The organism is Eleftheria terrae, from assembly GCF_030419005.1.
GTDB classification, from domain to species: domain Bacteria; phylum Pseudomonadota; class Gammaproteobacteria; order Burkholderiales; family Burkholderiaceae_C; genus Caldimonas; species Caldimonas terrae.
The window spans coordinates 575,419-631,784 of the sequence record NZ_CP106952.1 but is presented as its reverse complement, the minus strand read 5'-3'; the positions used below and the strand labels follow the sequence as shown (position 1 = coordinate 631,784).

The following is a 56,366-nucleotide window of genomic DNA, read 5'->3' as shown; positions in this document are numbered from 1 at the left end:
AGGGCTGGCGGCGATCGCCGGCGGGCAGCTCGGTCCGCCAGTCGGCTGCGGCGGCCAGGCGGGTCTCGAAATGCCGGCGGGCGGCACGGCCGTCGTGGCGCTGCACCAGCTGCACGAAGTCCTCGAAGCCGGCCGCCTCCTTGTCCACCCCCGGCTGCGGTCCCTCGGCATAGAGCCGGTGCACCCGGGCCAACAGCAGCGGTTGCGACCAGCCGTCCAGGATCAGGTGGTGATGGCTCCAGAGCAGTTCGCAGCAACGCTCGCTGCGCTGCAGCCAGTGCAGCCGCAGCAGGCCCGGACGGTCGAGCTGGAAGGGCGTGGCGCGGTCTTCGTCGATCAGGCGCTCGATGCATTCATCCTGCTCGGCGGGTGCCAGCTGCGACAGGTCGGTCCAGCGCCACTCGAGCGCCGCATGATCGACCACGTACTGCAGGGGCCGGGCCGGCGCCTGCCAGACGAAGAAGGTGCGCAGGGCATCCACCTCGTCGCAGGCGCGCCGCCAGGCCTGCTCCATGCGATGCCGGTCGGGCACCGCCCCATAGCGCCAGACCGCCTGCACGAAGTAGGTGTCGAGCTGCGGCGTGAGCTGCTGGTGGAACAGCATGCCTTCCTGCAGCGGCGTCAGTGGATAGGCCTTGACGATGCGCCGGCCCTGCGCCGCCGCCGGATCGGGAGATGCCAGGGCCAGCGACAGCGCCCGTGCCTGCGCCAGGAAGCGCTCGGCCAGCTGCGCCACCTCGGCCTCTGCCAGCCGGGGCCGGGCATAGCCGACGTGGCAGACAAAGTCCTCGTCCACCACCGAGCAGTTGAATTCGAGCAGCGCGTGGAGGCCGTCCTCCGGCGCCGACACGTCCTGCGCCGCGTTCTCGTCGTACAGCCGCCAGCCGTCGCCGCCGGCCCCCGGCGCGTTGCGGAAGCTGCCGAGGAAATTGAAGACCACCGGCGGCACCGGGCGGGCCAGCCCGGCCCGCACCTGCGGGTCGGGATGGCAGTGGCGCAGCACGCCATACGACAGGCCGCGGTCCGGCACCTGCTGCCAGCAGCGGCGGACCGCCTCGAAGGCGGCCACCGGCGTGACGGCGTCGCCCAGCTCCACCGCAAAGGGGAACAGCGCGGTGTACCAGCCCACGCTGCGCTCCGGCGCTGCCTGCACGCATGCCTCGCGGCCGTGGCCTTCGAGCTGGAACGCCACCCGGCTCGATCCGGTCCAGGCAGAGAGCGCCTGCGCGAAGGCACACAGCAGCAGCGCCATGCGGGCCTCGCCCGCGGTCGCATCCCGCCTCGGCAATACCTCGGCCAGCGGCCTCACCCGCCGCAGTTCGGCCTTGGCCTGGCGCCCGCCACCCGGCGCACCGGGCAGCCGGAAGCCGGCGGCCTGCTCCAGCGTCTGGTGCCAATGCCCGAGCTGGGCCAGCGTCTGCGGCCGTTCGGCATAGGCTTGCAGTGCCTGGCGCCAGAGATGCGGCGGCGTGCCGGGGGCGGCCAGCGGCCGGCCGAGGTACAGCCGCTCCAGGTCGTCGAGCAGGATGCGCCAGGAGACGCCGTCGCACACCAGGTGGTGCAGGCCGATGAACAGGCGCGCCTGTCCGTCGGGATGGCCTTGCAGCAGGCCCCAGCAGGCAGTCTTGCCGCGCTCGAAGTCGAAGCCACCCAGCCAGCGCTGGTACACCGCCTGCGCCGCCGCGTCGGCCTCTGCCGCAGCCAGCCCCTCGCCCAGACGTGCCTGCAGCAGGCGCGGCGGCTCGACGTCGGGCAGGTAGGCCTGCCGACGTTGCCCGCCCCGCCCGGGAAAGCCGATGCGCAGGGCGGGATGGCGCAGGAACAGGTGGCCCAGCGCAGCCTGCAGGCGCGCCCGGTCGGGCTCGCGCAGGCGCACCACCTGGCATTGGCTGAAGAAGGCGGGCTGGGCAAAGTCCTGCTCGAAGAACCAGTGCTGTATGGGCGTGAGCTCGAAAGCCAGCCCCAGCGGCAGCGCTGCCGCAGCGGCATGGGCATCGGCATCGGCGCCTGCCATCGCCTGCAGCGGCACCGCCACGGTGGCCAGGCTGCGAATGTCGGGATGCCGCGCCACCTGCATGCCGGTGATGCGCAAGCCCCGCTCCTCGGCCTTGGCAACCATGCGCATGACCGAGATGGAGTCGCCGCCCAGGCTGTAGAAGTTCTGGTCGAGCCCGATCTCGGGCAGGCCGAGCAGCTCCCGCCAAACGGCCTGCAGCAGGCTTTCCTTGCCTTCGGCCCCGGGCGTCGCGGCCGCGGTGGGCGGCGCTCGCAGCGCAGCCCGCCAGTCCTGCTGCAACAGAGCCCGGCGGTTGATCTTGCCGTGCTCGGTGAGCGGCAGGCAGGGCAGCCGGACATAGTGCTGCGGCAGCATGTAGGGCGGCAGCTGCCGGCGCAGCGCAGTGTCCAGCTCGGCGGCCAGCGTCTCGGCCGGCAGGTCCACCCCTGGCGCCAGGGCGTAGTAGGCGACCAGCCGGGCGGCCGTCTCGCCGGTCGCCGGATGGTAGGCCACCGCGCTTTCGCGCAGCCGCGCGTCCGCGGCCAGGTGCCATTCGATGTCGCCCAGCTCCACACGGTGGCCGCGGATCTTCACCTGCAGGTCGGCCCGGCCGACATGCTCGAGCCGGCCACCGAAGTCGAGCCGTGCCAGGTCGCCGGTGCGGTACAGCCGCTCGCCGTCGCGCGTGGCGGGCAGGCGCAGGTGCCCCGGCAGGGCCACGAAACGCTCGGCCGTGACGGCCGGCCGTGCCCAGTAGCCCCGGGCCAGGCCCGGCCCGGTGAGGCACAGCTCGCCCACCACCCCCGGCGGCAGCGGCTCCAGCCAGCGATTGAGCACCAGCACGCGGTGCCCGGCGATGGCCTTGCCGAGATGGGGCAGGTCACCCGCTGCGAGCACGGCTGCCGTGCAGGCCACGGTGGCCTCGGTGGGGCCGTAGAGATTCATCAGCGTGCGGCCGCCGGCCCAGCGGCGCACGATGTCCGGCGTGCAGGCTTCGCCAGCCGAGCCGAGCAGCCGCAGATGGGGCAACGGGTGGTCGCGCGCAGTGCGCAGCACGCTGGGAAACAGCAGCGCGACATGGATGCGCTGGCGGTCCAGTGTCTCGGTGATGTCGGCATAGGGCGGCAGGTCGTGGGGGGCGGCCACCACCAGCGTGGCGCCGGCGCTCAGCGTACCGACCCACTCATACACCGAGGCATCGAAGGAGAAGGACGCGAACTGCAGCACCCGCACGCCGGGCGCCAGCCCGAAGCGTGCCCACAGGTCGCGCGCCAGCCGGCAGACGCTGCCGTGCTCCACCATCACGCCTTTGGGCTGCCCGGTGGAGCCGGAGGTGCAGATGATGTAGGCCAGGTCGCCCGCACGCGGCGGCCGCGCCGGCTGCAGCCGCACACCAGGCGGCGGCGGCTCGGCCGGCGTCGGGTCCAGCTGCAGCACCGCCTCCGCCGGCCAGGCCGGTGCCACACCGGCAGCCGCCCCGGCCTGCCACAGCCGGTCGTGGAGCGCGCGCTCGGTGAGTGCGAGCGGCGGGGCGATCTCGCCCAGGATGCGGGCCAGGCGCGCATCGGGCTGCACCGGGTCGAGCGGCAGGAAGGCCCCTCCCGCCTTCAGCACCGCCAGGGTGGCCACCATGCGGGCCAGCCCGCGCTCGAACAGCAGCGCCACCGGGGTGCCCGGCGCGAGGTCGGCACCCCGCACGCGCCGGTGCGCGGCCAGCAGGCGTTGCGCCAGGCGATCGGCTTGTGCGTCGAGCTCGCGGTAGGTCAGCGACTGGTCGCCGTACTCCAGCGCCAGCTGCCCCGGTGTGGCGGCGACCTGTCGCTCGAACAGGCGCGCCAGCGTGTCGGCGGGATCGAGCTCCACCGGCAGCGAGGCCAGCGGATCGAGCAGCGCTTGTCGCTCCTCCTGCGGCATGAAGGGCAGCCGGCCCAGCGCCTGCCCAGGTTCGCGCAAGCTCGCCTGCAGCAGGTGCAGCAGGTGGGCCTGCAAACGCTCGATCACTCGCGCTGCATGTCGTATGGGGCTGAAGAGGATGCGCAGTGCCAGGCCGGCAGCACCGCTTCCCGCCTCTGACTGCACCTGCAGCACCAAGGCCGCCTGGCCGGGCCCCGGCCGCCCGGCGGCCGCAGCATCGGACGAGGCCGCCCCCGCATCGCTCCACAGCAGCGCTGAGCCCTCCCCGCTCAGCGACGCGCCGCCTGCATCGCAGCTCAGGCTGCGCGCGACGGCCAGCGGCGAGAGCCAGGGACTGACGCGGAACGTCAGCCGGCGGCTGGCTTCCGGCAAGGCGCCCGGCCCCGGCCCGCCCGGCGCGGGCGCGCCAGGCAGCAACACCAGCTCCGGTGCCTGGTCATGGAAGTAGCGCACCAGCAGGCTGCACCAGACAGCCCCCAGCCAGGCGAGGGCGCTGACGTCGTGGCGGGCGGCAAGGTGCTGCAGCGCCGCCGCTTCCTGGCGCGGCAGCAGGGTCCAGGGCAAGGCGGACAAGGACGCCTCGGGGTCGGGGTGCGGCGCTGGCGCCAGCTCGGTGGAGGCCATTTCGCGAGTCCACTCCATGCGGAAGAAGCTGGGAAAACAACCGGGGGGTGCCCGGCTGCCCGCAGCCTGCTGGCCGCCCTGGGGGATGTCAACGCGACAGGAGGACAGCTTGCATTTCGTGCTCCGCTGCGCCAGCCGCCGCAAGGACTACGGGCTGCCGCGGCCGCTCCAGCGCCGCCTTCAGCGCAGCCAGGCCGGCCCGCGCGCTGGCGGCCCAGGAGGCCGGCGCTGCACCGGCCTCGCCGGGCTCACCCAGCACGGTGAGGAGCACCTCGGCCCCGCTGCCGTGGGGCACCGCGCGCAATGCGATGAACACCGCCTGGTCCTGCGCAGCCAGCACGCAGTGGTCGGCGACCCCGTAGGCATTCGGCGCTGCGAAGCGCACCTTCACCCGGGTGCCGTCGCTGCGTGTCGCCAGCCAATCCCCCTTGCGCCGGCGCAGGGAAGCGCCGATCCACGGCGCCCAGCGCCGGAAGTTGAGCGGGTCTGCCAGGTAGTCGCAGACCTCGGCCCAGGGCCGCGCGATGCCCACCTGCACGGTACGCGCCCGCATGTGGCCGCCCTCAGCCGCACTGCTTGCCGCCGTCAGCGAACAGCACCTCCAGGCGCTTGCGCAGCTCCTCGGGCGAGGGATCTTCCTTGTGGGTGGAGATGAACCATTTGTGGCCGAAGGGATCCACGATGCCGCCGCAGCGGTCACCCCAGAACTGGTCCTGCACCGGCATCGTCGGCGTGGCGCCGGCCTTGATCGCCTGTGCCACCACCGCATCGGCATCCGGCACATACAGCGTGGTGACCGAGGCGGAGCCACCCAGCGTGAGCGGGCTGAGCGATTGGTACTCCGGGTTCTCCTCGGTGAGCATGAAGCAGGCCGGGCCGACCTCCATCTCGGCATGCAGCACGCTGCCGTCGGGCGCATCCAGCCGCAGCACCAGCCGGGCGCCGAAGGCGCGCTGGTAATAGAGGATGGCGTCGGAGGCACCCTTGACGATCAGGTAGGGCATGGCGCCGCGCGGCGCGGGCACGGCGGGCGGGCTTCCGGCCGAGCCGGCGCTTGCCGGGCGGGCGGCCGCCTGGCTCGCGATCTCGGCACGCAGGCGGTCTTCCTGCTCGCGCAGCTCGGGGGTGAACTCGGCGCCGAAGTCCTCGGCCTCGAAGATCTGGCGGATCTCCACGTCGGTGTCGGTGTCCAGCGGGTTGGGGCAGCGCTTGAGCCAGTCGATGGCCTCCTGCAGCGAGCTGCACTTCCAGATCCAGAAGCCGGCGATGAGCTCCTTGGTCTCGGCGAAGGGCCCGTCGATGACGGTGCGCTGGCTGCCGGAGAAGCGCACCCGGGCGCCCTTGGCGCTCGGGTGCAGGCCTTCGCCGGCCTGCATCACGCCCGCGTTCACCAGCTCCTCGTTGTAGCGGCCCATCTCGGTCAGCAGCTGCTGGCTGGGCATCACGCCGGCTTCGGTGTTCTTGTCTGCCTTGATCAGCACCATGAATCGCATCGTCCTATCTCCATCGGTTGGTGAGTGAGGGCAAGGAAGCCAGGCGCTTCCCTTCCTTCCCCACGACGAAGCAGCCGCGACGGATTCGACGGCGCAGGCCCATCGCCGATGTAACAGTTCTTGTCACGCCTGTCGTTGCGCGGAAGGGGGCGGGCCACGCCTTCGGCGCGGGCCCGAGCAGCCGATGCTAGGTGCGTGGCGCGCCAGCCCGGTGATCGCCATTGACGTCTTGCAGCCGCCGGCCGCCTGCTGCCTGCAAGGCGGCCTCATGGGCGGGGTTTTTGGGCCCGAAGCACACTTCCTGGCCATGTGCAGGGCACCGACCGGCAGGCCTCGCACCCCTGCGCTCGGCACCTGCCTTGCGGCACCGCCCCACCTCGAACAGGAGACCCGGATGTCAGCGATCCCCGGTGAGCATGTGCTCTATGGCTACAAGGGCAGCGGCAGCGCCTCGATAGAAGCGGCGCTGACCCTGGCGCGGCTGCCATTTCGTGGTGTCAATGCAGCCTCATGGGACGAGTCGTCCGAGCTGCAGGCGCTGCAGGCGGTCAACGGCCTGAAGCAGATCCCGGTGCTGCGCTGGCCCGACGGCACGGTGATGAGCGAGAGTGCGGCCATCCTGATCGAGCTCGGCCTGCGCCACCCCGACAGCCGGCTGCTGCCGAACGAGCCGGCCTTGCGGGCGCGAGCGGTGCGCGGCCTGGTGTACATCGCGGCCAACTGCTATGCGGCGATCGGCATCATCGACTACCCCGAACGCTGGACCGCCGCCACGGCCGACACCGAGCGGACGCGGCTTGGCGAGGGCGCCCGCAAGCGGCTGCACCGCCTGTGGGAGAACTTCGCCGACACCTTCATCCCCGCGGACGGCTCGCCCTTCCTGAGCGGCCAGGACCAGCCCGACGGGCTGGACCTGCTGGCCGCCGTGGTGTCGAAATGGTCTGGCGCCCGGGCCCACCTGCAGCAGGCGCGGCCCGGTTGTCACGCGGCGCTGGAGCGCGTCGATCGCCACCCGCAGGTGCGGGAGGTGTTCGAGCGGCATTGGGGCGCGAGGACCTGAACCTGACCGCCGCCATGACGCCTGCGCGCCAGGCAGCGACGTTGCCGCGCGATCGGTCTACCGCGTCCCGGCGTTGTCATGATGAAGGGCGCCTTCGTGATGGATGGTCGCCACCACGATCTCCTCCGAGCTGGACGGCCGCAAGCCGTCGGTCCGCCCGGCGAAGTAGCGCTGTGCCAGGTCGGCAGCCGAGAGGTGGTGGACGTCGCCGATGCCGGCCTGGCGGACCAGCGCCAGCATTTCCTCGGGCGTGAAGAAGCTGAGGAACGGGGTACCGGCGGCACGCGCGTACTGCTCGGTGGCCAGCCGGCCTGCACGCTCGGCCGGCTCGATCCGGTCGATCGGCAGCATGAAGCTCATCACCAAGGTGGAGCCGCCCGGAAGCCGTGCGAGCTGACCCAGCGTGGCGAGGATGGCTGCGCGCGTGAGGTACATGGTGACTCCGGTCGACGCCACCACCGTCGGCTTTCGCGGATCGAAGCCGCACCCGGTCAGGCGGTCCCACCCGTCTTCGCCGGCCTCGAAGTCCACCGGCACGAAGTGCAGCCAGGCGGGGGCATGCCAGCCCAGTGCGGCCAGCCGGTCCCGCTTCCACGACTGAGGGCCCGGCGCATCCATCTCGAAGACCTGAAGACCGGGCGTGGGCGGCATGCGTTGCGCAAAGGTGTCCAGCCCGGCGCCGAGGATCAGGTATTGCCGCACGCCACGGCGCACCTGCGTCGCCACCAGGTCCTCCACGCAACGGCTGCGTGCGACGATCGATGCACGCGCACGAGCGCTGCGCTGCAGGTCCATGTCTGCCCGCCGGTGCCAGTCGTCGCCAGGCGCAGCCAGCTGCAGCCCGACCACGTCCTCGAACACATGCGGCGGGGGGTCCGCTTGCACATGCAGTGCACGCCAGAGGGCGACGCGCACGGCAGTCGCTTCAGGCGCGCAGGCCAGGGTGTCCTGCATCGAAGTGTTCTCCTTCAGGCATGGAATCGTTCAGGGCCGCCGGCACGGGCAGGCGCGTCACCAGCACCACCGCCAGTGCGCACAACAGGCCCACAAGCAGCATGACAGCCGTCCAGCCCCACCGCTCGACCAGCGCACCGGCAAGCGCGGGCCCGAGCACCAGGCCGAGGTTGTTCCCCTGCATCAGCAAGCCGTTGCCCGCGCCGGCGAGTTCCGGCCGCGACACCTGCCGGGGCGCCTGGGCGAACAGCGTGGCCGGTACCAGCCCGGCGACACCGCCGAACGCCAGGCACAGCGTGTAGCGGACCCACCCCTGTGCGTCGAGCAACAACACGCCCGCAGCGCAGGCGGCCAGCAACAGGAAGGCGGGTCCCAGCAAGTGGTTGGCACGCGCGCCTCGTGCCAACAGCCAGGCAGCGGCGAGGTTGCCCCCCGCCCCCATCACCACCGCCCATGCCGACAAGCGACCCATCCGGCTGGCCTCGCCCAGCCCGGCAGACGACAGCAGCGTGGGCAGGAAGCCGATGACCGCGAAGTACGCAGTCGTGAACAGCAGGAACAACAGCGCCAGCAGCAGCGGCCCGCGGGCCAGCCACACGTGGTGAAGCCCGGTGTCGTGGGACGGCCGCTGCGCTGCCCCGGCACCCAGTGGAGACAGCCTCCACACGCCGGCCGCGCCACCGAGGGCCAGCGCAGCGCTTGCCCACCACAGCGCCTGCCAGCTGCGCTCCAGCAAGGGCGGCGCGATGACAAGCGCCAGGCACATGCCCAGCGGCATGAAGGTGCTCCATGCGGCCAGCGCTGCGCCGCGCGAGCGCTGCGGCATCGTTGCTGCGATCAACACCGGGGCGGCCACGGTCGCCGCCTGGAAGCCGAGCCCTTCCACCAGCCGCGCGGCAAACAGCAGCCACACGCCCGGCCACAGGGTCGCCAGCACAGCCGCCAGCGCTTGCAGCAGGAGCCCCGCCACCACCACCCGCTTCGCGCCCAGCCGATCGACAGCCACCCCGGCCAACAGGCCCACCAGGGCACCCACCACCCCGACGGCCGACAACAGCCAGCCCGCGCCCTGCTGCGACAGACCGATCGACTGGCGAAGCGCATCCATGGCGGCCGGCACCTTCCCGATCTGCACCGCAGACACCACACCCGCGCCGATCAGCAGCAGCGCCGCCGGCCAGCCGGCGAGACCGGCCCGTCCGCCTGGTGAAGCCATCCCTTTGCATTCCTTCATGAGCCGCGACTGTGCAGGTGTGAAGCGATCTGGTGAAGTGACATAATTTCGCTACAACCGATCCACTTCTTCGATCAATGCTGGACGCGCTGACCCTTGGCCAGATCCGCACCTTCGTCGCCATTGCGGATGCCGGTGGTTTTCGTGCCGGTGCAGCCCGATTGAAGCGCGCGCAGTCGGCCGTGAGTCACGCGGTGGCCATGCTCGAGAGCGAGCTGGGCGTGCAGCTGTTCGAGCGAAGCGGCCGCAGGCCCACCCTCACGCCACACGGTCAAGCGCTGCTGGAGGACGCGCGGGCGGTTCTGCTGCAGGTCGACACCATGCGGGCGCGGGCACACGGCCTCACCGCCGGCCTGGAACTGCAGCTGCCGGTCGTGGTGGATACCCTCTTCCCGCTGCCGCTCGCCTGCGAGGCGCTGCGCGCCGTGAACCAGGCATTCCCTTCGGTACGGGTGGAGCTGGCCGTCGCGCCGCTGGGCGAGCCGCTCGCCGCATTGCAGGAGGGGCGCTGCACACTGGCCATCACGGTAGGCGAGGAGTTCAAGAGCCGGCGCATCCTCCTGCAGGCGCTCGCGCAGGTCTCGGTGCTGCCGGTGGTGGCGACCGGCCACCCCTTGGCCGTGCTTGTGCGCGACGGCCTCGAGCCCGGCCCGGCCGAGCTCGCCGATCATCTGCAGATCGTGCTCGCCGACCCGTCGCCGCTGTCGGCCGGCCGCGACTTCGGCTTTTTGTCACCGCGCACCTGGCGCGTCCTGTCGCAGGACGCCAAGCATGCGTTGATCTTGGCCGGCGTGGGCTGGGGGCGGCTGCCATCGTGGCTGGTGCAGGCGGACCTGGAGGCGGGCCGCCTGGAGCGCATTCCAACGCAAGCCTTCGGGCCGCGCGGCGAGGCTCGCCTGCAGGCCTACCTGGCGCATCGAAGCGACCAGCACCTGGGCCCGGCCGCCCAATTGCTTCGTGAAGTGCTGATGGGCAGCGCCGGCGAGGCGCGGCGGCGATCCACACGTTGGCCTTGAGGCCGCCCCGGGGCGCTTGCCCGGCGGGTGGGACAAGGGCGGTCGCTTGCAATGACCGTCGCGGTGAACCAAGCGCTGCTGCCGACGATGGCGGCTTTTCACCGCCGTGCTCGGCGCACACCGGCTCGCCCCGAGCGGGCCAGCCTTCCCCGCCAGGACGCGCCGGTCTCGCTGCCAGGCGTGCCGCAGCGTCGAACGGTGGATGTCTCGATCAGCCCAGTCCCGCCTTGTCCAGCCCGAAGAGCTGGTCCTTGGAGCCGGGGGCGGTGCGGAAGGCGACATTCATGCGGTTCCATCCGTTGATGGCTGCCACGCGGAAGGTCAGCTGCGAGAGCTCCTGCTCCGAGAAATGCTGGCATGCCTCCTGGTAGGCCGCATCCGACACGCCTTCGGGCTCGATGCGGGTCAGGGCCTCGGTCCAGGCCAGTGCCGCGCGTTCCTTCGGGGTGAACAGCGGCGATTCACGCCAGATGGCGACATGGTGCAGGCGCAGCTCGCGCTCCCCCTTCAGCCGGGCCTGCTTCACGTGCATGTCCAGGCAGAACGCGCAGCCGTTGAGCTGCGAGGCGCGGATGTCCACCAGCAAGGCCAGCCCTTCGTCCATCCGGAAGGCCATGCTGAAGTCCAGGTACTTCTTGAAGAGCTCGGGCGACTGGTGCGTGTAGTCGAGGCGTTGATGCGGTGTGCTCATGATCGGGATCCTTGCGTGCAATGGTTGAAGGCCAGCCGAACTGCTGGCCACACCGTCATGACGACGCAGGCCGGGGCGATGTGACATCGCGGGCAGGAGCCAGCCCGGCATCGGCTCAGCCTCGTGCGGAGGGCACCGCATCGGCTTCGCGCCGCGGTCGGCAGCTTGGCGGGCCGGACGACCCCTTCCGTTGGCTTGGAGGCCGCAAGCGAGCTTCACTTGCGCGCCCTGCCTCACCGCACCGGCGCGGCGTGCTTGCACGCAGGATGCGCCGCACAGAGGCGGCCTCGCTGCGCCAGCGGAATGCCGCGCAACCGGATCACCGCCTGCAGCACTTGGCGTCCGCGAGCGCCTAGGGTCGGTCGTCCGTCGGCGTGCTGCCGGACGCTCCCACCTGCTGGCGCTTCATCCTTGCAGCGGCCTTGAACGCAGCGAGAATGACAAGAAGTGCGACAAGGTACACCGCGACATTGAGGCAGAACGCGAAGGGCCGGAACTCATCTTCCACGATCGCCACGTTGCGCTCGCGACTGATGCCCGGAGCATCGAACAGGTATGCAATCGGAAATCCCGCGTTTCGTACAGGCTCGAGGCACAGCTGGTCATGACGCGGGCCACACACATTGCCGTAGGCGGCCAGCTCCGGCCCGGTGCGTTCCACCTGTCCCGAGAGCGAGGACAGCAGGACCGCCAGCAGCACCGCACCGCTCCAACGTCCGAAGTGAACCCGGCGGGGACGCGGCATCGTTCCGCGAGCAGGCTCCTTATGATTCGGGGAACGTGGCATTCTGCTTTCTCCTTTCTTCCGGCGGCGCCGGCATGGCGGGTCGGGATCTGACGTTTCGGCACCTGCCGGGTTGGAGCAATCGGCCGATGCTAGCGGCCTTGAGCAACCCGGCGGCCCCCGCTGGCTCTCCACCGACGTCCCGGCTTCGATGCCGGACCCTGCTCCACAGCCTGGCCATCGGCGTCCCAAGACCTGGCCGACGCGCGGCCAGCGCTTTCGGGACGATTCGACCGGCCGCAGCCGGTGGGTGACCCGACGGCGACGAGGGCCGGCCAGCCTACTGCGCTTCGACCCGGTTTCGGCCCGCCTGCTTCGCCCGGTAGAGCGCCACATCTGCACGCCCGATCGTCGTCGCGATGGAGTCGCCTGGCTGGTGTTGAACCACGCCAGCCGACAACGTCACGTGGAAGCTGGACGCCCCCACCTCGACGGCTGCATCGGCGAACTTGTGGCGCAGCCGCTCGACGCCGCAATGGGCCGGCGGGAGGTGGGTGTCCGGCATGAGCAGCAGGAACTCCTCGCCGCCCCACCTTGCCAAGGTGTCGGTGGCCCGCACTTCCCTGCTGCCCACGCTGGCCAGCTGCCTGAGGGTTTCATCACCACCAGCGTGGCCATGTTCGTCGTTGATCCGCTTGAAGTGATCGAGGTCGATCATCGCAATGCAGAAGGGGGCGCCATTGCGCACGCTGCGCGCATGCTCCCGCTCCATCAGCTCGGTGATCTGGCGCCGATTGGCCAGGCCGGTAAGTTCATCGCGGGTGGCCAGGTACTGGATGCGTTCGAGGGCCTGCGCCAGATCACGCCGCTGGTCTCGCAAGCGGGTGCGCAGCCGGTTGAGTTGTGCAGCAAGCACCGAGACCGCCGGCATCATCGTGCCCACCAGCAGGAGGTGGGCAGCCTCGACCGCCGGGTTGAAGACGCTCGGATCGCGGCGCGCCATGATCACCATGGTCAGGCCGAAAAGCAGCACCGAATAGAGGCTCATGCCGGCCACCTTGCTGGTGGGCAGCGAGAACATCCCGAACATCAGCACCACCATGACCAGAGGAAAGACCGCACCTCGCATCGGCCCTGCAATGGCATAGGCACCGGCACAGCAGGCGACGGCATAGGCCATCTGCCAGAGTGTCAGCGAAGGGTCGCTGAACCGTTCCGACCACCCGGTGCGGATGGCCAGAAAAAACGCGCAGGAGCCGCCAAGCGCCACCACGGCCCACAGGACGGCCGCCTGCCACGACGCATGGCCTGTAGCCGCAGCCAATTGCATGGCCACCACACCAGGCAGCGTGAACACGATGGCCGCCATCGTCTGCGTCAGCCGGATGCGCCGCTTGACGTCATGCGTGAAAACGAAGGCCGCCATGCCACGGTATCGGCGCCGGGGGGTCGACTCGCTAGGGTCCCGAGGTATCACGGTCATGGGGAATGGGTGCTGAAGCCGGTGCCCCCAGTATCGCTTGCACCGCCCCCTCTGGCGGAGGGGGACTCCCGGAGGGACGCGGGCCGTGTCCGATGAGCGAAGTGCCTGTCGTGAAGCACCGGTGGACGTGCCGGCGCCGGGAAGGCGGAGGCCTTTGCGCAGCACCGCTTCGTGGTACCTTCCGCGCCCCTGTCCCTACAGATGGATGGACCGGCCGGCGGCCGCCAGTGGCAGGGAGGAACTGGACCATGCCATGAGTGAAACGTCGCCCAACCTGGGGCTGCCCCTCCACATTCTTGCCGACCTGCCCTGGTCGTTCACCGAACCTGCCGCGGCCGACGTCGGCTCTTTCGTGGAGGAGCTGCGCGCCTGGGGCGACACCATCCACGTCGATGTCGACGAGCGCGAGCTCCAGACCCGTTTCCCGGGCACGGCGTTGAACGTGAAGTGGGCCTACTGGGTGCGCGAACCGTCCGACGGGGAGTGGCAGCAGCGGGAGGCGGTCGTCAAGATCCGCTGCGAAGAACGGCCGAGCTATGCACAGGTGCTCTTCTCGGTGCATGCGGCGGTTCATTCGATCTTGAGCGACCAGGACCATCATTTCTTCGAAGGCCTGCAGCTGGTGCAAGAGGCGGGCGACGACGACGTGCCCGTCTACGAAATGCACCTCGGGAGTTGACCTGGCGCCCGGCACACGGGCAGGCAGCAATCCCCTGGTCGGCGTGAGCGTGTCAGGCCCAACGAGGGCCGGCGGTATGGCCGGCCGTTCGGTCCTGGCCCGGCGCGCTCGCCTGCCCGCGTCGGCTTGCCTGGGACGCGGTGAGGCCAGCCGCTCATGGCACCATGCTCCCGGCTGCCGGTCCGCCACCCATCGCAGCCAGCGGATGCAGGGACTGTGCCGCCGCCCCCGCGGCCAGCCGCCCGGTGTCTACGCCGCCTTCGCAGCTGCGAAGGCCAGACGCCGGACGGCACTGATAGCGGCACGGTCCATCAGGCCAGCTCCAGCTCATCCAGCAGAGCGGCGAGCCGTTGGCGAGCGGCGCCTTCCAGGGTGTTGAGTGGCAGCGGCAAGCTCGGATGACCGGCCCATCCGCGAAGCTCAGCCGCCGTGGCAATCACGCGAAGGCTGCCGCCGCACTGCCCGAAGAAGGACCAAAGCGGCTGCATGCGCCCGGACAGCCGCGCTGCCTCTTGCGCATCGCCAGCCTGCGCAGCGCGCACGATTGCCAGCGCTGCCTTGGGGAAGAGCCCCCCGACCACCGAATACCAGACCTCGCACCCGGCATTCAAGCCGGTCGCGGCGAAGGCATCGCCGCTCACGCCGATGCTCACATGAGGGGGGATCAGCGCACGCAGGCGCTCGACCCGCGCCCTGGCTGCGTCCGGCTCCGCCGGCACACCAGGGATCTTGATCGATCGCACATTGGGCAACTGCGCGATGCGGCCATGCAACTCGTCGCTGAACTCGAAGTGGGTGGTCCCGGGATTGTCGTAGACGCACAGCGGCACCGACAGGCCGCGCGACACGGTTTCATAGAGGCCGAAGACCTCGTCGGCGGACAATTTCTGGTACGACACCGGCGCCAGCAACACCCCGCTCGCCCCGGCTTTCTGCGCGTCTTCGGCCAGCGCCAGCACGTCTCGGGTGCGCAGGGCGCCGATACCGACGATCACCGGCGTGCCGCCGGCATGGGCAACCGCCAACCCGGCGATCCGCGCTCGTTCTGCGCGCGTGAGATAGGCATAGCTGCCGGTCGAGCCCAGGCAGCCGATGGAGTCGACACCCGCGGCCACCAACCGCTCGACCAGTCGGACGAATGCGGCTTCGTCGATGGCATCCTCGTTCATGGGGGTCAAGGGAAACGCGCTGAGACCGGGAAACACGTGATGACTCCTGATGCCGATCGAGAGGGAAGGGACAGGCCGGGCTGTCGGCCCGGATCAAGGATACCGGGAATGCGGGCGTTGCTCCTCGCCTTCGCCGACGGCCACAGCCTGGGGCGGCCGAGGCAAGCGCTGCGGGCGCCGTCGGGCGAACGCGTGGGCTCGACGAGGCAGGTGGGACTGGCCAGCGCTCGTGCACGCCTGCAAGAGCGGACCACCCGCCTTGGGTTGGAAGATGCGCTGGATGGCGATCAGGCCATCGGCGCCCACCGCAGTGGCCAGTGGAGTCGCTGTGCGCACCCCGACCGGCGGTGTGTGCCTGCACGAAGGCTCTCGCCCCTCCACGAGGCAGCGTCGGCACCCGTGCCGGTCAACCCGCGTCAGCGTGCAGTGGCGTCGTTGCCGACTGCATGACGCAGCTCGGGCAACGCTGAAGCGGTCTGCGCCCCTTGGTGCGGTTTTGGTCCGGACATCGGTTGTTTCGTCGTGCCGTGCGATCAGCAGTTGGCACGATCCGGCCAGGCGGCCGCCTGCGAGCCGGTGGCCTGGCGACAGGAAGCGGCGACTGTGACCGGTCGAGACCGGCGTAGCGACCGGTGCCAGCGGCGCGTGCCGCTGCAGACTGGCGATGTCGGGACGTCATTGGAGACGCCGTGAGAGGCGGTCGGCGCGACCGGCATGCGGCCGTGCCGCATTCTCATCCAGCGATCGACAACCGGGGGAAGATGGCGATCTGTGTGTCGTCGTCCTCCAGGTCGGCGAGCGCGTGTTTCGTCGCATGCGCCATGTCGGTGTCGACGTCGTCATTGCTCCAACCGACATACACCCGCATGTTCTTCCCCAGAGCCTGGTAGCCGCGCAGCATGTCGGCGATGGCATCGGCGCAATGTCCATTGCTGCCGTCGCGCTGGCATGGAATGAGGAAAGAATAGATGTACAGCGTGGACGGCTCGCCATAGGTCGAGGCGTAGCGGCTATACCATTTGTCGAACTTGGCGAGGACTTGCTGCTCGGTGTGCCGCGGCTGCGACATGGTCCAGTACGAAGCCAGCCAGTTGGCCACCTGCGGCTGCTTGTCCGAATGTTCGCCGCCGACGCGCACGCACTTCTCCTTGGGTCGGCTGACCACCGCGGGTATCAGTGCCTTGTGGTCCTCGAGGTCCATGGCAAACACGCAGAACTGTTCTGCGCCGGTGCGATAGAGCTTGGCTTCCCGCCCAAGCAGCGTCAGGTTGTTGCGGGGATCCGTGTTGTAAGGCATCGCTCGTCCTTGGTTCAAGTGCTCTGGCCCTTCGAGCCAACCGGCGCGTCCCGGCTCCGGCAAGGAGCGGGATACACCACGATCAGGTCATTGTTAAGGACCTTGATGAGGGGGCGCACCCCCACCAGTTAGGGATTGCTGACTCGCCAACTCGGCCCCGTCCCTGCATTGTGGATCGTTCGGCAGCCGGCTCGTCCGGCATGAAGCTGGCCCGGGATGGGCCGGCAAAGCTGGCCACGAAGAAGGGCAGGTCCACCGGTGAGCCGATCGCGCTTTCGCTGCGGCAGGCGAGCCGGGTGCACCGCCGGGGAGTGCCAGCACCCGGGTCCGGACCGTGCCCCCGAGCGGCCTGGGCGAGTCCCGGCCATCGCGATCGAGCCCGGCAGCGATGTGCATCTCCGCGACAGTGGGCAAGCGGGTGCGCGCACCGCATCCAACTCGATTTCAGTCGTCCAGGCAAGCCGGCGACAACGCAGGTGTGGCGAACTTCAACCGCCGGCTGCGCCAGCCGTGCCAGAACGCCAGCTGGTCCTTGTCACTGGCGGACGCACAGGTCAAGATCGCGGGCAGGGCCAGTCCCGACGGTCGAGCGATCGCCTTGGACGATGGAGAAGGGTCGCACTCCTGTCCCCCGCCCGTCGGCGAAAGGAAAGTTCAAACAGGAACCGAGCAACATGAAGCGTATGGAAGTTCTAACATCGGCCTGCGAACCACTGGATACGAGCGATCCGGCTTACTTGATCGTGGAACGCATCCGCGGGCTGCGCGTCGATCTGGTGGTCTGCGGCGAGACCGGCTGTGGCAAGGACCGGCTTGCCAGGTACCTGCATGAACGCGACACGCCCACCGCGCCTTTCGTCGCCCTCAACTGCGCGGCGGTGCCCGAGTCCTTGGCAGAGGCGGAGTTGTTCGGCCACGAAGCAGGGGCCTTCACCGATGCGCAACAAGCACGTGTGGGGAAGATCGAGCATGCCCATGGCGGCACCCTCTATCTGGATGAGATCGACAGCTGCCCGCTGTGGTTGCAGGCCAAGCTGCTGCGCGCGGTGCAGGAACGCGGCGCCGAGCGACTCGGCTCGTCGCAGTTCAGGCCGTCCGACTTCCGGCTCATTGCATCGACCAAGATCCCGCTCGCCGAACTGGTGGCGCAAGGCCGCTTTCGTGCCGACCTGTACTTCCGCCTCAGCGCCCTGCAAGTTGACCTGATGCCGCTGCGACGCAGCCCTGCGCGCATGCTGAGCCTGTTCGAAGCGTATTGCCACAACGCGGCGATGCGCCTGGAGCTGCCGGTTCCGGTGATCACCCCCCGTGTCGCAAGCGGCCTCATCGCCCATGAGTGGCCGGGCAACATTCGTGAGCTGCGCGCCGCCGCGACTCGCCATGTCCTCGGGCTGCCCTTGCACACCGACTGGGAGGCCGATCCGTCGGTCGACCCGGAGGCCAATGACCTGTCCCTGCGCGGCATGCTGCGCGCCTACGAACGCATGCTGCTGCGCTGGAGCCTCAAGCGCGGTGCCGGTTCAGTGCGCGCGGTCGCAGAGGGGTTGAACATGCCCCTCAACACCCTCTACTACCGCCTCAGCGTGCTGGGGCTGTCGTAGCGCTGGCAACGCCGTCCCGCTCGGGCGGCGGCCGGCGGGCGGGCGGGCAAGGGCGTGATGATTGCCGCGCCTTTGCCGTCACTGACAAGCCATGGTGGCGCAGCCTGCCATACAGCGTGCGGGCGGCCATGCTCAGCTCCCGGCCCACGGGTGCCACGCACCCGCGATGCCGCTCCAGGGTCCACTTCAACAACACCCGCTCGCATTCCAGGACGGCGTCCTTGAGCGAGAACCGATGCTCCTGGACCGGAAACAAGGGCAGGCCCAAGGTCCAGCGCAATGCGGCTGCCTGCAACTCCCGCACATTGCCGGGCCAATCGTGGGCCAGCAAGACCTTGTCGCTCGGCAGGCCGACCTCGGCCTCCGCCACACCCAGCTTCGCACAGGACCGCCGGACCGCGGCATGGAACAGGCGCAGCAGGCGGGCCGGCTGCTGCCGCACCGGCGGCAGGTGGATCTCGATCGTCAGCAGCCGGAAGTAGAGGTCGCTGCGGAAACGGCCTTGTTTTACCAAGGAGTATAAGTTCTCTTTCGTCGATGCCACCAGCCGGAAGCTCGACGGGCGGAATACCGAGCAGCCGAGCCGCTCGGAACCGCGCTCCTGCAGCGTGCGCAGCAACTTGGCTTGCAACCACAGTGGACAACTGTCGATCTCGTCCAGGTAGAGGGTGCCTTCGTCCGCCAGCTCGATCTTTCCCGGCCGCGCCTTGCGCGCCCCGGTGAAGGCGCCCGCCTGGTGCCCGAAGAGTTCTGCTTCGGCCAGGCTTTCGGGGATGGCGGCGCAGTTGAGCGACACCAGGAGGCCGCGGCGGCCCGACTCCTGATGGATGAAGCGGGCGAGCCGGTCCTTGCCGCTGCCGGTTTCGCCGCGGATGACGATGTCGACCGAGCGCCCCGCCAGCGAGGCCGCCAGCCGCCAGGCCTCACCGTCCAGATCCAGCTCCAGCGGCTCCTCCGCGAGGGGCGGCCTGCCGGCAGGCAGTGCATCCGCGGAGCAGCGCCCTACCGGGGAAAACTGCATCAGGAAGCGGGTCCAGGACAGTGCGCAACCGGGCTTGGGGCTGAACGGAATCGGAGACTGGGCAGGCAGCCGCTCCATGCACGACAGCAGCCCGTACATGCGCTGCGAAGCACTCACCGACACGCACCTGTAGGCCTCGGCCGCCGCGGCGCAATCCTCCTCGCTCGGATCGATCAGCAGCACACGGCGCGACTGGCGTTCAAGCCAGCCGCCCACTTCATGGGGCGACAGCAGGACGACCTCGAAGCCGAGCCGGCGTGCATGTTCGCTGACATGGCCGACGTCGCGCGGCTCTCTGGCACAGACGCCCAGTTCGACGGGCAGTGACGTCACTTCTGCATTCCTTTTCTTATTTGAATCCACAGGCCTGTCGAGGACAGCCAGTTGTTTCTCATGCGTCCGGTACGGTTCACATCGACAGAAAACCGCCCGCCCGATGCCGCCGGCGAATGTATCTGCAACTGGTTTGACCAGCTGTGCGGTTCGGCACAGTCGCTGCGGCTTTTGCACATGTGATGCGTAACGGACGCCTGCAGCCCGGCAGATGTGCGATTAGCGGCAGCGCCCCGCGATCGCAGCGAGCTCGAACGTCATCCGATGCAGGCACGCAGTCCTTCGCGCACCCGGGACAGGCGCGAGCGCACGGTGCCGATGGGCACCCCTTGCCGCAGCGCTGCTTCCTGGTAGGTGTGGCCTTCCTCGACCACGCACTCCATGGTGTCGCGCACCCGCTGCGGCAGCGTCTGGATGAAGCCTTGTGCCAAGCGGGCGAGCTCGCGGGTCTCCACCGCCCGCTGCGGGTCTGCCAGCGGGTCGGCCACGTTCTCGAAAGCCTCCAGTTCGCCTTCCTCCAACGATTCGGTCTGCCGTCGGCGCAGGTGTGCGCGGGCCATGTTGACCGCGATGCCGAAGAGCCAGGTCGACGGTCGCGAGAGCCCTGAGAACCGGTGTGCGCACCGAAGCGCTTCGACGAAGGTCGCCTGCATGACGTCCTCCGCGTCCTCCGGACGACCCACCCGACGCAACACGAACAGGAACACGTGCTCCCGGTGCGCCCGATAGAGCTCGCTCACGTTCAACAGGGCCGGCAGCGGCGCTTCGGCGGCCCCGGCCGTGGAAGGATTCACCATGCTGCCGGCGGCGGGCACATCGGCGGGTTCTTGTTGCAAGAAGGTCATCGCGTATTTCTCGTAGGTTGTGAGTGCGGCGCGCGGCCACCCCCAGGGCGATGCAAGAACAGGTGCCACCGTCCACCGAGGGCCGCATGCCTTGAGAACACTGGGATGCGGCGCCCGGGCACTGCCGGCCTTGTGCGAAAACTTGGAATGCAGCCCCGCCGGGCATCTCAATCCTTCGCCGATCGACTGATACAGACCCACAGCTCCCTGCTTCCTGCCTACGGGTGCGATCAGCAGGGCCCACCCAGAAGGACGGTGACGCGCGACCGCGCAGGTCGCCTCCTCAGCGAGGCACTCCACCGTCGCGGCGGTCGATGCCAGGCCCTTTCGATGACGAGCCGCCTTTTTTTGGAACCGTTGTCCAGGTGCCGTCACTCATGCCAATGAATCGACGCTCGGTCCCGGCTGCACTCGCACCGATGACGGCCGGCGATCGGCGCCATCCCCGCTTTGCAGAAGAACCAACGACAGACATGCCCGCATCGAACCTGCCCGAACGCTGCAGTCCTCCTGCGCAGCGCCCTGCCTCGCGAGGGCCTGCGACATGAGTGACACCGACGCCCTGCCCGAGAACTGGTGGATGCCGCTGGAGGGGAGCGATCCTTGCGGCCCGAACCTGGAATACGACCCGGACTTCATCGCCCTGGTCGAAGCCGCGGCCGGGCGGCCCGAGACCCTGTTCGGGCCGGGCCAGCCTGCGGACTGGCTGCAGGTGCGCGCGTTGGCCGAGGCGCTGATGCCGCGGACCCGCGATCTGCGCATTGCCGCGCTGTGGGGTCGCGCGGCGGTGGCACGGCACGGCCTGGACGAACTGCCCAGGGCCCTGCACTTGCTGGCTCGCCTGCTGGAGCAGTGCTGGGACCACCTGCATCCGCAGCCCGACGAGGAGGACGCGGATGCGGTGGTGCGGCTCGGCCCCTTGATCGAGATCGATGCGCCCAAGGGTCTGCTGGGCGACCTCCGCCACGCCGCCCTGACCACCGATCGACGCCTGCCGAACCTGCGCCTGCGCGACATCGAGGTGGCCCTGGAACGCCTGGCGCCACGCGAGCTCGACGAGCCGCTGACTGCGGAGCAGATCCGGCGCGCCTTCGCCGAGGTGCCGGAAGTGGCGCAGGCGCTTGTGCTGAAAGTGGCCGAGGCCCAGGCGGCACTGAACGCCCTGCGCGATGCCATGGCCGCCCGCTTCGGGGCCGCACAGCCAGTGCAGCTCAAGGCCCTGCGCCAGATGATGGGCGACCTGCAAGGGCTGCTGCCAGCCGCCGCGGCGCCGGGCGCGACCGACGGGCAGGAGCTGCACGAAGAGGAGCGGCCCGCGACCGAGCCGGTGCGCGGCGCCGCCGACGGCGCACCACAGGGCTTGTCCATCGAGACCCGGGCCGATGCCATCCGGGTGCTGCGCCAGGTCCGCGCCTTCCTCGAACGCACGGAGCCGACCAACCCGGCGCAGCTCATGCTTAGGCGAGCCGAGCGCGTCATCGACAAGGACTTCTTCGAGCTCGTGCGCGAGATCGCTCCCGGCGGCCTGCTGGATGCGGCCCGCATCCTGGGGCTCGATGCCGAAGCACCGGTCGACTAGCCACCTCCTTCCTGACAGACAGACCGCCGCCGCACCTGCGAGCGGCCGAACGCATCCATGGAGAACCGAATGGGAAGCAGCCAGAAATTCATTGCGCGCAACCGCGCTCCCCGTGTCCAGATCGAGTACGACGTCGAGCTCTACGGCGCCGAGAAGAAGGTGCAGCTGCCCTTCATCATGGGTGTGATGTCCGACCTTGCGGGCCGCCCCGAGGAGCCCTTGCCGCCCGTCGCGGAGCGGCAGTTCCTGACGGTCGACACGGACAACTTCGACAGCCGAATGAAGGCCATGAAACCCCGCGCGGCCTTCACCGTGCCCAACACCCTCACCGGCAACGGCCTGCTGGCGGTGGACCTGACCTTCGGCTGCATGGATGACTTCTCGCCCGGCGCGGTGGCTGCCCGGGTCGACGGGCTGCGGCAGCTGCTGGAAGCCCGCCAGCAGCTGAGCAACCTGATCACCTACATGGACGGCAAGGAAGGCGCGGAGGCCCTGATCAGCAGCGTGCTGCGCGACCCGGCGCTGCTGCAATCGCTCATCGCGTCACCGCAGCCGGACGCTGCCGGCTGAGCCCGGGGCCGGCCCCAGGCCCGGCCACCCCGTTGCCCTTCACGGGCGCCCCGACCACTTCTCCAACCGCACGCTTGCGCATTTCCATGCTCGACTCCACGCAGATCCACGCCGACCACGGCGGCGCCACCCTCGACGGCAGCGACTTCTCGGCGCTGCTCAACAAGGCCTTCAAGCCCAAATCCGACGAAGCCCGCAAGCAGATGGAGGCGGCGGTGCGCACGCTGGCCCACCAGGCACTGCAGCATGTGACGCTGATTGACGGGGATGCCGTCAGCCGCATCGAGGCATTGATCGGCGCGCTGGACCGCAAGCTGTCGGAGCAGATCAACCTCATCCTGCACCATGGCGAGTTCCAGAAGCTCGAATCGGCATGGCGCGGCCTGCACTACCTCGTCAACAACACCGAGTCCGACGAGCAGCTCAAGATCCGCGTGATGCCCATCAGCAAGCAGGAGCTGGCCCGCACGCTCAAGCGCTACAAGGGCTCGGCCTGGGACCAGTCGCCGCTGTTCAAGAAGATCTATGAGGAGGAGTACGGGCAGTTCGGCGGCGAGCCGTTCGGCGCGATCGTGGGCGACTACCATTTCGACCATTCGCCGATGGACGTGGAGTTGCTGGGCGAGATGTCCAAGATCGCCGCGGCCGCGCATGCCCCGTTCATTGCGGCGGCCTCGCCCGCGGTGATGCAGATGGAATCGTGGGGCGAGTTGGCCAACCCGCGCGACCTGACCAAGATCTTCACCACGCCGGAATACGCCTCCTGGCGCTCGCTGCGTGAAAGCGAGGACGCGCGCTACCTGGCCTTGTGCATGCCGCGCTTCCTCGGCCGGCTGCCCTACGGGCCGAAGACCAACCCGATCGACGAGTTCGACTTCGAGGAGGACACCGCCGGCGAGCACCACGAGACCTACACCTGGTGCAACGCGGCCTACGCGATGGCGGTGAACATCAATCGCGCCTACAAGCTGCATGGCTGGTGCTCGCAGATCCGCGGTGTGGAGTCCGGCGGTGCGGTCGAGAACCTGCCGACGCACTGCTTCCCCACCGACGACGGTGGCGTGGACATGAAGTGCCCCACCGAAATCGCGATTTCCGACCGCCGCGAGGCGGAGTTGTCGCGCAATGGCTTCATGGCGCTGGTGCACCGCAAGAACTCGGACTTCGCCGCCTTCATCGGCGCGCAGTCGCTGCAGAAGCCGATCGAATACGACGACCCCGATGCAACCGCCAACGCAGCGCTGGCGGCGCGCCTGCCCTACCTGTTCGCCTGCAACCGCTTCGCCCACTACCTGAAGTGCATGGTGCGCGACAAGATCGGCTCCTTCAAGTCGCGCGAGGCGATGGAGCGCTGGCTGAACGACTGGATCTTCCGCTACGTCGACGGCGACCCCGACAACAGCACCGAGCAGACCAAGGCGGAGCGCCCGCTGGCGGCCGCCCAGGTGGTGCTGGAGTCCATCGAGGACGCGCCCGGCTACTACCAGGCCCGGTTCTACCTGAAGCCGCACTACCAGCTCGAAGGGCTGTCGGTGTCGCTGCGGCTGGTGTCCAAGCTGCCTTCCGAGAAGTCCTGAGCCGGACTTCCCCCGTACCCCTGATTCCGGGCCTGTAGCCAGGCCCTCAGCCAGCCCCCGCGGTGCGGGGGCCTTCTGGCGCGCGCCTGCGCGTCGCCGACCTCCGGAGTGATTCCATGCCAGGAAATGCATTTATCAAGTTTGAAAAGATCGACGGCGGCACTGCCCCCGGCGAGTCGCAGCAGTTGACCCATCTCGGCAGCGCCGGATGGATCGAGATCAGCGACTGGAGCTGGGACGTCGAGGCCGAGGCCAGCCACCTCAAGGGCACGGGCGCCGCCGTCGGCAAGCCGACCCCGGGCGTGCTGAGCTTCTCGCACTACTACGACAAGTCGTCCCCGGTGCTGCTGCAGTACATCGTCAAGGGCACCCACTTCAAGACCGCCACCATCGACATGCTCAAGCAGACCGGGCGTGACGAGCCGGAGCTGTACTTCCAGCTGATCGCCAAGGACGTCTTCATCACCAAGGTGGGCAGCAGCAGCGGCGACGACGGTGCCGTCAACCAGGACGTGGAGTTCGTCTTCAAGCAGCTGGCCATCGGCTACAAGCGCCAGCGCAACGACGGCGTGCTGGACAAGGCGTTGTTCTTCCGCTGGAACATCGCCGAGATGACCCAGCAGACCCCGGACATCAAGCTCACCATCAATTGAGGACCCACCATGGCAGGCAATAGCTTCATCAATTTCGGCAAGGCGGACGTCCCGCAGGGCGAATCGCTGCAGAAGGGCCACCACGGCGACCAGGGCTGGATCGAGATCAGCGACTGGAGCTGGGACGTGGAGGCCGACCACAGCGTGACCAAGGGCACCGGTGCGGCCGTCGGCAAGCCCACGCCCGGCACCCTGAGCATCAGCCACTACTTCGACACCTCGTCACCGGCCATCTTCGCCAAGATCGTGGCGGGCAAGCACTTCCCGGAGATCACCATCGAGATGCTGAAGGCGACCGGCAATGTCGACGGCCCGCAGACCTACTTCCAGGTCAAGGTCACCGACGCCTTCGTGACCAAGGTGGGCACCAAGGGCACCGAGGACGGCAGCCTGGAGCAGGACGTGGAGTTCGTGTTCAAGGAGGTCTACATCGGCTACAAGCCGCAGAAGAACGACGGCTTGCTGGACACGGCCCTGGGCTTCGAATGGAGCGTCAAGGACATGAAGACCGCCACCGCCATCGGCGGCAAGCTGCGCTGAGCCACCGCCATGTCGCTGCCGATCGCCTTCCTCGACCTGGCCTGCCTCGGCCGCCCCATCTCGGGCGAGAGCCGGGTGCAGGGCTATGAGAACCAGATCATGCTGCTCACCCTGTCGTGGTCGGCGACGGCCGAGCACAGTGCCTCCAAGGTCAAGCGCCAGCGGACCGAGCTGCGGCCCGGGCATGTGGTGATGTCCAAGCACCTGGACCGCAGCAGCATGGCCCTGTACCGCTGCGCCAACGAGGCACGCCGCTACGACCGGGCGCGCATCACGGTGATCGATCCGGCGCTGGCCGGCACCGGCGACCGGCCGGTGCCGATGCTGGAGCTGGACCTGCAGGACGGCACCGTGGTGCAGCTGGCCACCCGCACCAGCGACAGCGCCCATGCGAAGCCGATCGTGGAGGACATCTCGCTTTCCTTCAAGGACATGCAGATCCGCTACTTTCCCCTCGACCCGCAGCGGCTGCGCCGCCCGGCCCCCACCACCGTGCTGCTGCGAAGCAGCCGGTATGACTGAGGCGCGCGCCCATGGCTGAACGTGCAAGGCTGTTCATGTCCGTCGTCAGCGAGTCGGCGGGCAACATCCAGGGCGAATCGCAGGTGCCTGCGATGCGCGGCTGGATCGATGTGGAAGACTGGCAATGGTCGCTGCGGGCGTCCGGCGACGCGGGGCGGCACCCGGAGCCGTCGGTGTTCACCGTGTCCAAGCGGATGGACCGTGCCAGCACCGCGCTGCTGTCCACCATGGACCAGGGCAGCGCGATGACGGTGGTCCTGTGCATGGAGGAGTCCTCGCAGGACATGATGAGCCTGACGATCCGCCTGGAGCAGGCCCGGTTCACCAGCTATCGCCTCGACCTCGAAAACGACGACAGCTCGGCCGGCGTGGTGGAGGAGTGGGACATCGACTACCGGCAGGCCAGCTTCGAGTACCGCGCCGATCGGCAGTCGGGCGCCATCACCACTTCCGTCGTCCGGCTGGCCGGTGCTTCGGTCGAGGCACCGGACGCGCCGCAGCGCCGGCTGGTCCAGCTGGCCGGCCAGTTGTCGGTGCGCGATCTCGAAGCGGTCTGGACCGACATGCTCGACGAAAGCCGCCGCCGTACCGGCCAGCCTGGCCACGGCAATGGCCCGGGCAATGGCAACGAGCGCTGAGCCGCTGTCGTGCCCTCCCCCATGAATCCGCTGGATGCGTATGCCGACCCCTCTCGCCCATGACCGCCTGCAGCCATCGCTGCTCGACCGCCTGATTGGCGCCGACGCGCCACACGACGGGGCCGACCGGACCCTGAGCCGCCGGCAGCTGCGCGAGGTGGTCGCACGCGACCTGGTCTGGCTGCTGAATGCGACGCGTCCCGAGCCGCCGCAGGAGGACGACCCCTGGGCCGCCGGGCCCGCAATGCCGTCGGGCGGCGGCGAGCACCGGCGGCGATGGCACGAGGCGTCGCATGCGCGGGCGTCCGTCCTCAACTTCGGCCTGCCGGCCATGACCGGCGCCTCACAGGGCGCGGTGGACCGCCGCCGCCTGCAGCGCGAGCTGGCCGAAGCGATCCGCCGCTTCGAGCCGCGGCTGATCCCCGAGACGCTGGAGGTGGCCGTGGAAGGCGCCGCCAGCGAGCGCAGCCACAGCCAGCTGAGGCTCGTCATCAAGGGCCAGCTCTGGTGCGAGCCGGTGCCGCTGGACCTGTGGCTGGCCGCCGAGCTGGACCTCGAGACCGGCCATGCCCGCCTGCGCGAGCTGCGCAGCTGACACCGGAGCGATCCCATGGACCCCCGCCTGCTGCAGTACTACAACCAGGAACTCCGCTACCTGCGGGAGCTGGGTGGCGAGTTTGCCCTGGCCCACCCGAAAGCGGCCGCACGCCTCGGCCTCGGCGGCATGCCGGGGCAGGACCCCTACGTCGAGCGCCTGATGGAAGGGTGCGCCTTCCTGGCGGCCCGGGTGCAGCTGAAGCTGGATGCGGAGTTTCCGCGCCTGTCGCACCGCCTGCTCGACATGGTGTACCCCGGCTTCAACGCGCCCATTCCCGCCATGCTGGTGGCGCAGGTCGATCCGCTGCCGGATGCCCACCTGCTGGCCGGGCACCGGCTGCCGCGCGGCAGCGTGCTGTCCGGCCCGGCCATGCCCCTGTCGGCCACCCGCTGCGAGTTCCGCACTGCGCAGGACGCGGTGCTCACGCCCGTGGAGCTGGCGTCAGCGCGCCAGGCGCTGGACCTGTCGGGGCTCGATCTGTCCCGCCTGCCACCCGGTCCGCGCCCTCGCGCCGCCCTGGTGCTGGAATTGCGCCTGCCGGAGGGCATGCGCTTCGACCAGCTGGAGCCGGACGGCCTGCGTTTTTTCCTGACCGGGGCACCGGAGGTCGCGGCCACCCTGGTGGAGCTGTGCCTGAGCGCGGTGGTGGGCGTGATGGCAGGGCCGCCCGGCAGCGTTCGGCACTGCCCGCATGCCAGTGTCTCGCCGGTGGGGTACCGGGATGACGAAGCCATGCTGCCCTGCCCTGCCCAGGGCTTCGGCGGGCTGCGCGTCTTGCAGGAGACGCTCACCTTCCCGGAGCGCTTCCAGTTCATCGATGTCGCCGGCCTGCGGCCCACGTTCGCCGCCACGCCCGGGTCGAGCCTGGAGCTGGTGCTGCTGCTGTCGCGTCCGGACGAGGCGCTGGCTGGCGCCATCGGCCCGGCCAACTTCCGGCTCAACTGCGTGCCGGCGGTCAACCTGTTCCCGCGCCGCGCCGACCGGGTGCATGCCGGGCCCGACCGCCATGAGTTCCACGTGGTGGCGGACCGCACCTCGCCGCTGGACTACGAGGTGTACGACGTGACCGCCATGACGGGCTTCGATGCTGCCGGCCAGGCACAGCGATTCACGCCGTTGTACGGCAGCCCCCCGCAGGGCAGCGCGACGCAACGGCAGGCCTACACGCTGCGCCGCGAGGCGCGCCTGGTGAGCGAGCGGGCGCGTCGCGACGGGCCGCGCTCGGCCTACCTCGGCAGCGAGGTCTACCTGGCCTGGTCCGATGCCGATACTGCCGCCACCGGCCGCGACCTGGACCAGGTGGCCCTGCAGCTGCTGTGCACCAACCGCGACCTGCCGCTGTTCCTGCGGGCCATGACCGAGCTGCCGCTGGAGCTCGACACCGGCATCGGCCTGCGCTCGGTGCGTGCCGTCGCCGGCCCTTCGCGCCCGTGGTCCGCGCCGCCGGAGAGTGCCGCCGCCTGGCGCCTGCTCAACCTGCTGTCGCTCAACTACCTGTCACTGGTCGACGCGGAAGCGGGCGACGCCGCGGCCGCGCTGCGCGAGCTGCTGCTGCAGCTGCCGCAGGCGCAGGACCCGGCAGTGGCCCGGCAGATCGGGGCGATTCGCGCGGTGCGCGCGTCGGCGGTGCAGCGCCGCCATCCGGTGCCAGGACCCATCGTCTACTCGCGGGGCGTCGAGGTGCGCCTGGAGCTGGACGAAAGCAACCTGTCCGGGCACAGCGCGTTCCTGCTCGGCGCCGCGCTGCACCACTACCTGGCGCGGCATGTATCGATCAACAGCTTCGTCGAGACGGTGCTGGTGTCGCTGTCGCGTGGTGAGGTGGCCCGCTGGCGTCCACTGGCCGGCGCCCGTGCCGTGCTGTGATGGAGGACGCGATGACCGGCATGCCCCCTCCGCCTTCGCCCGGGCTGGCACCTTCACGGCCGGCTTCGGCTTCGAGTTGGCCTTCGCCTCCCGCCGGGCCGGTCGCCGATCCGGCTGCCTGGCTGCGGCAGGCAGCGGCGCGGCCCCACCAGCAGGATCTGTTCGCGCTGCTGCGCCGCTGGGAGGCGACCCATCCGGCGCTGCCGCGGCTGGGCGAGGCGCTGCGCCCGGGCGACGAGCCGCTGCGCATCGGCCAGGGCGCGGAGCTCGACTTTGCCCCGGCACCGGTGCAGGCCCTCATCGCCCAGGCCGAGGCGGTGCCCCGGCTGCTGCAGCGCGTCTTCGGCCTGGTGGGCCCGAACGGCCCGCTGCCCCTGCATCTGACGGAGCTCGCGCGTGAACGCGACCGCCATCACGCCGACCCCGTGCTGCAGCGTTTCCTGGACCTGCTGACGCACCGCTTCGCGCTGCAGTTCTACCGCGCCTGGGCACAGGCGCAGCCGGTGCTCGCGGTGGACCGCCCGGACGGCCCGGCGCGCTGGGCCGCGCGCCTGGGTGCCTGGGCAGGGCTGGGGCTGCCGGCGTTGTCGCAGCGCGATGCGCTGGGCGACGATGCCAAGCTGGCCTTCATCGGGCGCCTGTCGCGCCAGGTGCGCGATGCAGACGGGCTGCAGGCTTGGTGCCGGTCGGTGTTCGGGGTCGCGGTGCGTATCGAGCCCTGGGTCGGCCACTGGGTGACGCTGCCGCCGCAGGCGTGCATGCGGCTGCGGGGCCTGCCCGCGGCCGGGCCGGCGGGTGCCGAGGGCGCCCTGGGGCGCGGCGCCGCGCTGGGCCGGACGGTGTGGGATGTGCAGCACCGGTTCCGCATCGTGCTCGGCCCGTTGACGCTGCAGCGCTACCGCAGCTTCCTGCCGGGCGGCGCGGAGTTGAAGCGGCTGCGGGCCATGGTGCGCCAGTGGGTCGGCCTGGAGCTGGACTGGGAGCTGCGCCTGGTGCTCGAGCGCCAGGAAGTGCCCCGCCCGCGCCTGGGCCGGGCGGCGCCCGGTGCCGGCCTGGGCCTGGGCCAGTGCCTCTGGCTCGGCGTGCGCCCGCGCGAGTGGCATGGCGACGAGCTGCTGCTGGATGCCGAGCGGCGCGCCGGCGAATGCCCGCCGCCACCGGCCGGCGGTGCCGCCCCTTCATCTTCCCTTCCAACCGACCGCCCCGCTTCGCCTCCGGGCGGGCAGGCCTCCTTCGCATGAACCACACCATCCACCCTGCCGTGCTGCGCGCCCCGTGCCACCCGCTGACCCGCCCCGGCGCCGAGCACGGCGCTGCCAGCGCGCCATGCCGCGTTTTCGAGTGAGGCGAGCGCCATGTCGACGACAGATGCCTTGAACGAAGCCCGCTTCCTCGGTCCCCTGCCGGGCGAAGAGTTGTTGTTCCGCCGCCTGCAGCTGCGCGAGGAGCTGGGCCGCCTGCCGGAATTCCGGCTCGAGCTGTTGCGCTCCAGCCAGAAGGCGCCACTGCGGCCGGACGAGCTGCTGGGCCAGCCGGCCGCGGTGGCCTTGCGCCTGGACGATGAACAGGAGCGCTTCCTGCATGGCTTGATCGTGCAGGTCGAGCGCAGCGGCCACACCGGGCGCTTCGACGCCTACCGGGTCGTCCTGCGGCCGTGGCTGTGGCAGCTCACGCTCGGTTCGGACTGCCGCATCTTCCAGGACATGACGGTGCTGGACATCCTGAAGGCGGTGTTCGCCGCCTACCCCGGCGCCGGCCCGGTGGAGCAGCGGCTGGGCGATGCGAACTTTGCCCGGCGCCCCTACACCGTGCAGTACAACGAGAGCGACTTCAATTTCATCCTCCGCCTGATGGAGGATGAAGGCCTGTACTTTCATTTCCGGCATGAGCGTGAGCGGCATGTGCTGGTGCTGTGCAATGGCAGCGCCAGCCACCGGCCCACCCCGGCCGGCACCTTGCGATGGAACGAGGCGCAAGGCAACAGCGCGCTGCGCGAGGACGTGGTGCTGCAGTGGGCGCGTGCGCACACGCTGCAGCCACTGGGCGCCGCCGCCACCGACTTCGCTGCCGAGCTGCCCGAGTCCAGCCTGATGCAGCGGGCCCGCCGCAGCGGCATGGGCCGCACGGTGGGCGAGCACCAGCGCTACGCCTGGCCCGGTGGGCATGACGACCTGGCGATGACGGCCCGGCTGCAAGACAAGCGCGCCGCCGGCGACGCCCGCGTGCGCCGGGAGGTCGACCGTTTCGACGCGCTGGCCAGCGTGGCCACCGGTGTCTCGCCCTACCGGGCGCTGACGGCCGGGCAGACCTTCGACTTCGCGGCCCATGACGATGCGGGCGCCTACCTGGTCACCGGCGCGGTGGCCGACATGGATTTCGCCGGCTACGAGGCGAACACGGATGCGCGCAGCACCAGCTACAGCTGCCGCTTCAATGCGGTGCCCAAGGCGCTGGCCTTCCAGCCGCAGCTGGAGGCCACTCGTCCGCGCATCCACGGGCCGCAGACCGCGGTGGTGGTGGGGCCGGCCGGCGAGGAGTTGCATGTCGACCGGTATGGCCGCGTGAAGGTGCAATTCCATTGGGACCGCCAGGGGCGGCGCAATGAACGCAGCTCGTGCTGGGTGCGGGTGAGCCATCCCTGGGCCGGCAAGGGCTTCGGCATGGTCGCGCTGCCGCGCGTGGGCGACGAGGTGATCGTGGAGTTCCTGGACGGCTGGCCCGACCGGCCCATCATCACCGGCCGCGTCTACAACGGCGCCAACCCCACGCCCTACCCGCTGCCGGAGCGGGCCACCGTCGCCGGCGTGCGCACGCGCTCCAGCCGGGGCGGCACCCCGGACAGCGGCAGCGAGCTGCGCTTCCAGGACGCGCGCGGCGAGGAACATGTCTGGCTGAAGGCGCAGCGCGACCTGCACCACTGGGTGGGCCGCGACCACCGGCACACCGTGCTGCATGACGAGTCCTGCCATGTCGAAGGTCGCCGCCGCGCCGAGGTGGGCGGCGACCTGCAGCTGGGCGTGGGGCAGGAATGCCGCCTGCGCCTGGACGGCGACGTGCATGCTTCGCTCGGCGCGGACCTGCTGCTGGGGCTGGGCGGCGCGATCGATGCCAAAGCGGGCGGCGCGCTCACGCTGCAGGCGGAAGGCCCGGTCAGCTTGCAGACCGACGGCCGGCTCCACCTCGACGCCGGGCAGGCCGCGCACCTGGGCAGCGGCGGCCAGCTGAGCCTGCAGGCGCTGTCGCTGGTGCTGGAGGCACAAACGCAGATCAGCCTGCGGGTGGGCAGCTCCTTCATCACCATCGGCCCGGAAGGCGTGTCGATCGTGGGCGGGCTGTTCCCCATGCCCAAAGGCGGTGTGCCCGGCGTGGTGCCGCCAGCGACACCGGCGACGCCGGCCAAGCCGAAGCCGCTGGATGCGATGCCGCCCCATGTCGATCCGCTCACCGGGGGACGGCCATGAACCTCGACACCGTCATCGTCACCGCGTTCGACACCGACACGGTGCTCGAGACCGACAGCATCACCGGCGCGGCCGCGCCCGCCGGGGATGCGGCGCTGTCGCTTGCCGAGTTCCGCGAGGCACTCTGGCGCGACCCGCAGCTGCGGGTCTATGCCGTGCTGCAGGCCTCGCGCATGCCCGGTGTGCTGGACCGGCTGGCCGCGGCCCGCCAGGCCGGCGAGCTGCCCGGGTACGAATGCCTGGCCCGCGGCGCCCTCGACGACAGCCGGGCTGCGCAGGCGGCCTACCTGCTGGCCCTGGCGCCACAAAGCGCCTTCACCGACTGGCTGCTGGCCGCCGCGGCACCCGCACAGGGCGACTGGGGGGTGCTGCTGCGGTCGCCACTGGCGCCGCTGGCCATGCGGGCCTGGGCGCGCGATCGCGTCCAGGCTGTCCTGCCCGATGGCCAGGCCATCGCGCTGGACTGGCTGGACCCCGCGCTGCTGCGCGAGCTGCTGCCGCTGGCCGACCGGGCCCAGGAGGCCGAGCTGTTCGACGGGCTCGCCTCCCTCTGGTGGAACACGGGCGCGACCTGGACCCATCACCGGATGTCGCACGGCCGCCGGCGCACCGAGCGGCACGAGGTGGCCACATGATCCGGCTCAACCATCCGCAACAGCTCCGGCTGGAGGCGCGCACCCGCGAGCACGACCTGGCGCACATCGGCGCCGCCGTGGCCGAAGCCGTGCAGCACGAGGGCGTGCTGGAGCCGGCACTGATCCTGCGGACCTGGCAGCGGGCGCAGGCCTGCGGCCTTTCGCATGCCGTGTCCATGGGCCGCTACCTGGCCTTGAGCCTGGTCTTCGGCGAGGCCTTCGAACGGCAGCCCGGCCATGGCTGGGCACTGCAGATCCTGGAGGGACCGGCGGCCGAGGCGACCAAGGCCTACCAGCTCGGCCGGCAGGCGGTCGAAGCGATCCAGCATGGCAGCAAGCCGCCCGGCCTCGCGCCGCAGGCGCTCCTGCAGGCCATGGTGCGGATCGACGAGAGGCTGGGCCCTTGCGGCAGCGTGGGCAGCCTGGGCCCGCGCATTCCGCTGTCGGTCGGCTGTGCCTGCGATGTGCTGATGCTGCAGATCGACCGGCTGCACGAGGGCCGGGCATCGCCACAGCTGCAGTACCGCTACCGCGGTGGCGCGTGGCATCGCGAGCCTTCGGGCGGTCCGCCGCCGCGCTGGTCGTCCACCGCCGACCTGCCGCTGCCGCCGCGGCTGCACCTGCCGGGTGCGGCCTCGGCGGCCGAGGGCAGCACCTTGCGGCTGCGCACCCGCATGCTGGGCACCTGCGCGGCCGACCAGCACCCGGCCATCCGCCACGGCAGCAGCGCCGGCGTCGAGCTGCGCCGCGGCGTGCAGGGCCTCGACTGGGGCTGCCCGCTGCCGGTCGTTGCCTTGCCCGAGGGCCTGGCCGTGGCGCGCGAACCGCTGCTGCAGGCCCTGTCCGTCGAGAGCTGCGGCCTGCGTGAGCGTGGCCATGCGTGGGGGCGCCAATCGACCTGGCTGGCGCTCTACCCCTGCGCGCAGCGGCTGCTCGCCTGGCGGCGCGAGGCGCCGCCGGCGCTGGCCTGGCCGCGGACGGCCAACCTCCCCGAGGGCCGGCCGGGCGCCTCACTGCGCCGCATCACCCTGGAGACGGACGGGGAGCCCGACGACACCGCGCACTGGCAGCGCGGCCTGGCGCTGCTGGATGAGCAGCTGCAGCAGGGCCTGGCACGCCTGTTCAACGAGTGGGAGCAGGTCGAGGGGATGAGCGGTGCCCGGCTGCAGGCAAGGCCCGAAGCCCTGGTCGGCGAGGCCGGCATGACCTGGGGCTATCGATCCACCGAAGCGGCCTGGGGCGCGCCCCCCGAGCTGCATGTGGCGGGCCACCTCGACCTGTGCGCCTGCCAGCTGGCCCTGGCGCTTTCCGGCACCGTGCGCCTGGGCGACACCCGCACGGCCCTGCAGCTGCGCATCGACGGGCGGGCCGACTGGCGGCTGGACTGGGAGGCCGGCGAGGAAGCGTCCTCGCCGACCCCGCAGCTCGAGTTTCGCCTGCCGCTCAGCCTGTCGGCCGAAGCCGACGCGGTGCCGCGCGCGGTGCTGGCTCAGTGGAGCTGGGCCGGGGAGCCGCCCGCCTTGCTCGGGCGGACCGGGCTGCGCGAACGGCAGGAGGGCGCCGGGCTGGAGTGGTACTTCGAGGCGGTGCTGGAGCCGGTGACGCTCTGCGTGTCCCAGACCGATCCCTGGACCGGCCGGCTGGAGCAGCAGCTCGACCTGATGCCCGGCGTGAGCCTTGTCGAATGGAGCTGGACCTGATGAAGCGCTTGTTGACATTGCGGCTGGAAGCCACCGGCTGTCACGCCCAGGCCGGCCTGAACGGCGTCCCGGTGGCCCGCGTGAGCCCCGACAGGCCGCGGGCCTGCCTGGCGGTGCACGAGTTCATGGTGCGCGGGCCCAACTCGCTGGAGCTGCGCATCGACCCGCTGCCAGGCGACCCGCCCGCCGCCCACGCCGCGGTGGTCGGTGCCTCGCTGGAACTGCACCTGACCCGCATCGGCGACGCGGCCGGCGGCGAGCGCTCCCGCGCCCTGGCCCGGCTGGCCTGGGCCCCGAAGGATGCGCCCGATGGCGCGCCCGCAGCGCCCACGGCGCCCCTTCGGCAGCAGGTGGACCTGCCGCTGGAGTTCCCGCGCTGGAGCTGGCTGACCGCGCCGGCGACCGCCCCCACGCCGGTGCTGCAGGCGCAGGCGCTGGCCTTCGTCGAGGGCATTGCGCTGGCACTCAACCGCGGCGACGCGGAGCCCTGGCTGTCTGCCACCCGGCTGGCCCGCGAGGAGCTGGCCATCGCGTACCAGTGCGACGACGCCGAGCAGGACGACCGCCTGCGATCGGCCCTCCTGCACGCGCCCGACGGGCAGGCCTGGCAGTGGGACACGCCGTCCGCCGCCTGCTTTGCCCTGCAGCCGCTGGCCGGCGGCCGGCTGCTGGAGTGCGTGGACCTGGAAGGCCGCCCGGCGCTGCGTGCGCGCTCCCAGGACCAGCGCCACGCGCGCCAGCTGCCGCTGCGGCTGGCCTGGATCGACCACCGTTTCTACGGCCTGCGCTGAGGCGCTGCCCGCTTCCCCTGTCCTCACCTTTCCTGATTTCCCGGACCCCTCTCATGCCCTGGCATCAAAACGTCATCTGGTCGGAAGGCACCTTCCTCCAACCCCAACACTTCCAGCAGCATGATCGCCATCATGCGTACCAGCGCCAGGCCCGGCTCACCGCGCTGCTGCCCTATGCCTGGGGATGGCTGGACCTGCAGCTCGACCGCAGCGCCCTGGCGCTCGGCAAGATTGCGCTGTTGCGTGCGCGTGGCTTGATGCCCGACGGCGTGGCGATCGCGCTGCCCGGCGAGGACGTGCCGCCGGTGGCGCTGGACGTGCCCCCCGATGCGCGCGACGAGCTGGTAGTGCTGGCACTCGCCCTGGCCCGCCCGGGCCTGGCCGAGACCAATGCGGAGGAGCCCGGTGGCGAGGCCCCGCTGCGCTACCTGGTCGACGAGGCGGAGGTGGCCGACAGCAATGTCAACGGCACCCGGGTGGCCCGGCTGCAGCTGGGGCGCCCCCACCTGCGGCTGATGCTCGCGCGCGACTGCGGCGACGGGCATGTGGCGCTCGGCGTGTGCCGGGTGCGTGAACGGCGTGCCGACCATCAGGTGGTGCTGGACACGCAGTACATCCCGCCCACCCTCGATGCCCTGGGCAACGACCTGCTCGCGGGCCACCTGCGCGAGCTGCGCGGGCTGCTGCGCCAGCGCGGCGACGCACTGGCCGCGCGGCTGGCCCAGCCGAGCAGCTCCGGCGTCAGCGACATTGCCGACTTCCTGCTGCTCGGCTGCGTCAACCGCCACGAGCCGGCCTTGCACCGGTGGCTGGAGGGCTCGGTGCTGCACCCCTCCGCGGTGTACAGCTGGGGCGCGTCGCTGGCGGGCGACCTGGCGGCCTTCGACGGCGCCCGGCGGCCCGCCCCGCTGCCGGTGTATGTGCACGACGATCCGGCACGCTGCTTCCAGGCGCTGATGGACGTGCTGCGGCGCTCCTTGTCGCTGGTGCTGGAGCAGGGCGCGATCGCCATCCCGCTGCAGGAGGCCAAGCATGGGGTGCGGATGGCGCTGGTGCCGGATGTCGAGATGCAGCGCAACGCGCAGTTCGTGCTGGCCGCTGCGGCGCAGATGCCCACCGAGGCACTGCGTTCGCGCTTCCCGGCGCAGGTGAAGATCGGCACGGTGGAGCAGATCCGCAACCTGGTGAACCTGCAGCTGCCTGGCGTGCCCCTGCGGGCCTTGCCGGTGGTGCCGCGGCAGATTCCCTTCCACGCCGGCTTCTCGTACTTCGAGCTGGACACCCGCGGCAATGATTTGTGGCGGCAGCTGGAGCGCTCGGGCGACCTGGCGCTGCATGTCGGCGGAGAATTCCCCGGTCTGGAACTCGAACTCTGGGCGGTGCGTGCATGAGGCGCGGCCGCCCGGCGCCGCGACGTCTCCATCCTCCTCGACCGGCCAAGGAAACGCCATGAGCACACTCACCCTCAACGTCGGGCGCCTCGACTCGACGCCCCCCCAGTGGTCGCAACGCCGGCCTTTGCGGATCGCCCTGCTGGGCGACTTCAGCGCCGGCGCGCTGGCCGGCCGGCTCGACACCGGTGCCGCGCTGGCCGCACGGCGCCCGCGCGACGTCAGCTTCGACACGCTGGACGACGCCATCGAGCGGGCCGGCCTGCGCCTGGCCCTGCCGCTCGGCCCTGCGGGCTCCACCGTGCCGGTGACGATCCGCTCGCTCGACGACTTCCATCCCGACGCACTGATCCGCGAGTTGCCGATGTTCGCGGCCCTGCGCCAGCTGAGGCAGCGGCTGGTGCAGCCCTCGTCCTTCAACGCGGCCGCGGCCGAGCTGCAGCAATGGGCGCAGGATGCCGGCCGACCCCTGTCGCGGGCCGCGCTGCGGCCGGGCCGGGCCGAGTCGGTGCCCGGCCCGGCCGCGGCCGGGCTGGATGACTTCGCCCGGCTGGTGCAGCGTCCGCGCACGGGTGCCTCTGCAGCTGGCAGTCGCTCCGCGGCTGCGGCCGACGAAGCCTCAGGCAGTGGGCTCGACGGCTTGTTGCGCCGGGTGGTGGGCCCCTTCGTGCGGCCGGCGCCATCGCCGCAGCTGCCCGAGCTGCTCCGCGCGGTGGACGAAGCCATGGCCGACGGGCTGCGGGCGGTGCTGCACGACCGCGACTTCCAGCAGCTCGAATCGCTGTGGCGGGGCGTGGACCTGCTGCTGAGGCAGCTGGAGACGGGTGCGCGGCTGGAGGTGCATCTGTTCGACGTGAGCGCCGCGGAACTGGCGGCCGACCTGGCGAGCAGCGACGACCTGGCCGAGACCGGGCTGTACCGCTGGCTGGTGAGCCAGCCCGGCGACGCCGCCGACGGTGGCTATTCGGCCATTGCCTCGCTGCATGCCTTCGAGCCGACGCCGACGCACGCGGCCTTGCTGGGGCGTCTGGCCCGCGTTGCCTCGCGTGCCGGCGCGCCGGTGTTCACCGCGATGGCGACGGACGCGCTGGCCGACCGCCGCCAGCCGCCGCCGGCCGAGGTGCGGGAGGCGCTGGCCGCCTTGCGCGGCTTGCCGGAAGCCGGCTTCCTGTGCCTGGCCGGCCCGCGCTTCATGCTGCGCCACGCCTATGGTCGACGGACCGATCCCATCGACAGCTTCGACTTCGAGGAGTTCGACCCGCGCGCGGGATTGCGTTCGCTGCTGTGGGGACATCCGGCGCTGGTGGCACTGTGCGCGTGGATGGAGGACGGCGGCGTCTGCCTGCGCGACATGCCGATGCAGGTGATGCGCGACGAGGAGGGCGACGTGATCGCCCTGCCGTGCACCGACCGGCTGATCCGGGTGGACATGGCGGTGACGCTGCGGGAGCTTGGCGTGCAGCCCTTGTTGGCGGTGAAGAACGAAGGGGCGGTGCGGGTGCAGGCGCTGGCGGCGGTGAATGGGGCGGGGTTGTCGCGGGCGGCGGGGGTGCCGGTGATGCAGGCGGGGGTAGTGGCGGCTTCTGAGGCGGCGCCGGCTTCTTCGCCTGCGGCGGTGGAAGTCAGGATGGTGGCTGCGGGGGGTGGGGCTGCAGCGGCGGCAGAAGCCACGGCTCCTGCTGTGCCGGAGGATGACGTGTCGCTGGACGACCTGCTGGCCCAACTGGATGGCGGCGAGCCGTCCGACGCACCGGCGCCGGCAGAGGCTGCGAACGCCTCGCCTGAAGAGCCGGACATGGATGCGGAACTCGCCGCATTGCTGGCGTCCTTGGATTGACTTCCTCTCCGGCCCACCGGAGTGCTGCTCTGCGCAGCGTGGATTCCTGGTCGGGCCGGCGCTTCGCTGATGGAACTCTTGGCGTGTCGAGTTCACTCGTGGACTCGACGTGCATCCCTGAGTGGACGCACGCCGAGGCAGCGTCAAGGGGCGGCCTCAAGGGCGAGATGTCGAGGGAATTGGGCCTGGGTCGTTGACGGCCGCTCAGAGGATGGCACTTGACATCTCCGCCGTGGCGCCGGAGGGACAAGCGATGGGAGATGAAGTCATGACTGTCGCCGGCAGTCCTGATATCGGTCGGGACAAGGCACAACAGCCTTGATACCCAGGGGGGACGCAGCCATGCGTGACGGCCCGAGGACATCCAAGCGCCGCTGCCGATGTCTGGGACAGGTCGGGCGAATGGCTCGTGAGCTAATTCCCCGATCTCTCATCTCCTTCAGAAGGAACCACCAATGAATGACAGTACGACCGCCGTCCGCAAGGTGATGGAAGCGGTCAGAGCCGCGGGTCAGGCGTCCGATCAAGGACCGAGGATCTACATACCCGGAGCGGACGGCCAGAGCGGCTGGGCGCTTGAAAGCCGGAAGGTGCCACAGGCACAGCTTGAGGGAATGCTGAAGGATTCGTCACTGCCGGCGAAGACGAAGCTTGAAATCATGCAAGCCATTGACTCCGGCGAGGTCCTTGACGGCAATCCGGAGGCTTACGACTGCGCGAAGGGTCACCTCCAGTTCTTTGCAGAGAACCGTCCTCTGTTCGGCCAAGAGAACCCACACACGTGGATCCGCCGCATCACGGGCGGTGGCTCCGGTACGCTCACAAACAAGCGTGACAGGAATGCCATCAAGACCGATATGACCGATAAGGAGTACGAGGCCGCCAGGCAAGTCAGCGAAGGTTTCTATGACACAGCAGCGCAGTTGAACAGGAGAAGCCGCGGACGAAGCCCTTGACCCTGTACCGCGGCATCGTGATCCCGGCAATGAACAGCCAGGGCGCGGCCAGAGGGTCGACGCAGTTGATCGCCGGCTACAGCGACGTGTTGCCGTCGAGTGCGTCCTGGCAGCGAACGGAGTCCATCAAGATGTCCGAGGCCGGCGAGGGGCAAAGCGCGGTGTTGATGTACATGACGGTTCCCCCTCTTACCCGATTGTGGCCATGTCGTACCCCGACAACCAGCAAGGGCCGGGGCGGCCCGCATGCACTCGACCTCAAGCAGGCTGAGGTGCTGGTGGCTGCCTCGAACTACCGGGACGTCAGAGTGCTGCAGGAGGAGCAGCTCCCGGGAGGCCGGGTCCGTTATCACGTGTCGGCGACGCTGGCCGCTCGTGGCCGAGAGGACGTCTGCGAGGCATTGAAGCCGCGCGTGAGGCTGCGCAGTCGTCGCGGCCGCCTCCTGAAGTCAGCGAGGTCCTCGAACGGGAGGAGTTGGACGGCAAGTTTGGTGACGGTACCGCTGAAAGGATCAATAAGGCGAGCGAGGGGGACATTTTCACCGCCGCCGCCGGTCAATGGGAGTTTAGGTATGCCGATGACCGTTCTGGGTACACCTTCATAAAGCGCTGATCGCTTGCTGTCCGATCCGCTTACCCACTCCGGGCTGGAGCGCTACCCGCGTCCCATCACATAGAGAGCGTTACTCGATGATCGGGCGCCCTCCTGGGTTCCCAGGCCCGCCATTTGAGCCGCACCTCCACGGGTGATGGGGATCTCCTTCCACGCAGGCGGGAACTCTAGAGCTCGCACTTTCACTCATGGGTTCGATGCTCAGCTGATGCGCAAGCCGTCTGCCCTGACCCACGTATCACCGCGGAGACGGGGCCACCCGATCGACCCCATTTCAAGGAACCACATGACCGACAACCATCTCGGCGAGTTGCATTGGATGCAGTTTGCCAAACGGCAGCAACTGAGCGATTCAAGACTGGTCAAGGCGATGGCGCGAGCCATGGCGGATCTGGAGCTGGCCAAGGAGCCAAAGCAGCAATTGCTGGCGCTCGATGCGATCGAGAAGCAGGCTGCCGCGGTGCGGAAGAGCGTCGAGGAAACCAAGGAGCTGAAAGGCTACCTGAAGGGCCTGGACGAGGCGGTGAACAAGCAGCGCAAACTGAGCGAGTTCGAGGCGAAGAAGGCGGCCCAGCAGGAAGACGAGGACGAGCCCGCCAGCGCGCTGCTCGACCCCGCAACGCTGCTGAAGCAGCTGAAGCTGTGCCGGCAGGACGCCACTCGCCGGGTTTCCTTCGGTTTCACCGACGCGCCGGACAAGGACGGGCTGCCTGTGCTGGCCCTGAGCCCCAAGCTGACCGGCCAGAAGTTGTTCACCAAGCTGAAGGACGAAACCAAAGCCAGGACAGGCGCCCACGGCACGGCCTGGATCCACAACGGCAACGAGCTGATGCTGCAGGTGGACAAGCCCGTGAGCGGGCTGGTGAAGAAGGTGCGTTTGCCGGTGCGCGAATGCGGCTTCAAGATTACCAAGGTGGTGCTGGTCGGCCCTGATGAAACGGTGCTCGAACAAGACGAGGCTGTCGAAGAGGCGTCACTGCCAGAGAACGCCACTGCCGCGGATGGCGGCGTAGATCCAGGCGCCGCGTTCAATGCCCGGTTCGCAGCCTTGCTGCCGAAGGTCAAGCCCGCGGCCCAGGAAATTCGGGCCAAGGCCAGCGAGGCGGGGCTGGCCGCGCGCAAGGGCGACTTCGTCCTGGCCCAGCAACTCCTGGACGAGACCGAGAAGTTGCTGGCGGCTTCCCCCTCCGGATCGAGCGAGCGTGGCGGTTCCCGCGATGCGATGGCGCAGTGGAAGGCGGCAAGAGCGGCTGCAATAGCTTCCTTGAAATCGGTAGCAACCGAGATCGCTGCCGCCAAGCACCCCCGCTCGGCCAACGCGATCGTGGAGATCCAGGCGGTCGTGAAGAACTTGACCGCCGAGCCGTCCACGGCACAGCAAATCGACGAACTGCAGAACTACCTCCGCTCCGACGAAGTCGTGCACGACGTCTCGGAACTTGCCGACGATATCCGCACGCCGTTGCTGGCAGCCCTTGGCCACGTGAGCAAATCCCTGGCCAATTAGTTCCAACTTCATTCGCTCCTGAAAAATGCAAAACCAAGAAATCGCACCTGCAAAAGGTACTGCTGTTGGCGAAGTGCTCCGGTGGCGCGCAATCTCGCCGGGCCAATCCGTTGCCTTCGGCTCTGGGCTGGGACGTGACGCAGGCACCGACGGGGACGCAACCGCAGTGAGGGACCGGTCGGACATGGAAGGATCGGCATCTCAACAGGCGGAGGAGGTTGTGAACGAAGCCTCGCCGCTGTTGGCGACGGCCTCGGATCTGGGGGATGTCGAGGCGTCAATCGATCAAGCCGATCGGTTGCTTCATGCGGCGGCAGACATGCTTGATGGGGGTCAGGCCGATAGGGTCCATCAGGAGGTTCTAAAGAAGCTCGAGTCGTTGCAGTGGCAAGAAGTCACCGATCCAGCGGTGCTGCAACGTCTCGTTGATGTGGTGCATCGCGCAGGCAAGGATCCGGCACCGATCCGTAAACATATTTCGGAGCAAGCTAAGAATCGGGCGAAGAATGCCGAGAAAGATGAGGCCTATGGAAACATGCTGACGGAACTTCAGACGGTGATGCAAAACGATGCCGGTCAGCGCGAGTGGGTCGTGGAGCAGACAAGCGCTGTGTGCAGGAGGTTGCTGCAAGCGGATGACCAGTACGACGAGGAAACGATCCTGAGTGGCGGCAATCTGTTGCTGGAGGCGGCCTCGGAGAGCAAAAGCCGCGATTGGCTCGAACGCACGGTCGACATTGCAAACAGGTTGATCGAGCGGGCGAATGGGAGTACGAGCGCGGCTGATGTCATTGCCCGAGCGAAGGCGCTGATCGCGAGTGCGGGGGCGCTTGAAGGACAAGCGGAGAACACCTCGACAGACCAAGTCATGGGCGAGGGGTCGCAGGCGTCGGACGATTTCGATGAGATCGACACCTTCGAGGGCTACAAGTTCTCGGCGAATATCGAGAAGGTGAAGACGTACAAGGGCACCACCCTGGTCCACTACAAGTCGGCAGGGGCACGCACGCTGCAAAACGGAGATGCGGAGATGCAGCTGCAGGCCGTGGCCTCCTTTGCCGAGGCGGCGGCGCGGCATGTGAACCAGGCAGCCAGCGAGCTCACACGCGGTGAGTTTGACAATTGGGATTCGACCGGCTCACATCTCATGCACATGCTGGATCTCCAGCGTGACTGGCAGGCCGTCGACAAGAACGAGGCGATGTTCTACGACCTCCAGAAGGTGCGCACCTTGCAGGCCCGCAAGCAACTTGAGAAGAATAAATACAACGAAGGCATCGAGAAGGCGCTGCAGGCTGCAGGTTGGCCAGGCGCTTTCGATGAATCGGCATTCCGGCGGGCGCGGGAGGCCGTGCACGCGCAAGATGCCAGCCTGCAGAGCTATGCCAAGGATCGTGCTCTGGCCATGCTGCACAGGGTTGCAGGCTACCTCGTCGAGGAGCGCACTTATCAACTGCTGAAAAGCACGCACGAGGGATCGTGGACCGAGCAGGACACGAGCATTCTCGGCGGAGGGACGCGTCCTGACATCGCCCTGCCATTGACAGGCAACAGCGGGGCAGGGAAGTGTGCGCTGTTGGATATCACCGCCGCCGGGTCGCAAGGGCACATCTTGGAGAAGCAGCCTCGGTGGACCAACAGCACGAAGGTGGTTGATTCCATCGAGATCATGTACCCGTCTTACGACAAGGAGACACTGACGGACATTATGCTGAACAAGCAGAGCTTCACCCCCGAACAGATCGAAGAGCGCCGGCAGGAACACGCCCACCGCAAAGCGCAAGAAGAACAGGCCCGCTCTAACAAGCACCAGATGGTGAAAGATGCGTTCGATCGGTTGGGAGCTAAGAATTTCAAGCTTGCCGTCGGTGGCCTCACGAACGCGAAGCACCTGCTGAAGGCCCACGGCATCCTCCGCAAGGGTGTCGATACGGCGTCACTGCAGAAGGTGAACCGCGACACGGTGGCGTTAGCGTTGCAGAATCTCGAGCGGGCGCTGGCCGACGCGGACGCGCTGGCCGCCGAGCAGGCGGCGCTAGCTTAGCGCCGCCTGCTTGAAGCGGCGCACTGATCTGCGCAGCCCTGGTCAAGGAGCGTGAGCATACTCAGGTGGGCTGCTCAACGCGCTAGGTGTTCAGCCCCGGCATTTGATGGATCGGATCGACCTTGAAGCGATCTGGCTGTGATGTCCACTGCTTGCAGCCAGTGGCCGCACCTATGGCAGCAGGCGCCTGAGCGCAGCCCTTCGAGGCCAGGGAATCGACATCGGCCGGCATCGTTGCCGCACCCTGATGAAGGGCAACCTGCTGACTCCGAAGTGGCAGCGCAAGTTCGTTCACACGACCCACAGCAAACATGGTCTGCCGGTGGCCGCCAATGTGCTGGATCGCCAGTTCAACCCCGGCAAGCCGAATGAGGCATGGGTCAGCGATCTCACGTACATCCGAACGCGTAGCGGCTGGATGTACTTGGCAGCCGTCATGGATCTGTACTCGCGCAGGATCGTGGGCTGGGCCATGGATTGCGCCATGCCAGCAGAACTCGTTTGCCAAGCGCTGCAGATGGCCATCGCGAGCCGGCAGCCGCCGCACGGATTGCTTGTGCACTCCGACAGGGGCAGCCAATACGCCAGCGCCGAGCACCTGCAGTTGCTGCAACGCCATGCCTTGTCGCGAGCATGAGCAGAAAGGGCAACTGCTGGGACAACACCGTCATGGAGCGGTTCTTCCTGAACCCGAAGATGGAGCGTGTCTGGCAGCGCGACTACGCCAACCACGCCGAGGCCATGTTCGACGTGGCCGACTACATCGTGACCTTCTACAACGCCGCGCGGTTGCATTCAAGCCTCGGATACCGCTCGCCCATCAAGTTCGAGTTGCAGAACAGGCCGGCCGCAGTCCTGGAGCAGTAGCGCACCCCATTCATCCGATCATCGTGTCCCTTATGACTTGACCAGAACACTCTTGACAATTCTGTATTGCTCGACGGACTGCCTCTGTCGTCGTGGCGCTTTCGTGAAGAACCTGTCCCATAGTGCCCCTTCCATGGAAGAGAAAAGATTGCACCAGCGGAATCTGAGATTGAACCCCTAGTTCCAACACCATCTGCTCTTGAGAAATGCCAAACCAGCCAAACCAAGAAATCGCACCGGTAGAAGGTACTGCCGTGGGCGAAGTACTCCGGTCGCGCGCCAGCCGATTGAGCGAATTCGTTGCGTCCGATGCACGGAAGGAAAAGATCTTCAAAGAGGCGTTCCAGTCGCCCGAACAGTGGAACACCTTCTTCGCCAAGCATCTTCACAACGGCTCGCCCGCCGACCAGCTCTCCGCCGCAAAAGAAGATTGGAGTCCACAGTCGTTTCAAGCATTGTTCTGTGCCGCGTGGGCGCACCACCCCACCGAGAAGGGCAGCTACATGATCAAGCTGACCGCAGAACAAGAACAGGCGGTCGAGGCGGCGTTCAAGGAACACTGCACGCCTCGGTTGAGTTCCCATCTGGACGGGAAAGGTGGCTCCGCTGCCGAGAACTACCGTTTCCTCAAGGGCTACAAGGAGCTTTTGGTCCAGATGCCAAAGCTTGGCGATGACCGCTATCTGTTCCTGAAAACAGAAGGCCACAAGCTCGATCTGCAGGGGTTCGCCGGCCACACGCTCAGCTGGGTCAAGAAAACGATGACTGGAAGCGGCATGACAGCGTCAAGCGAGTTGCACGCCCTGGCCAAGGAGGACGCGGACTTCATTGAGCCACGCGCTGCCGAGAACTACAGCAAAGACTACGATGGCCTGTTGCAGGAGTTGGGCCTGAGTGGCAAGCTGACCACGGTTCATGAAATGGCTAGCAAGCTGCTGGCGAGGCTTCTTCCGGAAAATGACGTGTCGGTTTCCACGCTGAATAACAACGCGCTCGGTGCCGTCCTCGAAGGTGCGTTGGCCGAGGCACGTGAACACCCCTTCCTGCAGAACGACAAGTACGTCAAGGAACTGCAAGATCTTGCCAAGCGGCTCCTGAGCGATAACGAAGATCAAACCGGCCGGATTTTTCATGAGGTGATTGCCACGCCGATGCAACTCAACACGGCCGCTGGGCAGTTCGCACCGGGGAGCAATGCAGCGGTTCACAACGCCGCTGTGGAGGCATAGGCCAGTAGGAGGGCGGTGCTCGGAGTGGCGGCAGCCGCTTGCGGTGCGCGGCGGCCCGCTCCTCTGCGCGAGAAGTTCGAGCCCGCATCGACCCTGCCTCGTGTGGGTGTCGACCTGCTTGCGCCCGACCTCCTCCGACGGCAATGGACCAGGCCTGGCCTCAACGGTCTCGGCACTGACTTGAGAGTGATGCCGTGGTTGTTGCGTCGGCCCGCCGCTGGCGGGCGGGCGTGTTGAAGCGCACTTGGTACTCTGACCCTGCTGGCTGACCGATTCTCCCAAATCGGATGCTCGACCGACGCCGTAACGCCGGTGGCAACGGGCGCCGCATTCACGCCACTCGAAGAAAAGCACGGCGCCGCCTCTGCGTGGCAAGCCGTGCCTTTCTATCGCTGCAAATTCCTACATGAATCCGTCATCGTCATCGTCATCGCCAGCAGCTTCGCCATGCGTGCGAACACGATCCAGCACTGCTTGCGCAAATTGCTGGCAATCCGCCTGTTCGTACATTCTCCAGAAATTATGCTGTGTCATGAACAGCTCTAGCAGTTGAGCACCGTTCAGGTCATTGGGAGGTCTGACTTCCCGGAGTTCCGGAAGCGTGCGCACGCCATCCGCTTGTGCACCCACTTGGAATGTGTCCGAAGCATTGTTTCGAGAAATTCGGATGTTGACGCCGTCATTGCACTCGGCCATCAACTCCTGATGCCGCCCGTCGGTCCAGTCACCGCGCAGCTTCACGTTATTTATCTGAAGCGATTCGAGAAGCGCTGCATCGCTTTGGTCGCCACGTACTTCTGCAATTGCTTCTTCTTCGTACTTGATCTTGACTTCCAATTCGTCACTGCCCTGGATGTCAGGATTGTCCAGGTCAAGAAAATCGTCCATTGATATTGCTTTCCAAGAGGATAAATCCGCGCACTGCTTCTAAGAGCGGCTAACAAAACTCAGCGCAGCGGTTCTGGCTAGGCGCGCCGCCGCAGACAGTACGACCGGTACGGCAAGGCGGCGCAACGACGCCAGAAGAGTTTTGTTAGCCGCTCTAAGTGCAGCGGTCAGGCTGGGTTTGCGGGGAAAGAGAATCGTGAGGCCATCACCTCGGGCTGCTGGCGCGGTGCAGGTGACCCACCCCGGGGCACCTCGGTGGCGACCGCTCCGGGTCAGACGGATGCAATGGCCGCGTGGACGCTCTTCATTGCGGTGGTCAGCGGCAACACGATGGAGAGCTGCGTCCCGAATGGATTCGTTTCGCAATTCCGCAATGCGATGCTGTTGTCCTTGAGGAACACGGCGGAAGCGCGCAGCGCATCCTGCGCGGCCTTCTTCGCACCGGCAATGCCTGCCGTGTCGGTTCGTGAGACCGCATCTTTCAACGCTCGTACCCCCTCACTGAGCGTTCCCTGAAGGGGGATCACCAAAGAAGCGATGTAGTCCGCTACTTCTTGAAGCTGCGGAGGGGCCTTTGTTTTGAGGGTGGCCACCAGTTCGTTCAGGCCTTCGACGGAGCGCATGCACTCGGTGTCCCAGTGCGTCGCGGCCTGCTCAAGGGCCTGGACCCGCTCAGCCACCAAGCCTTGTGGAATGGCCTGCGCTGCTTCATGGGCGCGGTTGGAGCGCTTCGTCTCGGCCAAGGCAGTGGCGATCGCATCCAGTCCAGCAAGTGCTCCGGCGATATCGCCGCCTTTCGCCAGGCTCACTGCCGCCTGCAGGTCCTTGTTCAAACGTGCTGCAACGTCGGGAGAGGCACCAGACAACAGACGGATGTCTGCTGGCAGTGTCTGGAGAAACGCCTTGACTGCCGACTTCTGGTGCTCAAGTGGATCGCCCTGTGCTGCGGATGACGCTGGCTGCTGTGCAGGCTCGCCGGCTTCGAGTGTTTCGGATTCGTTGTCCTGCTCGAACACCGTGCCCTCGGAATTGCAGAGCACCACCTTGGCGATCTTGAAGCCGCATCCGCGCACGGGCGCGCGCACCTTCTTCACCAGTCCGCTCACGGGCTTGTCCACCTGCAGCATCAGCTCGTTGCCGTTGTGGATCCAGGCCGTGCCGTGGGCGCCTGTCTTGGCTTTGGTTTCGTCCTTCAGCTTGGTGAACAACTTCTGGCCGGTCAGCTTGGGGCTCAGGGCCAGCACCGGCAGCCCGTCCTTGTCCGCCGCGTCAGTGAAGCCGAAGGAAACCCGGCGAGTGGCGTCCTGCCGGCACAGCTTCAGCTGCTTCAGCAGCGTGGCGGGGTCGAGCAGCGCGCTGGCGGGCTCGTCGTCATCGTCTTGCTGTGCCGCCTTCTTCGCCTCGAACTCGCTCAGTTTGCGCTGCTTGTTCACCGCCTCGTGCAGGCCCTTCAGGTAGCCCTTCAGCTCCTTGGTTTCCTCGACGCTCTTCTTCACCGCGGCGGCCTGCTTCTCGATCGCATCGAGTGCCTGCAGCTGCTGCTTCGGCTCCTGGGCCAGCTCCAGATCCGCCATGGCTCGCGCCATCGCCTTGACCAGTCTTGAATCGCTGAGTTGCTGCCGTTTGGCAAACTGCATCCAATGCAACTCGCCGAGATAGTTGTCGGTCATGTGGTTCCTTGATGGGGGTCGATCGGGCCGGCCCGCGACCGTGGTGATACCTGGCTCAGGGCAGACTGCATGCGCATCAGACGATGATCCGCGTGCCCATGAGTGGTTGCGGCAAGGACTGAGTTCCATTGGAGTGGCCAACGCATGGTGAGTGGCCGGCGTCGGCTCGCCCGCATTCCGCGCAGGGATTCACTGCGGCCCCGCAGGCGAGGTCCATGGCCGTGGCGGGTGACCGTGTTTTCTCTACGCAGGCGGCCCCCGCAGCGCTACCGAGGAGCTCCGGAGAAGCGGGGCCGAAACGCAGAACGGGTGCGCGGTCTCCATGTTCGGTCCGCCGCACCACCCGGTGCCCGCTGCTCCAGTCGGCCGCACCCGGCACCATCGCACCTCCTACCCTACAATCCCCCCATGACCCCCCACCCCCTCCGCGTGCCCACCACGCTCGACTGCCAGCCCGCTGCCCAGCGGCTCGGCGGGGGTGTCACCGTGTCTGTCATCGTCGGCACCGGACCCACGCCTGCACTCGCCGCACATCCCTGAGCCCGGCGACCTCCCTCCCTATCCCCCCTTTGCGCATTGCTCCTTCAGGTCGCCGGGCCATCACCCGCGCGAACATCGGCTCGTCCCTGCGGCGGGCCCTGACTGATGACAGGAGTGCTTCATGGAAGTACTTGCGCAAGACCGCCTGCTTGCATCGCATGACCACGCACGGCTCACCGCCATCCTGAATGGCTCCGCCGGGACCCAGCTGTCGCCGGCGCTCCTCACCACGCTGCAGGACCTGCTGGATTCCGCCGACATCGTCGAATCGCCGCGGTGGACCGCGGACATCGTCGCTTCCGAAGCGCCGGTGAGCCTCCGGGCGGAGGCCGGTGGCCCGCCGTACACGGTGGTGCTCTGCTATCCGCCGGACAGCGATCCGGCCAACGGACGTGTCTCGGTGTTGTCGCCACTGGGACTGAGCCTCATCGGATCGAGGATGGGAGAGTGGATCGAATGGTCGGGGCCCACCGGCGAGCGCTATCGCGTGCAGGTGCTGCCGCCTGACGCCGCTGCTCGCGGCGACCGGTAGACAGCGCACCGCTGGCGGCTGGATTTTCAGAGTTCAGTGCGAAGCCGCCATGCCGAGCGGCAACCGCCCGAACGTGCTGGCCGGCCCGAATCGCTGCAGCCCGCTCCGGAGGCCGCCGGCTGCCATGCTGTTGCGGCCGCCCGGCTGCACCATCTGTTGCATGCCGAACTCCGAGGATGAGGATTCATCCGCCTGACCGCCGTCAGGCACGCATCCCGCCATGATGGGGCGATCTTGCTCGGTCCGGTCACTCCGCGCCACCGTCAACCAGGCGAGGCCAGCGACGGAACCGTCCGCGGCCTCGCGCCACTCATGGCAGGGATTCAACGCTCCACCGGCCTGCGCCATGGCGGCTGGGGCCCGAGAACAATGCGCAACAGCCGCCTTGATGCGCCCATCGGTGCTCCACCGGCACGTATGCAAGGACATGGTCCACCGGCCCTCGGGCCACCCCATGGGAGCAGGACGATCGAGATGAAGAAGAACCCTCAAACCGAGCCGAAAGCCCCTGGCGGGGAAGACCCCATGCTCGCCCGCCCCGCCTACAAGAAGCACTTGCAGAGGTGTCTTCGCCAGCTGAAAGCCCACGGCCCGCTGAACTTCGGCCTCGTGCTTGGCGAGCGCCCCGAAGACCACCGCTTCACGTTGCACCGCTCACGAAACGGCAAGTTGCTGGCCGAGGAGTTGCGGGAGAGAACCGGCCTCACCCACCGCACCTGGGGCCAGGCCAGCGCCGATCCGGCGCAGGCCGGCGTGCTCGTGCTCGACCTGGAGGGCCGGGTCCCGCCCCGCGCCAGGGCAAAGACGCAGCAAATGCTCAAGGAGTTCAGGCCCCTGCCGTTCGCCAAGGTCCTGCTCAAGTAGGCAGCCCTCGCGCACAGCCCGCTCACCGGCAGGCCACCTGCGGTCACCCGGCAGGGGCTCGCGACCTGGCGCGATGCGCCACCTGTGGCCGTCCGCCAGGGGCTCGCCAGCGGCCCGCCGCCCGACGATCTGCCGCTGCAGCCATCAGGGGCCCGCCTTGCCACGGCATGTACCATTCGCCCCGGCAACTGTTTGCTGACACTCTTTCGGAACAACATGGCAAAGAAAATTGATCGTGCTCGCATCGAGGCCGGCCGGGCCGAGCTGCCCAAGAAGCTCGCCTTCCTGGTGAGCGAGAAGGTGGACTTCAATTCGGTCACTGACAAGGAGGGCGAGTGGTCCGTCGAGATCTCGGCAGGAGCACTGCACAAGCTGGTGAAGGCGCGGGGCGAATTGAAGGCACTGAAGGCCGACAACAAGAAGCTCGCCGCACAGCAAGCAAGCGCAGCTGACGCCGAGCGCGCGGCCCACGAGGAGACCCGCGATGCTCTGGCAAAAGCCGAGCGACGCATCAAGGCACTCGAGAAGAAGCTGGCTGCGCAGAATGACGCCGCGGTGCCGGCCGCAGACGCGGTGAAGCCGGCCCGCCGCAAGGCCGAGAAGCCCTCGCTCAAGTCGAAGGGGGCCGCAGCCGAGGCGCCGACGCCTCCCGTGGCACCCGCCGCGCCGGCCCCGCAACCGACGGCAAAGGCGGCCCGCGTACCGAAGAAGGTGTCTGCCAAGAAGGCCACGGTCGCGCTGGAGCCCCTTGCAGAGGTGCTGGAGTCCACCCGGGTTTCCCCAGCCGCTTGACGTCGGCCGAGCGAAGCGCCTGCCCCGGCCTTCCGGCATCGGCCGGCATCAGCCGGCCTCGGCAGGCGCGCCCCCGCCGCGCGCGCCGGGCATGCGGCCAGGAAGCGGGGACGCGGGTGCCTCGCTATCACCCCACGCCTGGACTGCCGGGCCTTTGGGAAGCAGGCCATCTGCGCCTCCCGCACGCGGCGCCCCTCTCGAGCCTGACGTCTTCCCATAACCGCCGCTCGACTGAGCCGCGGCAACCGCAGCGGTCGGCCATTGCGCGACCGCCTGAGTGTCGACAGCTTCTGTTCGAAGGCGGCGGACCAACCGTTCCCAGGAACGCTTTCGGCGAAGGTGGTCGACCCGATCACGCCATGGGTACAAGCGGAGCTGGCGTTTTCGCCCCGCTCCAGGGTCAGAGGTGGGGCTGCGCTCCAACAGGCCGTGCTGGCACGTCGAGCGTCAGCTTTCGACTGCCTCCCGGGTTCGATGCCAACAAGTAGCGCGGCCTCGCCAGGCTGACCTCAGCCAGATCGCCGGGCCTCAGCGCCGCCGGCCAACCACCGCGCTGGCAGCAAGCCACCGCCTCATGCCATTCGCCTCGCCTGCCGTGCCGCGGGGCTCGAGAACGACCCGCCAACACCGTCGGCAAATCTGCCGCGTATCGGCATTTGCGCCGTGAGTGCCGTGGAGCGCCTCCGTCACAAGCACCTCGGCAAGACGGCAGGCTGCGGCAGATCTGCCTGCATTGGCAGCCGGCCGGCAGTGCGTGCCACCGCGAATCTCCGCATCCAGGCCGGATTTTTCCGTCATTTGCGCCTATCGGCTGCCGGCGTCCCTCCCTAGGATGACTTCACGGCGTAAGGAAATTTGTACATGTCAGTCAGTTCGCAAAGGCGACGACACAGGGCCACAACGCCTCGCATGTCGAAAGCACCGAACCCCGTCACGACCCGGCCCGGTCCGGCAAGCCCCATTTCATCACTGCAGGAGAAATCATGGCATTCCCGACGTCCGTCAACGACCAGATCACCGACTCCGTCACGCAGGCCAACACCAAGGTGCTGGGCGATGCACCGGCCATTGCAATGGGCAACCTCTACCAGGCCACCGCCCAGGCACTGGCCAACGCGGCCCACAACGCCACCAACGCGCAGCAGCAGAGCTACGTCACCGCGCAATCGTCCACCACGATGGGCGTGGCCACCCTGTACTCGATCGACACGGCGTCCACCGGCGTGGCCACCAAGGAGGTCCTGAGCACCGGCGTGAAGGGCCTGGGCGGCTGAGCGGGCGCAGCTGACCTGCGGCAAGAAAGAAGGAGCACGACATGGCATTCCCCACCTCCGTCAACAGCCAGATCACCGATTCCGTCACCCAGGCCAATACCAAGGTGCTGGGCGACGCGCCGGCGATCGCGATGGGCAACCTCTACCAGGCCACCGCGCAGGCGCTGGCCAACGCGGCCCACAACGCCACCAACGCGCAGCAACAGAGCTACGTCACCGCGCAGTCGGCCACCACGATGGGTGTCGCCACGCTGTACTCGATCGACACCGCCTCCACCGGCGTGGCGACCAAGATGGTGCTGGGCAGTTGAGCGGCGTCTGAAGCCAAGGAGCTGACCACATGGCATTCCCCACCGCTGTCAACGACCAGGTCACCGACTCGGTGACGCAGGCCAACCTCCAGGTGCTGGGCAGCGCCCCGGCCACCGCAATGGGCAACCTGTTCCAGGCCACCGCCCAGGCGCTGGCCAACGCGGCACACAACGCCACCCTGGCCCAGCAGCAGATGTACGTCACGTCGCAGGCGGCGACGACGATGGGCGTCTCGCTGCTGTACTCGCTGGACGTCGGAACCACCGGCGCCGTGACGAAGAAGATCCTGGCCTGACGGCCGAGGCCGCCAGCCCCATTCCCCGCCGTTTGCAAAACTGAAGGAGCATCACCATGGCATTCCCTACTTCGGTCAACAGCCAGATCACCGATTCCGTGTCGCAGGTCAATACCAAGGTCGTGGGCGATGCGCCCGCGGTGGCCATGGGCAACCTGTTCGTGGCCACCAGCCAGGCCTTGTCGAACGCAGCGCACAACGCCACGAACAACCAGCAGCAGTCCTACGTGACGATGCAGGCGTCGACCACCCAGGGCGTCTCCACCTTGTACTCGATCGACACCGCATCCGAAGGCCACGCGACCGCCGAGATCCTTGGCTTGAAGTAAAGCGCCTGGCACACCGGGCCGCCACAGGCTGAACCGCAGCCGCGGCCGCCGGAGCACTCGCTTGGCGCGAACCCCAGCTGTCGCCAACCTGGTCGGCCCGCCCGACACCTGTGCCTTGGCGACGATCGGTCAAGCGCCTGCATGGGCAATGGCAAGCACCTACGTCGCGATGGCCGACAGCATCGGCCTTGCGATGGAGAACGCGGCCGCCAACCAGCAGCGGGGACAGGTCCTTGCCGCTGCAGCCGTGGCCCAGGTCCTCGCAATGATCCTTCAGAAGGGAGCTTCCCCGTGATGACCAACGACAGCAGCAGCGTGAACGCCCAGGTGGTGGACGCCATCAGCGGCATCGTGACGCTTGCCGGCGGCCAGGCCCCATCCCAGTCGCTCGGCATGCTCGATGCCGTGCTCCTCGAGACGCTCGGCATGGCCATGTACAACGCGGTCAACCGCCAGCAGAGCGCCAGCATGATCGGCGCGGCCGCTGTCACCTCGGCCTGCGCCAAGATGCTCTCGGCCCCGTTCCCGGTGGCGCCGCCCCCGCCCGCGCCCCAGCCCGGCCCGCCACCGGTGGTCAGCCCGCTGCCCGGCCCGCCGCCCGTGCCGGCGCCGCCGGCCGCGGTGATCGCCGCGGCGATGGCGGAGGGCCAGGGTGCCATCGAGGTGCTGAAGGCGCAGTCGCAGGCCGCCTCGACCGATGCGGCCACGGCAAGCGCCGACCTGCAGGCGCTGCACGCCCTGGCTGCGCCGCCGCCGGCGCCCACGCCGGCCGCACCAGCGGCCCCGGTTCAGCCGCCCGCGCCGGCGCCCGCTCTCGCGCCGGCTCCCGGCCCGGTGCCGGCGGCCGCGCCCTCGCCGGACGCGCCAAGCTAGCCCTGCGGCTGATGCCTCACGCTGGACGCCCACCCGCCACCCCAAGGAGCCCCCATGGACCCGACCAAGGTCAACGCCCAGGTCATCGACGTCATCAACCAGGTCCAGCAGGCCACCATGAGCCCGCAGGTCGTGCTGACCAGCGGCGCCGGCAAGGCCTACCAGTCGGTCGCCCAGTCGACGGCCATTGCGGTGCAGGATGCTGCGGACGCGCTGCGCAATATCTCGACGATCGCCACCACCGCCGCCGGTGTGGCCATGGCCCAGTACCTCGCGACGGGCGACGACAAGTACGCCAAGGCCATGGCGCAAGCCCAGGCGCTCGTGCAGGGGGCGACGGAGGACTTCGCGCGCGTCGGCTCGGCGGCGGCCTCCGTGCTCAAGGGCTTCCCCGCAGGTTGATCCGCCACAGGAGACATCGCCATGACCGTCTCTGTTGCCGGCCGTCCGATCCAGCAGGCGAGCATGCTGTCCGCGCCATGCCAGCAGTCCCTGGCCTTCGTCGACGGCGGCCTGCAGTGGCTGGCCTGGGCGGCGGCGGCGCCCGTCCCGCCCTATGAGTTCGCCGATGAAACCACCCTGGTTGGCGCCGTGCAGCAGGGCCTGCATGCCTCCCGGTTTGCGCTGCTGCCGCGGCTGGGGCTCAAGGTCAGCCCGGTCAAGCTGATGACGCTCGACCCGGCCGACCTGGGCCTGCTGGCACGGGCTCAGGCCGGCGACCCGGACGCGGTGCTCGCCACCCAGCTGCGCCGCCTTTGCGCGGACTACGAGCTCCTCACCGCGCAGGACCTTGCCGCTGGCACGGCGCTGCTCGGCGAGCTGGGCGTGGCGACGGCGCCGCTGTTCCAGGGCATCGACTTCGATGAAGCGCTCGCGCTGTACCAGCTCGCCGCCGAGGCGCCCGCCGGCGGTGCCACCTCGGCGCTACGCCAGGAGGCGGCCGCGTTTGCGGTGGAGCAGGCACGCACGCCGCTGGAGTTCTGCGACTACCACCGGATGTACCTGGAGCGCGCGGCGGCACTGCCGGCCACCCAGGGGCCGGACGACCGTGCCCGGGCCGCCACGGCAACCCTGCACGCGCTGCTGCCGCTGCTGCTCGGCTCCCTCGATTGCCCCCAGGTCGACGGCCTGCCGGCGCCGGCAGAGGTTGACCGTGCCGTGAGCAGCTGGCTCGCCCGCGGGCGGCAGGTGGGCTTCGCGCGGATCTCGCTGGCGGTGCTGCAGATCGTGCAGCACACCCACTACTCCGGCGAGGCCCACGACGGTGCGCGGGACGCGGTGCGGTTGTACCTGCAGTCCGCGCAGGCCTTCCTCGCCGCGAATCGCCTCGGCAAGGGGCGCCTGGGACAGGATGGCGCCACCTGCCTGTTCACCGTCGAGGCCGGCAACCTGCGTGCGGTGTTGCAGGTCAGCAGCGGCGGGGTCATCTCCTTGCGCGACTTCGGCACCCGCCTGCCGGCAGTCACGGACGACACGAAGGGGGCGTCGTGAACACCCGGAGCCGCCACGCGCGCCAAGAGGAAAGGGTTGCATGGACAGGGGCCGTGGCCCGTCCGGCACGACCGTGCACGCGGGCCGGGCTCCGATCCCCCTGCCCGCTCCCCATGCGCCTCCCCGGCGCGGCACCCGAACCGTCGATGGACACCGCACACGCAAGGAGACCCGCATGCCCGCTCCAGGCGACCCACCCGCCGCACCACCCGCGCAGGGTGTGGCCGACGCCGTGCGCGCCGCAGTGCGCGAGGGCCGTGAGGCAGCCCGTGCGGCGGCACGCCACATCCTTGACCAGGCCGAACAGGCCCTGGGCGACGCGCTGCGCAGCCAGCGCACCGGGACACCGCCGCCCGCCGTCGGGCCACCGGCGGGACAGAGCGACGCCGCAGCCGGCAGGCGTCCAGCGACAGAAGACACCGCCCATGAGCAGGCCGCCCCCCTTCCGGCCCCGCTTCCCCTCGACCGCACGACACACGCAGGAGAACATGCCATGACCGACCCCGACGCATTCCCGCCACCCGCACCGCGGCCGACGCCCGCTGCGGCCACTCCGCCCCGGGTTCCGGTGCCCGCGCCGTCCTCCACGGAGTCGGCACTGCAGGCGGCCAATGCACTCGTCGAGCAGGCCATGGTGGCCAGCAACCAGGCGGTGCAGGCCGCCACGCAGGAGCTGGCCGCCGCAACCGAGGGCGCCGCCTCGGACCCGGTCACCCAGGCCGCCCAGGCCATGGCCAGCGCGACGCAGGCCATGCAGCAGGCCGACCAGGCCTCGACCGCCGCCGTCGACGCCGCCCA

Annotated in this window: 51 protein-coding genes and 3 pseudogenes (2 of these 54 only partly in view); 38 read left to right on the top strand and 16 right to left on the bottom strand. The window is 68.8% G+C overall.

Annotated features, from left to right (window positions below; all coding sequences use genetic code 11):
- The 4 genes and pseudogenes from N7L95_RS26760 to N7L95_RS26750 all read right to left on the bottom strand — a co-directional run.
- A protein-coding gene (locus tag N7L95_RS26760; RefSeq protein WP_301260675.1) for a non-ribosomal peptide synthetase crosses the window boundary here: on the bottom strand, window positions 1-4,552 show its 5' portion. The gene continues 3,974 nt to the left of window position 1, outside the view; the window shows 4,552 of its 8,526 coding nt (coding positions 1-4,552); its start codon is at window positions 4,550-4,552; its stop codon lies off the left edge, out of view.
- A 70-nt stretch (window positions 4,553-4,622) separates the two neighbouring features.
- Window positions 4,623-5,087 (bottom strand): SRPBCC family protein, encoded by a 465-nt coding sequence (locus tag N7L95_RS26755; RefSeq protein ID WP_301260674.1) that lies wholly within the window; start codon window positions 5,085-5,087, stop codon window positions 4,623-4,625.
- Between the two features lie 10 nt (window positions 5,088-5,097).
- A pseudogene (locus N7L95_RS29655) lies at window positions 5,098-5,517 on the bottom strand (VOC family protein); the annotation flags it as partial.
- 90 nt (window positions 5,518-5,607) lie between these two features.
- Window positions 5,608-6,027 (bottom strand): annotated as a pseudogene (locus tag N7L95_RS26750) (YciI family protein); the annotation flags it as partial.
- Between the two features lie 394 nt (window positions 6,028-6,421).
- On the opposite strand from N7L95_RS26750, the gene N7L95_RS26745 reads away from it, so the two are divergent.
- Window positions 6,422-7,087, top strand: a complete 666-nt coding sequence (locus N7L95_RS26745) for a glutathione S-transferase (RefSeq protein WP_301260673.1) — start codon at window positions 6,422-6,424, stop codon at window positions 7,085-7,087.
- A 57-nt stretch (window positions 7,088-7,144) separates the two neighbouring features.
- On the opposite strand, the gene N7L95_RS26740 is transcribed toward N7L95_RS26745, so the two are convergent.
- Window positions 7,145-8,041, bottom strand: coding sequence for a class I SAM-dependent methyltransferase (locus N7L95_RS26740; protein ID WP_301260672.1), 897 nt, complete (start codon window positions 8,039-8,041; stop codon window positions 7,145-7,147).
- Complete coding sequence (locus N7L95_RS26735) at window positions 8,013-9,257, bottom strand: MFS transporter (protein WP_301260671.1); 1,245 nt, start codon at window positions 9,255-9,257, stop codon at window positions 8,013-8,015. Before N7L95_RS26735 ends, N7L95_RS26740 begins: the two co-directional genes overlap by 29 nt.
- A gap of 95 nt (window positions 9,258-9,352) precedes the next feature.
- On the opposite strand from N7L95_RS26735, the gene N7L95_RS26730 reads away from it, so the two are divergent.
- Complete coding sequence (locus N7L95_RS26730; RefSeq protein ID WP_301260670.1) at window positions 9,353-10,291, top strand: LysR family transcriptional regulator; 939 nt, start codon at window positions 9,353-9,355, stop codon at window positions 10,289-10,291.
- Between the two features lie 211 nt (window positions 10,292-10,502).
- On the opposite strand, the gene N7L95_RS26725 is transcribed toward N7L95_RS26730, so the two are convergent.
- From N7L95_RS26725 to N7L95_RS26715, 3 genes are all read right to left on the bottom strand, one after another.
- Window positions 10,503-10,982, bottom strand: coding sequence for a carboxymuconolactone decarboxylase family protein (locus N7L95_RS26725; RefSeq protein WP_301260669.1), 480 nt, complete (start codon window positions 10,980-10,982; stop codon window positions 10,503-10,505).
- A 352-nt stretch (window positions 10,983-11,334) separates the two neighbouring features.
- A complete protein-coding gene (locus N7L95_RS26720) occupies window positions 11,335-11,682 on the bottom strand; it encodes a hypothetical protein (protein ID WP_301260668.1) in 348 nt (115 codons plus the stop codon).
- 364 nt (window positions 11,683-12,046) lie between these two features.
- On the bottom strand, window positions 12,047-13,132 hold the full coding sequence (locus tag N7L95_RS26715; RefSeq protein ID WP_301260667.1) for a GGDEF domain-containing protein: 1,086 nt from the start codon (window positions 13,130-13,132) through the stop codon (window positions 12,047-12,049).
- 310 nt (window positions 13,133-13,442) lie between these two features.
- Here N7L95_RS26715 and N7L95_RS26710 point away from each other — a divergent pair, with 310 nt between their 5' ends.
- Entirely contained in the window at window positions 13,443-13,868 is a 426-nt protein-coding gene (locus N7L95_RS26710) for a hypothetical protein (protein WP_301260666.1), read from the top strand.
- A 311-nt stretch (window positions 13,869-14,179) separates the two neighbouring features.
- Here the strand turns inward: N7L95_RS26710 and N7L95_RS26705 are convergent, their stop codons facing one another.
- Together N7L95_RS26705 and N7L95_RS26700 are read right to left on the bottom strand one after the other, a co-directional pair.
- Window positions 14,180-15,073, bottom strand: coding sequence for a dihydrodipicolinate synthase family protein (locus N7L95_RS26705; RefSeq protein WP_301260665.1), 894 nt, complete (start codon window positions 15,071-15,073; stop codon window positions 14,180-14,182).
- A 697-nt stretch (window positions 15,074-15,770) separates the two neighbouring features.
- A complete protein-coding gene (locus tag N7L95_RS26700; protein ID WP_301260664.1) occupies window positions 15,771-16,334 on the bottom strand; it encodes a hypothetical protein in 564 nt (187 codons plus the stop codon).
- 605 nt (window positions 16,335-16,939) lie between these two features.
- Between N7L95_RS26700 and N7L95_RS26690 the strand changes: the two genes are divergently transcribed.
- Entirely contained in the window at window positions 16,940-17,935 is a 996-nt protein-coding gene (locus N7L95_RS26690; protein ID WP_301260663.1) for a sigma 54-interacting transcriptional regulator, read from the top strand.
- Here the strand turns inward: N7L95_RS26690 and N7L95_RS26685 are convergent.
- Window positions 17,913-19,466, bottom strand: a complete 1,554-nt coding sequence (locus tag N7L95_RS26685) for a sigma 54-interacting transcriptional regulator (RefSeq protein WP_301260662.1) — start codon at window positions 19,464-19,466, stop codon at window positions 17,913-17,915. The genes N7L95_RS26690 and N7L95_RS26685 overlap by 23 nt on opposite strands.
- 80 nt (window positions 19,467-19,546) lie before the next feature.
- Entirely contained in the window at window positions 19,547-20,134 is a 588-nt protein-coding gene (locus N7L95_RS26680) for an RNA polymerase sigma factor (protein ID WP_301260661.1), read from the bottom strand.
- 544 nt (window positions 20,135-20,678) lie between these two features.
- On the opposite strand from N7L95_RS26680, the gene tssA reads away from it, so the two are divergent.
- The 21 genes and pseudogenes from tssA (at window position 20,679) to N7L95_RS26575 (ending at window position 45,708) form a co-directional block, all read left to right on the top strand.
- Window positions 20,679-21,713 carry a type VI secretion system protein TssA gene (gene tssA, locus N7L95_RS26675; RefSeq protein ID WP_301260660.1) on the top strand — a complete coding sequence of 345 codons (1,035 nt, stop codon included), beginning with the start codon at window positions 20,679-20,681 and terminating at the stop codon, window positions 21,711-21,713.
- 69 nt (window positions 21,714-21,782) lie between these two features.
- Window positions 21,783-22,283, top strand: a complete 501-nt coding sequence (gene tssB, locus N7L95_RS26670) for a type VI secretion system contractile sheath small subunit (RefSeq protein WP_301260659.1) — start codon at window positions 21,783-21,785, stop codon at window positions 22,281-22,283.
- 86 nt (window positions 22,284-22,369) lie between these two features.
- On the top strand, window positions 22,370-23,860 hold the full coding sequence (gene tssC, locus N7L95_RS26665; RefSeq protein ID WP_301260658.1) for a type VI secretion system contractile sheath large subunit: 1,491 nt from the start codon (window positions 22,370-22,372) through the stop codon (window positions 23,858-23,860).
- A gap of 116 nt (window positions 23,861-23,976) precedes the next feature.
- Window positions 23,977-24,513, top strand: a complete 537-nt coding sequence (locus tag N7L95_RS26660; protein WP_301260657.1) for an Hcp family type VI secretion system effector — start codon at window positions 23,977-23,979, stop codon at window positions 24,511-24,513.
- A gap of 9 nt (window positions 24,514-24,522) precedes the next feature.
- On the top strand, window positions 24,523-25,053 hold the full coding sequence (locus N7L95_RS26655; RefSeq protein WP_301260656.1) for an Hcp family type VI secretion system effector: 531 nt from the start codon (window positions 24,523-24,525) through the stop codon (window positions 25,051-25,053).
- A 9-nt stretch (window positions 25,054-25,062) separates the two neighbouring features.
- The gene (locus N7L95_RS26650; protein ID WP_301260655.1) at window positions 25,063-25,575 is read left to right on the top strand and encodes a type VI secretion system tube protein Hcp; all 513 of its coding nucleotides are present in this window, start codon (window positions 25,063-25,065) and stop codon (window positions 25,573-25,575) included.
- A 35-nt stretch (window positions 25,576-25,610) separates the two neighbouring features.
- Window positions 25,611-26,213: a type VI secretion system tube protein Hcp gene (locus tag N7L95_RS26645; RefSeq protein WP_301260654.1), complete on the top strand. Its 603-nt coding sequence runs from the start codon at window positions 25,611-25,613 to the stop codon at window positions 26,211-26,213.
- Window positions 26,214-26,253: 40 nt separating this feature from the next.
- Window positions 26,254-26,808: a type VI secretion system baseplate subunit TssE gene (tssE, locus tag N7L95_RS26640; protein ID WP_301260653.1), complete on the top strand. Its 555-nt coding sequence runs from the start codon at window positions 26,254-26,256 to the stop codon at window positions 26,806-26,808.
- Window positions 26,809-26,823: 15 nt separating this feature from the next.
- Window positions 26,824-28,677: a type VI secretion system baseplate subunit TssF gene (gene tssF, locus N7L95_RS26635; RefSeq protein ID WP_301260652.1), complete on the top strand. Its 1,854-nt coding sequence runs from the start codon at window positions 26,824-26,826 to the stop codon at window positions 28,675-28,677.
- A gap of 11 nt (window positions 28,678-28,688) precedes the next feature.
- Window positions 28,689-29,918, top strand: a complete 1,230-nt coding sequence (tssG, locus tag N7L95_RS26630; RefSeq protein WP_301260651.1) for a type VI secretion system baseplate subunit TssG — start codon at window positions 28,689-28,691, stop codon at window positions 29,916-29,918.
- Between the two features lie 114 nt (window positions 29,919-30,032).
- Window positions 30,033-32,138 carry a type VI secretion system Vgr family protein gene (locus N7L95_RS26625; protein ID WP_301260650.1) on the top strand — a complete coding sequence of 702 codons (2,106 nt, stop codon included), beginning with the start codon at window positions 30,033-30,035 and terminating at the stop codon, window positions 32,136-32,138.
- On the top strand, window positions 32,135-32,773 hold the full coding sequence (locus N7L95_RS26620) for a DUF4123 domain-containing protein (RefSeq protein ID WP_301260649.1): 639 nt from the start codon (window positions 32,135-32,137) through the stop codon (window positions 32,771-32,773). The genes N7L95_RS26625 and N7L95_RS26620 overlap by 4 nt, the downstream gene beginning before the upstream one ends.
- On the top strand, window positions 32,770-34,473 hold the full coding sequence (locus N7L95_RS26615) for a hypothetical protein (protein WP_301260648.1): 1,704 nt from the start codon (window positions 32,770-32,772) through the stop codon (window positions 34,471-34,473). The genes N7L95_RS26620 and N7L95_RS26615 overlap by 4 nt, the downstream gene beginning before the upstream one ends.
- The gene (locus N7L95_RS26610; RefSeq protein ID WP_301260647.1) at window positions 34,473-35,264 is read left to right on the top strand and encodes a hypothetical protein; all 792 of its coding nucleotides are present in this window, start codon (window positions 34,473-34,475) and stop codon (window positions 35,262-35,264) included. The genes N7L95_RS26615 and N7L95_RS26610 overlap by 1 nt, the downstream gene beginning before the upstream one ends.
- Before the next feature lie 53 nt (window positions 35,265-35,317).
- Window positions 35,318-36,655: a type VI secretion system baseplate subunit TssK gene (tssK, locus tag N7L95_RS26605; protein WP_301260646.1), complete on the top strand. Its 1,338-nt coding sequence runs from the start codon at window positions 35,318-35,320 to the stop codon at window positions 36,653-36,655.
- Window positions 36,656-36,713: 58 nt separating this feature from the next.
- Window positions 36,714-38,492: a type VI secretion system contractile sheath domain-containing protein gene (locus N7L95_RS26600; protein WP_301260645.1), complete on the top strand. Its 1,779-nt coding sequence runs from the start codon at window positions 36,714-36,716 to the stop codon at window positions 38,490-38,492.
- Between the two features lie 455 nt (window positions 38,493-38,947).
- Complete coding sequence (locus N7L95_RS26595; protein WP_301260644.1) at window positions 38,948-39,448, top strand: hypothetical protein; 501 nt, start codon at window positions 38,948-38,950, stop codon at window positions 39,446-39,448.
- An 899-nt stretch (window positions 39,449-40,347) separates the two neighbouring features.
- Window positions 40,348-41,568 (top strand): hypothetical protein, encoded by a 1,221-nt coding sequence (locus N7L95_RS26590; RefSeq protein ID WP_301260643.1) that lies wholly within the window; start codon window positions 40,348-40,350, stop codon window positions 41,566-41,568.
- 220 nt (window positions 41,569-41,788) lie between these two features.
- Window positions 41,789-43,612 (top strand): hypothetical protein, encoded by a 1,824-nt coding sequence (locus N7L95_RS26585; RefSeq protein ID WP_301260642.1) that lies wholly within the window; start codon window positions 41,789-41,791, stop codon window positions 43,610-43,612.
- Window positions 43,613-43,769: 157 nt separating this feature from the next.
- A pseudogene (locus tag N7L95_RS26580) lies at window positions 43,770-44,479 on the top strand (IS3 family transposase); the annotation flags it as partial.
- A 254-nt stretch (window positions 44,480-44,733) separates the two neighbouring features.
- On the top strand, window positions 44,734-45,708 hold the full coding sequence (locus N7L95_RS26575) for a hypothetical protein (protein ID WP_301260641.1): 975 nt from the start codon (window positions 44,734-44,736) through the stop codon (window positions 45,706-45,708).
- Between the two features lie 402 nt (window positions 45,709-46,110).
- Here N7L95_RS26575 and N7L95_RS26570 read toward each other — a convergent pair whose 3' ends face one another.
- Window positions 46,111-46,596 carry a hypothetical protein gene (locus N7L95_RS26570; RefSeq protein ID WP_301260640.1) on the bottom strand — a complete coding sequence of 162 codons (486 nt, stop codon included), beginning with the start codon at window positions 46,594-46,596 and terminating at the stop codon, window positions 46,111-46,113.
- A 272-nt stretch (window positions 46,597-46,868) separates the two neighbouring features.
- Window positions 46,869-48,266: a hypothetical protein gene (locus tag N7L95_RS26565; protein ID WP_301260639.1), complete on the bottom strand. Its 1,398-nt coding sequence runs from the start codon at window positions 48,264-48,266 to the stop codon at window positions 46,869-46,871.
- Window positions 48,267-48,674: 408 nt separating this feature from the next.
- On the opposite strand from N7L95_RS26565, the gene N7L95_RS26560 reads away from it, so the two are divergent.
- Both N7L95_RS26560 and N7L95_RS26555 read left to right on the top strand, forming a co-directional pair.
- Window positions 48,675-48,806 (top strand): hypothetical protein, encoded by a 132-nt coding sequence (locus N7L95_RS26560; protein WP_301260638.1) that lies wholly within the window; start codon window positions 48,675-48,677, stop codon window positions 48,804-48,806.
- Window positions 48,807-48,927: 121 nt separating this feature from the next.
- The gene (locus N7L95_RS26555; RefSeq protein WP_301260637.1) at window positions 48,928-49,338 is read left to right on the top strand and encodes a GreA/GreB family elongation factor; all 411 of its coding nucleotides are present in this window, start codon (window positions 48,928-48,930) and stop codon (window positions 49,336-49,338) included.
- A 33-nt stretch (window positions 49,339-49,371) separates the two neighbouring features.
- Here N7L95_RS26555 and N7L95_RS26550 read toward each other — a convergent pair whose 3' ends face one another.
- Window positions 49,372-49,500, bottom strand: coding sequence for a hypothetical protein (locus N7L95_RS26550; RefSeq protein WP_301260636.1), 129 nt, complete (start codon window positions 49,498-49,500; stop codon window positions 49,372-49,374).
- 312 nt (window positions 49,501-49,812) lie between these two features.
- On the opposite strand from N7L95_RS26550, the gene N7L95_RS26545 reads away from it, so the two are divergent.
- From N7L95_RS26545 to N7L95_RS26495, 11 genes are all read left to right on the top strand, one after another.
- On the top strand, window positions 49,813-50,202 hold the full coding sequence (locus N7L95_RS26545) for a hypothetical protein (RefSeq protein ID WP_301260635.1): 390 nt from the start codon (window positions 49,813-49,815) through the stop codon (window positions 50,200-50,202).
- A gap of 84 nt (window positions 50,203-50,286) precedes the next feature.
- Entirely contained in the window at window positions 50,287-50,994 is a 708-nt protein-coding gene (locus tag N7L95_RS26540; protein WP_301260634.1) for a hypothetical protein, read from the top strand.
- Window positions 50,995-51,977: 983 nt separating this feature from the next.
- On the top strand, window positions 51,978-52,268 hold the full coding sequence (locus tag N7L95_RS26535) for a RebB family R body protein (RefSeq protein ID WP_301260633.1): 291 nt from the start codon (window positions 51,978-51,980) through the stop codon (window positions 52,266-52,268).
- Window positions 52,269-52,309: 41 nt separating this feature from the next.
- Window positions 52,310-52,579, top strand: a complete 270-nt coding sequence (locus N7L95_RS26530) for a RebB family R body protein (RefSeq protein WP_301260632.1) — start codon at window positions 52,310-52,312, stop codon at window positions 52,577-52,579.
- 29 nt (window positions 52,580-52,608) lie between these two features.
- Window positions 52,609-52,875 (top strand): RebB family R body protein, encoded by a 267-nt coding sequence (locus N7L95_RS26525; RefSeq protein WP_301260631.1) that lies wholly within the window; start codon window positions 52,609-52,611, stop codon window positions 52,873-52,875.
- A gap of 56 nt (window positions 52,876-52,931) precedes the next feature.
- On the top strand, window positions 52,932-53,204 hold the full coding sequence (locus tag N7L95_RS26520) for a RebB family R body protein (RefSeq protein ID WP_301260630.1): 273 nt from the start codon (window positions 52,932-52,934) through the stop codon (window positions 53,202-53,204).
- Window positions 53,205-53,265: 61 nt separating this feature from the next.
- Window positions 53,266-53,499 (top strand): RebB family R body protein, encoded by a 234-nt coding sequence (locus tag N7L95_RS26515; protein WP_435870120.1) that lies wholly within the window; start codon window positions 53,266-53,268, stop codon window positions 53,497-53,499.
- On the top strand, window positions 53,499-54,077 hold the full coding sequence (locus N7L95_RS26510) for a RebB family R body protein (RefSeq protein WP_301260738.1): 579 nt from the start codon (window positions 53,499-53,501) through the stop codon (window positions 54,075-54,077). The genes N7L95_RS26515 and N7L95_RS26510 overlap by 1 nt, the downstream gene beginning before the upstream one ends.
- Window positions 54,078-54,131: 54 nt before the next feature.
- On the top strand, window positions 54,132-54,479 hold the full coding sequence (locus tag N7L95_RS26505; RefSeq protein ID WP_301260629.1) for a hypothetical protein: 348 nt from the start codon (window positions 54,132-54,134) through the stop codon (window positions 54,477-54,479).
- A gap of 21 nt (window positions 54,480-54,500) precedes the next feature.
- Window positions 54,501-55,568, top strand: coding sequence for a hypothetical protein (locus tag N7L95_RS26500; protein WP_301260628.1), 1,068 nt, complete (start codon window positions 54,501-54,503; stop codon window positions 55,566-55,568).
- A gap of 493 nt (window positions 55,569-56,061) precedes the next feature.
- Window positions 56,062-56,366, top strand: the 5' portion of a protein-coding gene (locus N7L95_RS26495; protein WP_301260627.1) for a hypothetical protein. 88 nt of this gene lie beyond the right edge of the window; 305 of the gene's 393 nt are visible here — the first part of the coding sequence; it begins with the start codon at window positions 56,062-56,064; its stop codon lies beyond the right edge, outside the window.

Excerpts from the sequence above, each read along its gene's own strand:
- N7L95_RS26755 (WP_301260674.1), bottom strand. The coding sequence starts at position 5,087 with ATGCGGGCGCGTACCGTGCAGGTGGGCATCGCGCGGCCCTGGGCCGAG.
- N7L95_RS26745 (WP_301260673.1), top strand. The coding sequence starts at position 6,422 with ATGTCAGCGATCCCCGGTGAGCATGTGCTCTATGGCTACAAGGGCAGC.
- N7L95_RS26740 (WP_301260672.1), bottom strand. The coding sequence starts at position 8,041 with ATGCAGGACACCCTGGCCTGCGCGCCTGAAGCGACTGCCGTGCGCGTC.
- N7L95_RS26735 (WP_301260671.1), bottom strand. The coding sequence starts at position 9,257 with ATGGCTTCACCAGGCGGACGGGCCGGTCTCGCCGGCTGGCCGGCGGCG.
- N7L95_RS26730 (WP_301260670.1), top strand. The coding sequence starts at position 9,353 with ATGCTGGACGCGCTGACCCTTGGCCAGATCCGCACCTTCGTCGCCATT.
- N7L95_RS26725 (WP_301260669.1), bottom strand. The coding sequence starts at position 10,982 with ATGAGCACACCGCATCAACGCCTCGACTACACGCACCAGTCGCCCGAG.
- N7L95_RS26715 (WP_301260667.1), bottom strand. The coding sequence starts at position 13,132 with ATGGCGGCCTTCGTTTTCACGCATGACGTCAAGCGGCGCATCCGGCTG.
- N7L95_RS26710 (WP_301260666.1), top strand. The coding sequence starts at position 13,443 with ATGAGTGAAACGTCGCCCAACCTGGGGCTGCCCCTCCACATTCTTGCC.
- N7L95_RS26700 (WP_301260664.1), bottom strand. The coding sequence starts at position 16,334 with ATGCCTTACAACACGGATCCCCGCAACAACCTGACGCTGCTTGGGCGG.
- N7L95_RS26690 (WP_301260663.1), top strand. The coding sequence starts at position 16,940 with ATGGAGAAGGGTCGCACTCCTGTCCCCCGCCCGTCGGCGAAAGGAAAG.
- N7L95_RS26680 (WP_301260661.1), bottom strand. The coding sequence starts at position 20,134 with ATGACCTTCTTGCAACAAGAACCCGCCGATGTGCCCGCCGCCGGCAGC.
- tssA (WP_301260660.1), top strand. The coding sequence starts at position 20,679 with ATGAGTGACACCGACGCCCTGCCCGAGAACTGGTGGATGCCGCTGGAG.
- tssB (WP_301260659.1), top strand. The coding sequence starts at position 21,783 with ATGGGAAGCAGCCAGAAATTCATTGCGCGCAACCGCGCTCCCCGTGTC.
- tssC (WP_301260658.1), top strand. The coding sequence starts at position 22,370 with ATGCTCGACTCCACGCAGATCCACGCCGACCACGGCGGCGCCACCCTC.
- N7L95_RS26660 (WP_301260657.1), top strand. The coding sequence starts at position 23,977 with ATGCCAGGAAATGCATTTATCAAGTTTGAAAAGATCGACGGCGGCACT.
- N7L95_RS26655 (WP_301260656.1), top strand. The coding sequence starts at position 24,523 with ATGGCAGGCAATAGCTTCATCAATTTCGGCAAGGCGGACGTCCCGCAG.
- N7L95_RS26650 (WP_301260655.1), top strand. The coding sequence starts at position 25,063 with ATGTCGCTGCCGATCGCCTTCCTCGACCTGGCCTGCCTCGGCCGCCCC.
- N7L95_RS26645 (WP_301260654.1), top strand. The coding sequence starts at position 25,611 with ATGTCCGTCGTCAGCGAGTCGGCGGGCAACATCCAGGGCGAATCGCAG.
- tssE (WP_301260653.1), top strand. The coding sequence starts at position 26,254 with ATGCCGACCCCTCTCGCCCATGACCGCCTGCAGCCATCGCTGCTCGAC.
- tssF (WP_301260652.1), top strand. The coding sequence starts at position 26,824 with ATGGACCCCCGCCTGCTGCAGTACTACAACCAGGAACTCCGCTACCTG.
- tssG (WP_301260651.1), top strand. The coding sequence starts at position 28,689 with ATGACCGGCATGCCCCCTCCGCCTTCGCCCGGGCTGGCACCTTCACGG.
- N7L95_RS26625 (WP_301260650.1), top strand. The coding sequence starts at position 30,033 with ATGTCGACGACAGATGCCTTGAACGAAGCCCGCTTCCTCGGTCCCCTG.
- N7L95_RS26620 (WP_301260649.1), top strand. The coding sequence starts at position 32,135 with ATGAACCTCGACACCGTCATCGTCACCGCGTTCGACACCGACACGGTG.
- N7L95_RS26615 (WP_301260648.1), top strand. The coding sequence starts at position 32,770 with ATGATCCGGCTCAACCATCCGCAACAGCTCCGGCTGGAGGCGCGCACC.
- N7L95_RS26610 (WP_301260647.1), top strand. The coding sequence starts at position 34,473 with ATGAAGCGCTTGTTGACATTGCGGCTGGAAGCCACCGGCTGTCACGCC.
- tssK (WP_301260646.1), top strand. The coding sequence starts at position 35,318 with ATGCCCTGGCATCAAAACGTCATCTGGTCGGAAGGCACCTTCCTCCAA.
- N7L95_RS26600 (WP_301260645.1), top strand. The coding sequence starts at position 36,714 with ATGAGCACACTCACCCTCAACGTCGGGCGCCTCGACTCGACGCCCCCC.
- N7L95_RS26595 (WP_301260644.1), top strand. The coding sequence starts at position 38,948 with ATGAATGACAGTACGACCGCCGTCCGCAAGGTGATGGAAGCGGTCAGA.
- N7L95_RS26590 (WP_301260643.1), top strand. The coding sequence starts at position 40,348 with ATGACCGACAACCATCTCGGCGAGTTGCATTGGATGCAGTTTGCCAAA.
- N7L95_RS26570 (WP_301260640.1), bottom strand. The coding sequence starts at position 46,596 with ATGGACGATTTTCTTGACCTGGACAATCCTGACATCCAGGGCAGTGAC.
- N7L95_RS26565 (WP_301260639.1), bottom strand. The coding sequence starts at position 48,266 with ATGACCGACAACTATCTCGGCGAGTTGCATTGGATGCAGTTTGCCAAA.
- N7L95_RS26560 (WP_301260638.1), top strand. The coding sequence starts at position 48,675 with ATGACCCCCCACCCCCTCCGCGTGCCCACCACGCTCGACTGCCAGCCC.
- N7L95_RS26555 (WP_301260637.1), top strand. The coding sequence starts at position 48,928 with ATGGAAGTACTTGCGCAAGACCGCCTGCTTGCATCGCATGACCACGCA.
- N7L95_RS26550 (WP_301260636.1), bottom strand. The coding sequence starts at position 49,500 with ATGCAACAGATGGTGCAGCCGGGCGGCCGCAACAGCATGGCAGCCGGC.
- N7L95_RS26545 (WP_301260635.1), top strand. The coding sequence starts at position 49,813 with ATGAAGAAGAACCCTCAAACCGAGCCGAAAGCCCCTGGCGGGGAAGAC.
- N7L95_RS26535 (WP_301260633.1), top strand. The coding sequence starts at position 51,978 with ATGGCATTCCCGACGTCCGTCAACGACCAGATCACCGACTCCGTCACG.
- N7L95_RS26530 (WP_301260632.1), top strand. The coding sequence starts at position 52,310 with ATGGCATTCCCCACCTCCGTCAACAGCCAGATCACCGATTCCGTCACC.
- N7L95_RS26525 (WP_301260631.1), top strand. The coding sequence starts at position 52,609 with ATGGCATTCCCCACCGCTGTCAACGACCAGGTCACCGACTCGGTGACG.
- N7L95_RS26520 (WP_301260630.1), top strand. The coding sequence starts at position 52,932 with ATGGCATTCCCTACTTCGGTCAACAGCCAGATCACCGATTCCGTGTCG.
- N7L95_RS26510 (WP_301260738.1), top strand. The coding sequence starts at position 53,499 with ATGACCAACGACAGCAGCAGCGTGAACGCCCAGGTGGTGGACGCCATC.
- N7L95_RS26505 (WP_301260629.1), top strand. The coding sequence starts at position 54,132 with ATGGACCCGACCAAGGTCAACGCCCAGGTCATCGACGTCATCAACCAG.
- N7L95_RS26500 (WP_301260628.1), top strand. The coding sequence starts at position 54,501 with ATGACCGTCTCTGTTGCCGGCCGTCCGATCCAGCAGGCGAGCATGCTG.